This is a genomic window from Thermomonas sp. (genome assembly GCF_035369645.1).
Classification (GTDB): Bacteria; Pseudomonadota; Gammaproteobacteria; order Xanthomonadales; family Xanthomonadaceae; genus Thermomonas.
On the sequence record NZ_DAOOUM010000002.1, the window covers coordinates 1 to 50,466 of the forward strand.

At 60.4% G+C, this 50,466-nt stretch carries 40 protein-coding genes and 1 pseudogene; 25 read left to right on the top strand and 16 right to left on the bottom strand.

Features of this window, described 5'->3' with window-relative positions:
* Nucleotides 1–5: 5 nt before the first annotated feature.
* The 3 genes from dinB (at nucleotide 6) to PK789_RS00510 (ending at nucleotide 3,804) form a co-directional block, all read left to right on the top strand.
* Entirely contained in the window at nucleotides 6–1,118 is a 1,113-nt protein-coding gene (gene dinB / locus PK789_RS00500; RefSeq protein WP_324306467.1) for a DNA polymerase IV, read from the top strand.
* An 88-nt stretch (nucleotides 1,119–1,206) separates the two neighbouring features.
* Nucleotides 1,207–2,442, top strand: coding sequence for an esterase/lipase family protein (locus tag PK789_RS00505; protein ID WP_324306169.1), 1,236 nt, complete (start codon nucleotides 1,207–1,209; stop codon nucleotides 2,440–2,442).
* A gap of 48 nt (nucleotides 2,443–2,490) precedes the next feature.
* Entirely contained in the window at nucleotides 2,491–3,804 is a 1,314-nt protein-coding gene (locus PK789_RS00510; RefSeq protein ID WP_324306171.1) for an MFS transporter, read from the top strand.
* Here the strand turns inward: PK789_RS00510 and PK789_RS00515 are convergent.
* The 3 genes from PK789_RS00515 to PK789_RS00525 all read right to left on the bottom strand — a co-directional run bounded on the left by PK789_RS00515 (nucleotide 3,770) and on the right by PK789_RS00525 (nucleotide 10,614).
* Nucleotides 3,770–5,707 carry a CocE/NonD family hydrolase gene (locus tag PK789_RS00515; RefSeq protein WP_324306173.1) on the bottom strand — a complete coding sequence of 646 codons (1,938 nt, stop codon included), beginning with the start codon at nucleotides 5,705–5,707 and terminating at the stop codon, nucleotides 3,770–3,772. The two genes, PK789_RS00510 and PK789_RS00515, sit on opposite strands and share 35 nt — an antisense overlap.
* A 96-nt stretch (nucleotides 5,708–5,803) precedes the next feature.
* Entirely contained in the window at nucleotides 5,804–8,398 is a 2,595-nt protein-coding gene (gene cphA, locus PK789_RS00520; protein ID WP_324306175.1) for a cyanophycin synthetase, read from the bottom strand.
* Nucleotides 8,398–10,614, bottom strand: coding sequence for a cyanophycin synthetase (locus tag PK789_RS00525; RefSeq protein ID WP_324306177.1), 2,217 nt, complete (start codon nucleotides 10,612–10,614; stop codon nucleotides 8,398–8,400). The genes cphA and PK789_RS00525 overlap by 1 nt, the downstream gene beginning before the upstream one ends.
* Before the next feature lie 237 nt (nucleotides 10,615–10,851).
* Between PK789_RS00525 and PK789_RS00530 the strand changes: the two genes are divergently transcribed.
* The 4 genes from PK789_RS00530 (at nucleotide 10,852) to PK789_RS00545 (ending at nucleotide 16,331) form a co-directional block, all read left to right on the top strand.
* Complete coding sequence (locus PK789_RS00530) at nucleotides 10,852–13,164, top strand: cyanophycin metabolism-associated ABC transporter (RefSeq protein ID WP_324306178.1); 2,313 nt, start codon at nucleotides 10,852–10,854, stop codon at nucleotides 13,162–13,164.
* On the top strand, nucleotides 13,151–13,621 hold the full coding sequence (locus PK789_RS00535; protein ID WP_324306179.1) for a cyanophycin metabolism-associated DUF1854 family protein: 471 nt from the start codon (nucleotides 13,151–13,153) through the stop codon (nucleotides 13,619–13,621). The genes PK789_RS00530 and PK789_RS00535 overlap by 14 nt, the downstream gene beginning before the upstream one ends.
* A 105-nt stretch (nucleotides 13,622–13,726) precedes the next feature.
* Complete coding sequence (locus PK789_RS00540) at nucleotides 13,727–16,075, top strand: Tex family protein (protein ID WP_324306180.1); 2,349 nt, start codon at nucleotides 13,727–13,729, stop codon at nucleotides 16,073–16,075.
* Nucleotides 16,076–16,154: 79 nt separating this feature from the next.
* Nucleotides 16,155–16,331 (top strand): oxidoreductase-like domain-containing protein, encoded by a 177-nt coding sequence (locus PK789_RS00545; RefSeq protein ID WP_324306181.1) that lies wholly within the window; start codon nucleotides 16,155–16,157, stop codon nucleotides 16,329–16,331.
* Here PK789_RS00545 and PK789_RS00550 read toward each other — a convergent pair.
* The 3 genes from PK789_RS00550 to clpS all read right to left on the bottom strand — a co-directional run bounded on the left by PK789_RS00550 (nucleotide 16,286) and on the right by clpS (nucleotide 19,772).
* Nucleotides 16,286–17,014 (bottom strand): 4'-phosphopantetheinyl transferase family protein, encoded by a 729-nt coding sequence (locus PK789_RS00550; RefSeq protein WP_324306183.1) that lies wholly within the window; start codon nucleotides 17,012–17,014, stop codon nucleotides 16,286–16,288. The two genes, PK789_RS00545 and PK789_RS00550, sit on opposite strands and share 46 nt — an antisense overlap.
* Nucleotides 17,015–17,038: 24 nt before the next feature.
* The gene (gene clpA, locus PK789_RS00555) at nucleotides 17,039–19,318 is read right to left on the bottom strand and encodes an ATP-dependent Clp protease ATP-binding subunit ClpA (protein WP_324306184.1); all 2,280 of its coding nucleotides are present in this window, start codon (nucleotides 19,316–19,318) and stop codon (nucleotides 17,039–17,041) included.
* 124 nt (nucleotides 19,319–19,442) lie between these two features.
* Nucleotides 19,443–19,772: an ATP-dependent Clp protease adapter ClpS gene (clpS, locus tag PK789_RS00560; RefSeq protein WP_324306186.1), complete on the bottom strand. Its 330-nt coding sequence runs from the start codon at nucleotides 19,770–19,772 to the stop codon at nucleotides 19,443–19,445.
* A gap of 60 nt (nucleotides 19,773–19,832) precedes the next feature.
* Here clpS and PK789_RS00565 point away from each other — a divergent pair, with 60 nt between their 5' ends.
* From PK789_RS00565 to hflD, 3 genes are read left to right on the top strand one after another with little or no spacing between them, the layout of a single operon-like run.
* Nucleotides 19,833–20,294, top strand: coding sequence for an NUDIX hydrolase (locus tag PK789_RS00565; RefSeq protein WP_324306188.1), 462 nt, complete (start codon nucleotides 19,833–19,835; stop codon nucleotides 20,292–20,294).
* On the top strand, nucleotides 20,294–21,400 hold the full coding sequence (gene mnmA / locus PK789_RS00570; RefSeq protein ID WP_324306190.1) for a tRNA 2-thiouridine(34) synthase MnmA: 1,107 nt from the start codon (nucleotides 20,294–20,296) through the stop codon (nucleotides 21,398–21,400). The genes PK789_RS00565 and mnmA overlap by 1 nt, the downstream gene beginning before the upstream one ends.
* Nucleotides 21,397–22,011, top strand: a complete 615-nt coding sequence (gene hflD / locus PK789_RS00575; protein ID WP_324306191.1) for a high frequency lysogenization protein HflD — start codon at nucleotides 21,397–21,399, stop codon at nucleotides 22,009–22,011. The genes mnmA and hflD overlap by 4 nt, the downstream gene beginning before the upstream one ends.
* A 16-nt stretch (nucleotides 22,012–22,027) precedes the next feature.
* Here the strand turns inward: hflD and PK789_RS00580 are convergent, their stop codons facing one another.
* The 6 genes from PK789_RS00580 to PK789_RS00605 form a co-directional block, all read right to left on the bottom strand.
* Nucleotides 22,028–22,762: a transporter gene (locus tag PK789_RS00580; RefSeq protein ID WP_324306193.1), complete on the bottom strand. Its 735-nt coding sequence runs from the start codon at nucleotides 22,760–22,762 to the stop codon at nucleotides 22,028–22,030.
* 17 nt (nucleotides 22,763–22,779) lie between these two features.
* A complete protein-coding gene (locus tag PK789_RS00585) occupies nucleotides 22,780–23,424 on the bottom strand; it encodes a DUF2058 family protein (protein ID WP_324306195.1) in 645 nt (214 codons plus the stop codon).
* 14 nt (nucleotides 23,425–23,438) lie between these two features.
* The gene (locus tag PK789_RS00590) at nucleotides 23,439–23,669 is read right to left on the bottom strand and encodes a SlyX family protein (RefSeq protein WP_324306196.1); all 231 of its coding nucleotides are present in this window, start codon (nucleotides 23,667–23,669) and stop codon (nucleotides 23,439–23,441) included.
* Entirely contained in the window at nucleotides 23,669–25,018 is a 1,350-nt protein-coding gene (locus PK789_RS00595; protein WP_324306198.1) for a UDP-glucose dehydrogenase family protein, read from the bottom strand. Before PK789_RS00595 ends, PK789_RS00590 begins: the two co-directional genes overlap by 1 nt.
* Before the next feature lie 79 nt (nucleotides 25,019–25,097).
* Entirely contained in the window at nucleotides 25,098–25,874 is a 777-nt protein-coding gene (locus tag PK789_RS00600; protein ID WP_324306200.1) for an FKBP-type peptidyl-prolyl cis-trans isomerase N-terminal domain-containing protein, read from the bottom strand.
* A 74-nt stretch (nucleotides 25,875–25,948) separates the two neighbouring features.
* On the bottom strand, nucleotides 25,949–26,863 hold the full coding sequence (locus PK789_RS00605) for an FKBP-type peptidyl-prolyl cis-trans isomerase (protein WP_324306202.1): 915 nt from the start codon (nucleotides 26,861–26,863) through the stop codon (nucleotides 25,949–25,951).
* Between the two features lie 242 nt (nucleotides 26,864–27,105).
* On the opposite strand from PK789_RS00605, the gene PK789_RS00610 reads away from it, so the two are divergent.
* The 5 genes from PK789_RS00610 to PK789_RS00630 all read left to right on the top strand — a co-directional run bounded on the left by PK789_RS00610 (nucleotide 27,106) and on the right by PK789_RS00630 (nucleotide 30,442).
* Nucleotides 27,106–27,351 (top strand): hypothetical protein, encoded by a 246-nt coding sequence (locus PK789_RS00610; protein ID WP_324306204.1) that lies wholly within the window; start codon nucleotides 27,106–27,108, stop codon nucleotides 27,349–27,351.
* A gap of 3 nt (nucleotides 27,352–27,354) precedes the next feature.
* Entirely contained in the window at nucleotides 27,355–27,726 is a 372-nt protein-coding gene (locus PK789_RS00615; RefSeq protein ID WP_324306206.1) for a GntR family transcriptional regulator, read from the top strand.
* Between the two features lie 8 nt (nucleotides 27,727–27,734).
* A complete protein-coding gene (locus PK789_RS00620; RefSeq protein WP_503011854.1) occupies nucleotides 27,735–28,601 on the top strand; it encodes an ABC transporter ATP-binding protein in 867 nt (288 codons plus the stop codon).
* Nucleotides 28,598–29,650: an ABC-2 transporter permease gene (locus tag PK789_RS00625; protein ID WP_324306209.1), complete on the top strand. Its 1,053-nt coding sequence runs from the start codon at nucleotides 28,598–28,600 to the stop codon at nucleotides 29,648–29,650. The genes PK789_RS00620 and PK789_RS00625 overlap by 4 nt, the downstream gene beginning before the upstream one ends.
* Before the next feature lie 90 nt (nucleotides 29,651–29,740).
* A complete protein-coding gene (locus PK789_RS00630) occupies nucleotides 29,741–30,442 on the top strand; it encodes a DUF2884 family protein (RefSeq protein ID WP_324306211.1) in 702 nt (233 codons plus the stop codon).
* A gap of 133 nt (nucleotides 30,443–30,575) precedes the next feature.
* On the opposite strand, the gene PK789_RS00635 is transcribed toward PK789_RS00630, so the two are convergent.
* Nucleotides 30,576–31,964 (bottom strand): class II fumarate hydratase, encoded by a 1,389-nt coding sequence (locus tag PK789_RS00635; RefSeq protein ID WP_324306213.1) that lies wholly within the window; start codon nucleotides 31,962–31,964, stop codon nucleotides 30,576–30,578.
* Between the two features lie 118 nt (nucleotides 31,965–32,082).
* Here PK789_RS00635 and purB point away from each other — a divergent pair, with 118 nt between their 5' ends.
* The 9 genes and pseudogenes from purB (at nucleotide 32,083) to pilH (ending at nucleotide 43,000) form a co-directional block, all read left to right on the top strand.
* Entirely contained in the window at nucleotides 32,083–33,447 is a 1,365-nt protein-coding gene (purB, locus tag PK789_RS00640; RefSeq protein ID WP_324306214.1) for an adenylosuccinate lyase, read from the top strand.
* Nucleotides 33,448–34,653, top strand: a pseudogene (locus tag PK789_RS00645) (JmjC domain-containing protein); the annotation flags it as partial.
* Complete coding sequence (locus PK789_RS00650) at nucleotides 34,653–35,153, top strand: DUF7931 domain-containing protein (protein WP_324306216.1); 501 nt, start codon at nucleotides 34,653–34,655, stop codon at nucleotides 35,151–35,153. The pseudogene PK789_RS00645 and the gene PK789_RS00650, both read left to right, overlap by 1 nt.
* A gap of 150 nt (nucleotides 35,154–35,303) precedes the next feature.
* Nucleotides 35,304–38,138 carry a 2-oxoglutarate dehydrogenase E1 component gene (locus PK789_RS00655; RefSeq protein WP_324306218.1) on the top strand — a complete coding sequence of 945 codons (2,835 nt, stop codon included), beginning with the start codon at nucleotides 35,304–35,306 and terminating at the stop codon, nucleotides 38,136–38,138.
* Nucleotides 38,139–38,174: 36 nt separating this feature from the next.
* Nucleotides 38,175–39,362: a dihydrolipoyllysine-residue succinyltransferase gene (gene sucB, locus PK789_RS00660; protein WP_324306220.1), complete on the top strand. Its 1,188-nt coding sequence runs from the start codon at nucleotides 38,175–38,177 to the stop codon at nucleotides 39,360–39,362.
* A gap of 63 nt (nucleotides 39,363–39,425) precedes the next feature.
* Entirely contained in the window at nucleotides 39,426–40,856 is a 1,431-nt protein-coding gene (gene lpdA, locus PK789_RS00665) for a dihydrolipoyl dehydrogenase (protein WP_324306222.1), read from the top strand.
* Nucleotides 40,857–40,952: 96 nt separating this feature from the next.
* Entirely contained in the window at nucleotides 40,953–41,564 is a 612-nt protein-coding gene (locus tag PK789_RS00670; protein WP_324306224.1) for an LOG family protein, read from the top strand.
* Nucleotides 41,561–42,565, top strand: coding sequence for a YhdH/YhfP family quinone oxidoreductase (locus PK789_RS00675; protein ID WP_324306226.1), 1,005 nt, complete (start codon nucleotides 41,561–41,563; stop codon nucleotides 42,563–42,565). The genes PK789_RS00670 and PK789_RS00675 overlap by 4 nt, the downstream gene beginning before the upstream one ends.
* 57 nt (nucleotides 42,566–42,622) lie before the next feature.
* Entirely contained in the window at nucleotides 42,623–43,000 is a 378-nt protein-coding gene (gene pilH / locus PK789_RS00680; RefSeq protein WP_324306228.1) for a twitching motility response regulator PilH, read from the top strand.
* A 64-nt stretch (nucleotides 43,001–43,064) separates the two neighbouring features.
* On the opposite strand, the gene PK789_RS00685 is transcribed toward pilH, so the two are convergent.
* Nucleotides 43,065–43,973 carry a DnaJ C-terminal domain-containing protein gene (locus tag PK789_RS00685; protein WP_324306230.1) on the bottom strand — a complete coding sequence of 303 codons (909 nt, stop codon included), beginning with the start codon at nucleotides 43,971–43,973 and terminating at the stop codon, nucleotides 43,065–43,067.
* 92 nt (nucleotides 43,974–44,065) lie between these two features.
* On the opposite strand from PK789_RS00685, the gene PK789_RS00690 reads away from it, so the two are divergent.
* The gene (locus tag PK789_RS00690; RefSeq protein WP_324306232.1) at nucleotides 44,066–44,548 is read left to right on the top strand and encodes a peroxiredoxin; all 483 of its coding nucleotides are present in this window, start codon (nucleotides 44,066–44,068) and stop codon (nucleotides 44,546–44,548) included.
* A gap of 2 nt (nucleotides 44,549–44,550) precedes the next feature.
* Here PK789_RS00690 and pbpC read toward each other — a convergent pair whose 3' ends face one another.
* Nucleotides 44,551–46,968, bottom strand: a complete 2,418-nt coding sequence (pbpC, locus tag PK789_RS00695) for a penicillin-binding protein 1C (RefSeq protein WP_324306234.1) — start codon at nucleotides 46,966–46,968, stop codon at nucleotides 44,551–44,553.
* A gap of 67 nt (nucleotides 46,969–47,035) precedes the next feature.
* Nucleotides 47,036–50,466, bottom strand: a 3,431-nt coding sequence (locus tag PK789_RS00700; RefSeq protein WP_324306236.1) for an alpha-2-macroglobulin family protein, incomplete at its 5' end; no start/stop codon positions are given.

Genomic DNA, 50,466 nt, shown 5'->3' on the forward strand with positions numbered 1-50,466 from the left:
ACGCGGTGAACACCCCGCAGCGCAAGATCATCCACGTCGACATGGACGCGTTTTATGCGTCGGTGGAACAGCGCGACGACCCCAGCTTGCGCGGGCAGCCGGTGGTGGTGGCGTGGAAAGGGGCGCGCTCGGTGGTATGCGCGGCCAGTTACGAAGCACGCAGGTTTGGGGTGCGCTCGGCGATGCCGGCGTTGCGTGCCGAAAAGTTGTGCCCGCAGGCAATTTTTGTGCCACCGGATTTTGCCCGCTACAAAGCGGTATCAACGCATGTCCGTGCGATTTTCCAGCGGTATACCGACCTCATCGAACCCCTTTCGCTGGACGAGGCCTACCTTGATGTCACCCAGCCCAAACAAGACCTAGGCAGCGCCACTGCGATCGCCGCGCATATCCGCGCCGCGATTTTTGCAGAAACCCAACTCACCGCCTCGGCCGGCATCGCGCCCAATAAATTTTTGGCCAAAATCGCATCCGACTGGAACAAACCCAACGGCCAATGCGTGGTGAAGCCGCAGCAGGTAGATGCCTTCCTCGCCCAGCTTGCGGTGGGCCGGCTGCCGGGTGTTGGCAAGGTGATGCAAGGCAAATTGACCGACTTGGGCGTTGCCACCTGCACGGATTTGCGCAAGCTTGGCGCGCAGGTGCTGGAAGCCCGCTTTGGCCGTTGGGGCCAGCGCCTGTACGAACTGTCGATGGGCATCGATCACCACCCGGTGCAGCCGGCGCGCCCGACATTGCAAATCTCATCGGAAGACACCTTTGCCAGTGACCACTTGCTGGACGAACTGGCCCCCGCGATCTGCCGTCTTGCCACCGATACTTGGGCCGGCTATGCCAAAGAGTGGCAGCAACACCCTGGGCGGATCGCGCGCACCGTGGTATTGAAGCTGAAGACCAGCGACTTTCGCATCCTGACCCGCAGCCTGACCGCCAGCGCACCGCCAACCAGCGAGCAACAATTGGCCGCAATCGCCTGCGCCCTGCGCGAGCGCGTGGCGCTGCCCATCAATACCCGCTACCGACTGGTTGGCGTGGGCCTGTCGGGGTTTGCGGCATTGGACGACAGCCCCGTACAAGACGACTTGTTTGATACCCCGGCGGAGCACGATCACGGCTGATCCGCGCAGGCAACGGTGCAAGCGACGGTGCAGGCCATGACGCAATCACTGGAATATTCGCTCCAATCACGCGGTCTAGGCTGCGCGCATGAACACCACCGCACCCGGCGATACCGCGCACTTACCGATGCCCACCAGCATCCGCACCGCCGATGATCTGCGCGGCATCGCGCAATTATTGGTGCGTGGTGTGGCCGCTACCACCGACCTGACCGAAGCCGTACACGCCAATATTCTTGCCAGTATTTTCGCGCTGCCGCGGATATCGCGCGGCCGCCAACCCAGCACCACAACCCGCGGGATTTCGCGCATTGCCTATCAAGGTGTGCGCAAGCTGAGCGGACTGCTGGGCAACGGGCTGGACGATGCGCTGGCCGCGCTTGCGCCACAGCTGGGGCAATCGCCCCCGTTCGAACAACGCACGGCGTTGCTGGCAGTCCTGAATGGCGTCCTCGGGGACCACTTACTGGCCAGTGGCAACCCGCTTGCCTTGCAAGCCGATCTGCAATGGCAGAACCAATCACTGACATCGGATGCAACGGCGTGGTCGGCGCTATCCACAGCCGCAACACCCCGCATCTTGGTGCAGGTGCATGGCCTGTGCATGACCCCCCAGCAGTGGTGCCACCGTGGCCACGACCACGGCCAACACTTGGCAGCGGCGCAGGGCTACACGGTGCTGCACTTGCACTACAACAGCGGCCTGTCGATTCACGACAACGGGCGGGTGTTTTCCGATCTTTTGCAGCCATTACTAGAACGTTGGCCGGTGCCGGTTGAACGCTTCGTCATCCTTGGTCACAGCATGGGCGGCTTGGTTGCCCGCGCCGCGATTGCCACAGCTACGCAGCAACAGCAGACGTGGGTGACGCAGCTGGATCAACTTGTCTGCTTGGGTACGCCGCATCTGGGTGCACCGCTGGAGCGCGCCGGCAACGCCCTGCAAACCGCATTGGGTTTGAGTCCGTGGACAGCGCCGTTTGTGCGTTTGGGGCAGTTACGCAGTGCCGGGATCCAAGACCTTCGCCATGGGCTTTGCGATGCCACGCAGGTATCTGGCAAGCGCAGCCAGCTGCAACTTCCCGCACATATTCGCGCGTATGCCGTGGCCGGCTCGACGCAAACGGTGCGCAGCGGTAGCCGCCATCCGCATCTGCGTGGTGATGGTCTGGTGCCCGTGCGCAGTGCGCTGGGCGAACACCCAGATGCGCAGCGCGCATTACATCTACCAGCGGCGCATCGCCTACTGGTAGAACGCACGGGGCATCTGGAATTACTCAGCAGTCCACAGGTGTACGCCCAATTGCAGCGTTGGTTGGCCTGATTGCGTTAGATTCTTCCCCAGCGGCAGGCCATGCTCTAGGCTTGCGCGATGACGACGATTACCAACACCGCCACCCCACAGCTGACCCGCCCACAACTGAAAATCCTCACGCTGGCGTCATTGGGCGGCGCGCTGGAGTTTTACGATTTTGTGGTCTTCGTGTTTTTTGCCAGCACCATGGGCGCGCTGTTTTTTCCGGCCGACATGCCCGGCTGGCTGAAGCAGGTGCAGACATTCGGCATTTTTGCCGCAGGCTATTTGGCGCGGCCTTTGGGTGGCTTGGTGATGGCGCATTTTGGCGATCTGCGCGGGCGCAAGCGGATGTTCATGCTCAGTATCTTGTTGATGGCGGTGCCCACCTTGTTGATGGGCCTGCTGCCCACTTATGCGCAGATCGGCGTGCTGGCGCCCATCTTGTTGTTGCTGCTGCGCATATTGCAGGGTGCCGCGATTGGCGGCGAAGCACCCGGCGCGTGGGTATTTGTCAGCGAGCATGTGGCGCCCAACCGGCGCAATTTTGCTTGTGGTTCGCTGTCGCTCGGGCTACTGGCCGGCATCTTGCTGGGTTCGCTGGTGGCCCTGCTCATCAATACGTTGCTGGACGCAGCGGCGTTGCTGGCGTGGGGTTGGCGCATCCCGTTCGTACTCGGTGGGGTGTTTGGGCTATTGGCCCTGCACCTGCGCAAGCAATTGCACGAAACCCCGGTGTTTACCGCGCTGCAAGCGCAAAAACGATTGGCCGAAGAACTACCACTTAAAACCGTCGTACGCGAGCACTTGGGCAGTGTAGCCTTAGCCATGTTATTGACGTGGCTACTCACTGCAGCAGTCGTGGTGACCATTTTGATGATGCCGACCTTTTTGCAAGGTCTGGGGGTAACCCGCAGCGATGCACTGACCGGCAACGCATTGGCGGTGTTGGCGGCGATGTTGGCTAACCTTGTCGCAGGCAGACTCGCCGATCGCTTTGGTGCAGGCCGGGTGCTGGCACTCTGGAGCCTTTTGCTGGGCATCGCGTTTTTTGTGTTCTATCGGCAAGCGCAAGCCGGCGCGTATTCGCATGTGCTGTATGCCATCGCCGGCAGCGCGGTGGGCCTGACCGCGATGGTGCCCGCCATTGCACTGGGTGGGTTTCCGGCCAAGGTGCGTTTTTCAGGGCTGTCGTTTGCTTACAACGTGGCGTATGCCATTGCCGGCGGGCTGACACCGGTATTACTGAGCCTTGCGATGAAAGACAACCCCAGCGCGCCATGGCATTACATGCTGGCGATGGCAGCGCTGGGGGTGGTGTTGGGCGGCATCGTGGAGATGCAACGCCTGCGCGGGCTTAGGGCAACACCCCTGACACCACCGGCAGGCTGATAAAACTGGCCTGCTGCGGGCTGGCCCAAATACGTTGGGTGGCTTTGCGGTAATCCCCCGGCTTGGCCAAGAAGATGTTGTCCACATAGGTTTGTGGATTGCGGTCGTACAGCGGGAACAAACTGGACTGAATTTGCACCATCAAACGATGGCCCGGCTGCAACGTGTGGTTGACGTTTGGTAAGTCGAAACGGTAAGCCAACGCTTGATCGGCAGCCAACGCCTTGGGTGTAGCAAACCCTTCACGATAGCGGCCCCGGAAGATGGTAAGCGCAATAGGTAATTCATACCCGGCCATTTTGGGATCATCCGGGTATTGATCCGGGTACACGTCGATCAACTTCACGACCCAATCACTATCACTGCCCGAGGTGGAAGCAAATAAATTTGCCACCGGCACGCCTGCCAGCTTCACCGGTGCGCTTAGCGGTGCACTGGCATAGGTCAGCACGTCGGTGCGGCCATCCACAAAGCGCTGATCGCGTACCAGCCACGTGGTCCATGTGGCGCGGTCGCCCATGTCCACCGGACGCGGTACAAACGGCACCGGCTTGGCAGGGTCAGACACATATTCTGCGTATTGGGCAGTACCAGCAGCAGGCACAGCACCCAGCGTTTGGTCGGCATGCAAATACAGCGGTTGCGCGGTGTGTGCGCAACCCTGCGCACAGCTTTGCGGCCAGTGTTGGTAGCTGTCCCAACGGTTGCTGGCGGCGTCAAAAATCCATACCGGCGGGGTTTTGGCTGCCGGCGCATCGGTCTTGAGGTATTGGTCGAAGAATGGCTTGAGCACATCACGTCGCCATTGCAGGGCGGTGTCGCCGTCAAACTTGAAATCGCCTAAATAGCTGCCATCGTAATTGGCTTGGCTGTGCCGCCACGGGCCTATCACCAAGAAGTTGCGGGTGTTGTCACTGTCTTTGGGTTCCAGCGCCGCCCACGAGTGGTTGGCACCGTACATGTCTTCCTGATCCCACAGGCCCTGTTCCCACATCACCGGCACCTTGATGCCGGGCAATTTTGCGAGCAGCTTGTCTAGGCCTTGTTGTTGCCAATAACTGTCGTAACTGGGGTGCTCCAACAGCTTGTGCCATGCGGGTAATTGCTCAAGGCCGGCAGCCCGCGCGTAATCCCCCACCGAGCCTGCCCGCAGAAAATTGGTGTAGTCATCATTGGTGGCACGTGGCATCCCCACGCCAGCACCACGTGCGGTGGTCTGTCCGGTGAGATAACCCAAATTAATCTGCCGATATGCGCCGTTCTGGAACCAATCATCCCCAAGCCAGCCGTCCACCATCGGGCTTTCCGGTGCCGCCACTTTGAGTGCGGGATGTGGCTCCAACAGGGCCATCACCACGGTAAAGCCTTCATACGATGAACCCAGCATGCCCACCCGGCCATTGCTTTCCGGAACGTGCTTGACCAGCCAATCGATGGTGTCATACGCATCGGTGCTGTGGTCGATCTTGCTGGCATTCAACGGCCCGCGCGGCGGCCGCGTCATGACGTACTCGCCTTCTGAACCGTATTTGCCGCGTATATCTTGAAACACCCGGATATAGCCATCTTCTGCAAATACGGTATCGCCTTGTGGCAGTGCATCCACCAAACGGGTGGCGTTGTCGCTGCGCTCGGCCCGCTTGGCGGCGTTATATGGCGTGCGCGTCAAAAGCATCGGCGCGGCATGCGCGCCTTTTGGCAGCATGATCACGGTGTAAAGTTTGACCCCATCGCGCATCGGGATCATCACCACTCGTTTGATGAAATCACGCTGTGGTTCTGGCGTCACAAACTTCTTGCCGGTGATGTCGGGCGTCATCGGCGCGGTCTGCGCCGTGGCAACGCCCACCATCATCAATGCCAATGCAAGTGCGGTTGCTCGCACCACAATATGCTTCGCCATCGCCTCACTCCAGTCAAATTGACTACCCAGTCTTGCACGCGGTCACCGCAGCCAACAGCCTGCCTGTCTTCACTTCGCACACCGCCAGGAAATGCCCTATGCTTGCGGGCTTACTGAACAACGCGACTGCGTCACTTTCTGTTGCAAATACGCCAGTGATGCCTCCACTTGATCGATCAAGATCAAACACAGTTCACCGGGTTGTAATTGCGCCAAGGCGTGATCGATGGCGGCAAATTCGCCGTGGATTTCAGTGATTTCCCGTGTCCGTGGCGCGTCTTGCAAACCTTCGTGCAAGAGCTGCACCACTTCGCCATCGGCGCGCCCACGCTGGCAGGCGTCTTGGTACAAAATCACGGCATCAAATGCTGCACCCAAGATCCGGGTTTGTTGGCGAATATCTTCATCGCGACGGTCACCGGCACCGCTGATCACCACCATGCGCCGACGTGCCGGCAGGTTTTCGACGGCGGCCACCAAGGCCTGCATCGCATCCGGGTTGTGGCCATAATCGGCAATCAAGGTGGCACCGTTGTAGTCCATCACATTGAAACGGCCGGGGGCATTGCCGGTATCGGACTGGAAGCTGGCCAAGCCCTGCCGAATCACGCCCCAATCCAGCCCTAAGCCCCAGCCTGCGGCCAATGCCGCCATCACGTTTTCCACTTGGAAGCCAATGCTGCCATTGCGCGTCAGTGGCACGCCAGCCAATGGCAAGCGCACTTCAAAACTGCCTTCCAGTGCTACCAAATCCCCGTTCTGTACAAACACCACCCGCCCACCTTGGGTTTTATGGGTGGCGATAACGGGATGCGCGGCATCGGCGGCGAAAAAAATGACCTTGCCGGGGCACTGCGCTGCCATGCCAGCCACGATGGGGTCGGTTGCATTGAGCACGGCATAACCGGTTTTGGCGACATTGCGCACGATGACGCGCTTGAGCACGGCCAGATCATCCACCGTGGTGATGAAATTCAAACCCAGATGATCGCCCACACCGATATTGGTGACCACCGCCACATCGGCATGATCAAACGCTAACCCTTCGCGCAACAAGCCGCCGCGTGCGGTTTCAAACACGGCGGCATCGACGGTTGGGTTCATCAATACATTGCGGGCACTGCGCGGGCCCGAACAATCACCCGAATCCACTTGCACGGCATTGACATACACGCCATCGGTATTGGTCATGCCCACGGTCAGGCCGCTGGTGCGCAACAGATGGCTGATCAAACGCACGGTGGTGGTCTTGCCATTGGTGCCGGTAACGGCCACCACCGGGATGCGGCCATTGCAGCCGGGTGCAAACATATGGTCGATGACCGCTTTACCCACGTCGCGGCCTTTGCCAAACGATGGCGACAGGTGCATGCGCAGACCGGGTGCAGCGTTGACTTCAACGATGCCGCCGCCTTGTTCTTCCAGTGGGCGCAACACGCTATCGCACACCACATCCACGCCGCAGATATCGAGGCCAATCATTTGCGATGCTTCCACCGCGCGTGCCGCCACCTCGGGATGCACATCGCCCGTCACATCGGTGGCGGTGCCGCCAGTGGAAAGATTGGCGTTGTTGCGCAACACCACGCGGCGGCCTTTTTCGGGGATGGCATCGGCGTGCAGGCCTTGTTTTTCCAAAGTCGCCAAGGCGATTTCATCAAAACGGATTTTGGTGAGCGAAGTGGCATGACCTTCGCCACGACGCGGGTCGGCATTGACCTGCTCCACCAACTGGCGCACGGTCAGCATGCCATCGCCACGCACGTTGGGCGGTTCACGACGCGCCGCCGCTACCAATTTATTGCCCACCACCAACAGCCGATAATCGCCGCCTGGCAGGTAGCGCTCGACCAAGATGTCATCGCGAAAACCCAAGGCAACGTCATAGGCGCGTTTGATTTCATCTTCACCACGCAGATTGACCGTCACCCCCTTGCCTTGGTTGCCGTCCAGTGGTTTGACCACCACCGGCAAGCCAATGTCCTGCGCGGCAGTCCACGCATCGTCGGCACTCCTGACGGCGCGCCCTTCCGGTACCGGCACGCCGGCGGCGCGCAATAATTTTTTGGTGAGGGCTTTGTCTTGCGCAATGGCTTCGGCAATCGCACTGGTGCGGTCCACTTCCGCCGCTTGAATGCGCCGTTGCTTGCTGCCCCACCCCATCTGCACCAAACTGCCACCGGTCAAACGGCGGCACGGGATGCCGCGATTGATCGCAGCTTCGACAATCGCACCGGTGCTGGGCCCCAGCCGCACGTCTTCATCCAGATCACGCAGTTGTGTCAGCGCCGCTTCCAAATCAAAGGGTGTATCTGCACGCGCGGCCAGGCAGAGCTGCTCGGCCAATTGCAAGGCCAGGCGGCCCACCGCCTCTTCGCTGTATTCCACCACGATTTGAAACACCCCCGGCTGTACCGTTTTGGCGGTACGGCTGAAGGTCACCGGACAGCCTGCTTGTGCTTGCAGGCAGATGGCCGCCACTTCCAGCGCATGTGCCAAGGTCAGAGTGTCGGTATTGCGGGTGGCGCGCAGAAAGCCAAGCGCCGGGAAACGTTCGCGCAGACGATCTTCAAACCCCAGCATGCCGGAAAGTGGCCGTTCACCCTCGGACAGGGTGACGATGGCTTCAATCGCGGTGCGTCGCGTCCATAGATTGGGCCCACGCAGGGCCCGGATACGTGAAATCTCCATCACGCGCCCTTGTTGTCGGTGTCGGTCGTGTCGAAGGCGCGCGCGGCGGCGGCCTGCTCGTGTTCAAAGTGTTCGATGCCGGCGGGGATCAGGTCCACCGGCACATCCAGTGCCCAACTGGCGGCAATCGCAGCCAGAGTGGCCTCGATGTGCTCCGGCGTGGCGGAAGTACCGGTCAATGCAAACCGCGACAAGCGCGCCAGCGGTTCTTCATTGTTGCCGATGGCTAAAATAATGGCGCCATTGCGCACGAACACCGCGCGTCCGCCTTCGGCCAGATGCTCGGCCAAGGGTGCAGCGTCGGCATGGCTGGCATAAAAAATCACTTCGCCATCGCATAACTCAGCCATGTTGGCCACCTGCGGTTCTGCGGCGTTGAGCACCGCGCTGCCGCCTTTCAACACCACATCCACTTGCGTGCGCAGCACATTGAACAAACGCTCGGGCGTGTCGATGTAGAACTCATGCAGTGACGCATCGCTATCGGCATCGGTCACCACCGCGACATGACAGCGGTCGTAGGGCAGCCCTTCGCTGAGAATGGCACGCGCACTGGTTTCAATGACCGCAGCGTCGATCGCCCGATTGATCAACAAGCGCTCGCCACCATCAAAATGGTTGCTCGGGCGTGTGCTCAGACTCCGTTGATCCAATTGCAAGCCCGTCCCACACGCCAGCCCCACATGCCGACCAGACAAATGCAGTAAGCGCGCAATCAATGCAGCCACGAGTGCCGGTTGCCTGCGTCCCAACACGCCAATTACCGGTACCCGACCACTGTCACCCGCTGGAAATAGATGTTCGACGATGGCCGGTCCCGCCGGACGCGGTTTGCCCACCGCAGGTTTGAGATGCATCAACAAGCTGGGCCCGGCATTGACTTCGACGATGGCGCCACGCGTATCTGCCAATGGCTTGCTGATATCGGTGGTGACAAGGTCAATGCCGGCGATATCCAAGCCCACGATGCGCGCGGCCAGCACGCCCGCAGCAGCCACATCGGGATGCACTTCGTCTGTCACGTCAAACGCCATATTGCCGTGGCGCAAAATGAGCACGTCCTGCCCAGCCGGTGGCACCGACTCGGCTGTGAAGCCTTGCCGCTGCAATTCGTGCTGGGCAATCGGTTCGCGGTCCAGCAGCAAGGTTTCCATCGGAAACTCTTCTTCCTCACCACGACGCGGGTCGCTATTGATTTGCAGGTCAATCAACTGGCGAATGGTGGACTGACCGTCGCCTACCACGGCCGCGGTAAAGCCTTTGTTGGCAGCCACCAATTTGCCACCAACCACCAGCATGCGGTGTTCGTCGCCCTGAATGAAGCGCTCGACCATCACCTCGCTGCCTTCTTCTAGGGCACCGGCATAGGCGGTTTCGATTTCTTCACGGGTGCAAAGATCGGCAAACACCCCGCGCCCATGATTGGCATCGGTGGGTTTGACGACAACCGGTAAGCCGATGTCCTCCGCGGCCTCCCATGCGTCTTCCGCACTGTCCACCACGCGGCCTTCCGGCACCGGCACGCCACAACTGGCCAGTAACGTTTTGGTCAAATCTTTATCGCGCGAAATGCTTTCGGCAATCGCACTGGTGTGCTCGGTTTCGGCAGTCCAGATCCGGCGCTGACGGCTGCCATACCCCAATTGCACCAAGTTGCCTTCATTCAAGCCCAAATGCGGAATCCCACGGTCGCTGGCGGCATCCACGATTGCCGCAGTGCTAGGCCCCAGCAAACGGCGGTCGGCCAATTCACGCAGTGGCCGCAGGCGTGCCTCTACATCGAATGGGGTGTCATTGATGGCGGCCATCAGCAGCTCGCGCGCCAATGCCAGTGCGGCGCGACCCACGCTTTCTTCGCGCACCCGCACCGCCACCTTGTAGATACCGCGCGGCCCGGCTTCGCGGGCTTTGCCAAAGCCGGTCTGCATGCCGGCCAGATTTTGCAGCTCGATCGTGACATGTTCGAGGATGTGCGCAGGCCAAGTGCCTTCGCGCAAACGCTGCACAAAGCCACCTGTGGTGCCAATGCTGCAACGATGCTCCTGCAAGCCCGGCAACCACGCGGTCAAGCGGTCGGTGAAGCCTTCGATTTTGTTGGAGGGATAGTCTTCAAGGTCGCCAATATCCACCCATGCTTCTAAAACCGGGCGGTAGGTCCACAGATTGGGCCCGCGCAAATAGGTGATGCGCAGAAAGGTGATGTCGTTGTGTTTCATGGGGTGGTTGCCGGGCGATCCAATCGTGCAAGCAGTGGTGAAGCCAAGGGTGTCCTGCGTTCGGGAAAGAGTATGCGGCTTCATACCGTCGCGCCATCCATCCCCATTCCGTCCCTATCCCATCGCCATTGCCGGGTGCATTCCGTCGTTATACTTTCCGGCCTTGGAACCAAGGGTTTCAGCGTACCGCAGCCTTGTTGCGGCGTCATGTTACGGAATATTTAAAGAGCCACCTTGATGCCGTCCACCCACGCCCCTGCCCTCGCACCCGCGCCTGCCGACAGCTGCCACGGCCTTGCCGAGCATTGGCGAAGCGCGCTGCTTGCGCAATTGCATGCGGGCGAAACCGCGCTGGGTGCCTTCACCATTGATTTGGATGATCGCCTGCATTTTGGCGATGGCGTGGTGGTGGTGACCGATCAACGCCTATTGGCGCATTTGCCGAATGCTACGGCTTGGCAAAGTTGGCCCTTGCGCGCCGACCTGCGCCTGCGCCATGGCGATCATGCCGGTGTGGGGCAAATCGAGCTATTGGATGCGCATGCGCGCTACCTGCATTGCCGCTTCACTCTGAACCAGAATGTTGCCGCATTGCGACTGCTGTCACTGTTTGAGCGCCAGCTTGAAGCCCACAACGGCCAGCCACAGTTCGATGACGAGGACGATACCCTTTGCCCGATCTGCAAAGCGCCCTTGCCACCCGACGAAGACGAATGCCCCACCTGCGTGCGCGAGCTGCACACCCCCCCGTCCACGTGGACACTACTGCGGCTCTGGCGCTTTGCGCGGCCCTACAAATGGCCATTGCTTGCCGGCTTCTTGCTGACACTGGCTTCTACCGGTGCCACCTTGGTGCCGCCGTACTTGACCATGCCATTGATGGACAAGGTGCTGATCCCATTCCAGAACGGCAATGCCATCGACCAACATTTGGTTTTGATGTTGCTGGCCGGCATCCTGGGCTCGGCCTTGATGGCATGGTTTTTGGGCTGGGCACGCACCTACATTCTGGCGTTGGTATCCGAACGCATCGGCTGTGACCTGCGCACCGTCACCTATGAGCATTTGTTGAAATTATCGCTGGAGTACTTCGGTGCAAAACGCACCGGCGACTTGATGGCGCGTATTGGTTCCGAGTCTGACCGCATTTGCCTGTACTTATCGCTGAACCTGCTCGACTTCATCACCGATGTCCTGATGCTGGCGATGATTGCCGGCATCTTGTTTTCGATCAACGCCAAACTGGCCTTGGTGACCTTGCTGCCACTGCCACTGATTGCATGGATGATCCAGCTGGTGCGCAACAATTTGCGCACTGGTTTTGAAAAAATTGACCGCGCGTGGTCGGAGTTGAGCAATGTGCTGGCCGACACCATCCCCGGCATTCGCGTGGTTAAGGCATTTGCGCAGGAAGGCCGCGAGGCACAACGCTTCCGCACCGCCAACCGGCACTACCTGGCGGTCAATGACAAGCTCAACAAAGTGTGGTCACTGTTCACCCCCACGGTCACCTTGTTGACCGAATTGGGGCTGATCGTGGTGTGGGCGTTTGGCATTTGGCAGGTGTCCAAACATCAAATCAGCGTGGGTGTGCTGACTGCCTTTTTGGCCTATATCGGGCGGTTTTACACGCGTTTGGATTCCATGAGCCGGATTGTCTCGGTGACCCAGAAAGCTGCCGCCGGGGCCAAGCGCATCTTCGACATTCTGGACCATGTCTCCAGCGTGCCCGAGCCTGCCAAGCCGGTGCAACTGCCGGCCGTGCAAGGTGCGATTACTCTGCGCGATGTGGGGTTTCGCTACGGCAACCGGGGTGTGATTCGCGGCTTGAACCTGCACATCCAACCCGGCGAAATGATTGGTTTGGTGGGGCATAGCGGCTCCGGTAAAAGTACCTTGGTGAATTTGATTTGCCGCTTTTACGATGTCACCGAAGGCGCGGTGCTGGTGGACGGGGTGGATATCCGCACGCTGGCAATTGCCGACTTCCGCCGGCATATCGGGTTGGTGCTGCAAGAGCCGTTTCTGTTCTTCGGCACCATCGCCGAAAACATTGCCTACGGCAAACCCAATGCCAGCCGCGAAGACATCGTGGCCGCCGCACGCGCCGCGCATGCGCATGAATTCATCCTGCGCCTGCCGCACGGCTATGACTCGCTGGTGGGCGAGCGTGGGCAAGGGCTTTCGGGTGGCGAGCGCCAGCGTATTTCGATTGCCCGTGCGCTATTGATCGACCCGCGCTTCTTGATCATGGACGAAGCCACCTCGGCGGTGGATACCGAAACCGAAAAAGAAATCCAACGCGCGCTTGATAATTTGGTCAAAGGCCGCACCACCATTGCGATTGCGCACCGTTTGTCCACCCTGCGCAAAGCCGACCGCTTGGTTGTGATGGAGCGTGGCCGCATCGTGGAAGTCGGCCCGCACGATGCATTGATGGCCCAGCAAGGTGCGTACTGGCGCTTATACCAGGCGCAGCTGCGCAACGTCGATCAAGAAAGCGAACTCGCGGAGTTGGCACTCGGGGGAACCGCGTATGAAAAACGTTGATTTCGATGTAAGCCTTGATGCATTTGGTCACCTGTGTTTGTGTTTGACCGATGGCAGCACCCACAGCGATGTGGTGCCGGTGCGCGCCTTCCCGATTGCCGCGCCGGATGACGGCGTCTCCATCATCGGCAGTGATGGTCATGAACTGGTGTGGATACCCAAACTTTCCGCGTTGGACACGCAACGGCAAGCGCTGCTTGAAGCCACACTTGCCCAGCGCGAATTCATGCCGGTGATCCAGCGTTTAGTACAGGTTTCCACCTTCGCCACCCCCAGCCAATGGACGGTGACCACCAGTCGCGGCGACACTGTTTTCACCTTGAAAGGTGAAGACGATATTCGCCGCCTGAACGCCAATACACTGCTGATTGCCGACAGCCATGGTGTGCATTATTTGATCAACGATATGGCTGCGCTCGACCGTAACAGTAAGCGGCTGCTGGACCGATTCTTGTAGCGCGGTAGCCGCTGCGGCCCACGCACGCTTTGCGCTGTCAAGCTGTTGCGCACACCGCGTGGCGGCGACAATGGGCGCTTCCGTTGCCTGCCTGACTCTTTTTGCATGACACCACTGTCCCCCGCCCTCGCCCGCAAGATCGCTCACACCATCGCCACCGAAATCGTGGCACAACCGGCGCAAGTGCAAGCTGCGGTTGCCCTGCTGGATGAAGGCGCCACCGTGCCCTTCATCGCCCGCTATCGCAAGGAAGTCACTGGCGGGCTGGATGACACCCAGTTGCGCAATCTGGAAACACGCCTGACCTATCTGCGCGAAATGGAAGACCGTCGCGCCGCGATCCTTGCCAGCATTGACGAACAAGGCAAACTCAGCGACGCGCTGCGTGCTGATATCGACGCCGCCGACAGCAAATCGCGGCTGGAAGATTTGTATCTTCCCTACAAACAAAAACGCCGCACCCGCGCCCAGATCGCCCGCGAAGCCGGCTTAGAGCGCTTGGCCGATGGCTTGATTCAAGACCCAACACAGGTACCGGAAGCATTTGCCGCGGCCTTTGTGGATGCCGAAAAAGGCGTGGCCGATGCCAAAGCGGCGCTGGAAGGCGCGCGTGCGATCTTGATCGAACGCTGGGGCGAAGATGCCACGCTGCTGGGCGAACTGCGCAGTTGGTTGGAAGGCAATGGGCTGATCCGCGCCAAGGTCGTAGAAGGCAAGGAAACCGCAGGCGAAAAATTCCGCGATTATTTTGACCACGCCGAAGCACTGGCGAAAATCCCATCGCACCGTTTGCTGGCCTTGTTCCGTGGCCGTCGCGAAGAATTTTTGCAATTGGATTTAGACCCTGGCAGCGATGCCGAAGCCGGCCACCTGTATGCCGAAGGCCGGATTGCCTTGCACGCCGGCATCGATATGCGCGGCCGCGCCGCCGATGCGTGGTTGCGCAATGCCTGCCGCTTGGCATGGCGCGCAAAAATCCATATGCATCTCCTGTTGGACTTGTTCAACCAAGCCCGCGAGAAAGCCGAAGCCGAGGCGATTGCGGTCTTTGGTGACAACCTGAAAGACTTGCTGCTGGCCGCACCCGCCGGCCCCAAAGCGGTGCTGGGCCTGGACCCTGGCTTGCGCACAGGCGTGAAAGTGGCGGTGGTGGATGCCACCGGCAAACTGGTGGCCACCGATACCATTTACCCGCACGAGCCGCGCCGCCAGTGGGAGCAATCGCTCGCCGCGCTGAAAAAATTGTGCGTCGCGCATGGCGTGCAATTGATTGCCATCGGCAACGGCACTGCCAGCCGCGAGACCGACAAGCTCGCGGGCGATTTACTCAAACGCGTGCCGGAGCTGAAAGCACAAAAAATCGTGGTCAGCGAAGCCGGCGCATCGGTGTATTCGGCCTCGGAATTGGCCGCCAAAGAATTCCCGAATCTGGATGTGTCGCTGCGTGGTGCGGTGTCGATTGCACGCCGCCTGCAAGACCCGTTGGCGGAGTTGGTCAAGATTGAACCCAAGGCGATTGGCGTGGGCCAATACCAGCACGATGTGGACCAGTACCGGCTGGCGCGGGCGTTGGAGGCGCGCGTGGAAGACTGCGTCAACGCCGTGGGCGTGGATGTGAACACAGCCTCGGGGGCCCTGCTGGCACGCGTGTCTGGCCTGTCTGCAACCGTGGCCGAAAACATCGTGGCGCATCGCGATGCCCATGGTGCCTTCAAATCACGCAAAGCCTTGTTGAAAGTGCCGCGCTTGGGTGAAAAAACCTTCGAACAATGCGCGGGTTTCTTGCGCATCATGCAGGGCGAACAACCGCTGGACGCCTCATCGGTACACCCGGAAGCCTATCCGGTCGTCGAGCGCATCTTGGCTGCGGGTGGCAAGCAGGTGAAACAGATCATCGGCGATAGCAGTTTTTTGCGCACGCTCAAGCCGGAGCAGTTTACCGATGAAAAATTCGGCGTCCCCACCGTGCGCGATATCCTTAAAGAGTTGGAAAAACCCGGCCGCGACCCACGCCCCGAGTTCAAGGCTGCGCAATTTGCCGATGGCGTGGAAGACATCAAAGACCTGCGCCCGGGCATGGTGTTGGAAGGCGTGGTCAGCAATGTGGCGGCGTTTGGTGCCTTCGTCGATATCGGTGTGCATCAGGACGGGCTGGTGCATATCTCGGCGCTGGCCGAAGGCTTTGTCAAAGACCCGCGCAATGTGGTCAAGGCCGGCGATATCGTCAAAGTCAAAGTGTTGGAAGTGGATGTGGTGCGCAAACGCATTGCACTCAGCTGCCGCATGAGCGACGAACCCGGCCCAGCACAGCCGCGCAGCGCCGACCGCAACGCAGCGCGTGGCAATGACCGCAATCAGGACCGTGGCGCACGCCCTGCTCCACGCCCGCAGCAAGCAGCACCGGCACTCAATACCGCGATGGCCGATGCGCTGAAAGGGCTGCGGCGCGGCTGAACCATGCCGACCTTGGAATCCCCCACTGGTTTGCCTGCACGGCCGGACACAGCCCAGCGGGCATGGATAATGGGCCGAAATGACCATCCAAACCACCCTCGACGATCCCCGCCCCTTGCCGCCAGAGCCGCCGCTGCCCAGTGACTGCTGCGATAGCGGCTGCGACCCCTGCGTGAACGATACTTACTCGGAAGAGTTGACGTACTACCGTCAGGCGCTGGCGGCGTGGCTGGCGCGGCACCCTGAGGCCACATAGCGCCAGTAGTCGGGTGCACCGACCATGGCAGCAATGGCTGCTGCGCCTTCCACCCGCCATTGACTGGCGGCTGGCCCGCACACGGCCAACGCACCGTGCGCAAACAACCACGTGCAGGCGTCAGCCTGGGAAAATTCGGTCGGCTGGGCGGTCAGTAATTGCGCCTGCTTGGGCCGCAAGCCTTCGCCACTCCGTTTGCCGTGGGCTTCTTTGAGTGTCCACAATTGATGGAAAGCAGCTTGCTTCAGCTCTGCTGGCTGGTGTTGCAGATAGGCCAGCTCATCATGTGAACAGACAAACGCCGCCAGCGCATCCCAATTCCGGGTGCGGCGCGGGAGTTCGATATCCACGCCAACGGCAGCTTCGGCCACCGCCAGCGCCAACCAGTCACCGCTGTGACTGATGGACAGCTGCAACGGTGCATCACTGGCATCGACGCACAACCGTGGGCGACCATCGGCGTGCGTATGCAACGAGATGCGCTGCCACGCGACCCCCAACTGCTGCGCTGCCAATTGGCGGGCCTGCCAATGCCCGGCGATAAAGCTGTCGCGTCGCGCCTGCGCACGCATGGCCGCAAACTGCTGGCGCTCGACCTCGGTCAGCCAATGATCGGCATGCGCAGCGGCCTGCGCCACCACATCGCCGATGCGCAGCAATTGCAAACGCACCAGCGTGCTCATCCGGGTGGCGCCTTTGGCACGCGGTTATTCCACCAACGCAGGTAATAATTTTTCCGGCTCGGCTTGTACGTCCAAGCGCAGCTCGCCCGCCACTGCATCCAGACGGATCCTGCCGCCATTGACCAGCTTGCCAAATAACAACTCATCGGCCAGTGGCCGCTTGATTTTGTCTTGAATCAAACGCGCCATCGGGCGTGCGCCCATTAGCGGATCAAAGCCATTTTGGCCCAGCCACTCGCGTGCGGCCGGCGTGGCCGACAGCGTCACTTGCTTGTCGTGCAGCAACACTTCCAACTCGATCAAGAATTTGTCCACCACCCGCAGAATGTGGTCAAAGCCCAGCGCTTGGAACTGCACGGTGGCATCCAGCCGGTTGCGGAATTCGGGGGTGAAGCTGCGACGAATCGCCTCCATCGCATCCGGGCTGTGATCTTGCTTGGTAAAGCCAATACTGCGCCGCGCCGCTTGGGTAGCGCCGGCATTGGTGGTCATCACCACGATGACATTACGGAAATTGGCTTCACGGCCATTGGTATCGGTCAGCGTGCCGCGATCCATCACCTGCAACAAGATGTTGAAGATGTCGGGGTGGGCTTTTTCGATTTCATCCAGCAACAGCACGCAATGCGGGGTTTTGACGATCTTCTCGGTCAGCAGGCCGCCCTGGTCGAAGCCCACATAGCCGGGCGGCGCGCCGATCAAGCGCGACACCGAATGCGGCTCCATGTATTCGCTCATGTCAAAACGAATCAGCTCGATCCCAAGCTGCATCGCCAGTTGCCGCGTCACTTCGGTCTTGCCCACGCCGGTGGGGCCGGCGAACAGGAAATTACCGATCGGTTTGTCGGGGTTACCCAAGCCACTGCGCGCCAGCTTGATCGCGCTGGCCAAGGTTTCGATGGCCGGGTCTTGGCCAAAGATCACCATCTTTAAATTACGTTCGAGGTGTTGCAGCACGTCCTTGTCGGAGGCGCTGACTTGCTTGGCTGGGATGCGCGCCATCTTGGCCACGATGGTTTCGATTTCCTCGACATCAATCAACTGCTTGCGCACGTTTTCGGGCAGCAAACGCTGGCGCGCACCGGCCTCGTCGATCACGTCAATCGCTTTGTCGGGCAACAGGCGGTCACCGATATGTTTGACCGACAAATCCACCGCTGCCTTGATTGCCTCATCGGCATAGCTGACCTGATGATGTGCCTCGTAGCGGGGTTTTAGACCTTGCAGAATTTGTACTGCTTCAGCCACGGTGGGTTCGGTGATGTCGATTTTTTGGAAGCGGCGGGCCAGTGCGCGGTCTTTTTCAAACACCCCGCGATACTCTTGGAAGGTGGTGGAGCCAATGCAACGCAGCTCGCCATTGGCCAGCACCGGCTTGATCAAGTTGGAGGCATCCATGGTGCCGCCACTGGCCGAACCGGCACCGATGATGGTGTGGATTTCGTCGATAAACAAAATGGCATGCGGCAGTTTTTTCATCGCCGCCAACACACCTTTCAAACGTTTTTCAAAATCGCCACGATATTTGGTGCCGGCCACCAAGGCACCCAGATCCAGCGCGTAAATCACGGCCTGTTGCAGCACTTCGGGGACTTCACCATCCACAATCCGCTTGGCCAGTCCTTCGGCCAATGCGGTCTTGCCCACACCTGACTCGCCCACATACAGCGGGTTGTTTTTGCGCCGGCGGCATAGCACTTGGATGGTGCGCTCGACTTCCTCGGCGCGCCCCACCAGCGGGTCGATCTTGCCGGCTTGCGCCAATTCGTTGAGGTTGGCGGCAAACTCGGTCAGCGGGTCGGTTTTAGCGTCCGCCTCACCCGCTTCGGGTTTGTGTTCGCCTTCCGCAGGCGGCGGCGTGGGTTCATCGTCATGCTTGGCAATCCCATGGCTGATGTAATTGACGACATCCAGCCGATGAATTTCCTGCTGGTTAAGGAAATACACCGCGTGCGAGTCTTTTTCGCCAAAAATCGCCACCAATACATTGGCGCCGGTCACCTCTTTTTTGCCGGACGATTGCACGTGATAAACCGCGCGTTGCAGTACGCGCTGAAAGCCCAGGGTGGGCTGGGTATCACGCTGATCGCCTTCGGCCAAGCGGTTCACCGAAACTTCAATGGCATTGGTCAGCTCATCCCGCAGCCGCGGCAAGTCCGCATGTACCGCGCGCAGCACCGCTTCCGCTGATGCGTTATCAAGCAGCGCCAGCAGCAGGTGCTCGACCGTCATGAACTCATAACGGGCCTCGCGCGTGCGCTGGTAGCACTGGCCGATGGTGTGTTCGAGATCCTTACTGAACATGGGCTGCAATCCGTGGGAACGCTTGCTTCCTATGTAGGGCGCATTCGTCCACAAGGCAAGCCCCACCCAAGAAACATGCCAATAATTGTGAAGTCAAAGCTATTTGCGCGCACAACACGCCCGTTCAGGCCTGCTCCATCGTGCATAACAGCGGGTGCTGGTGCATGCGGGCGTAATCGTTGACTTGGGCCACCTTGGACTCCGCGATTTCGCGCGTATAGACCCCGCACACCCCCCGCCCGCGTGTATGCACGTGCAACATCACCTGGGTTGCCGCCTCCAGCCGCATCGAAAAAAACTGAATCAACACATCCACCACGAAGTCCATCGGGGTGAAGTCATCATTCAGCAGTAACACCGTGTATTGCGGCGGCTTGGCCATGGCGGGGCGCGCGGGCGCCACCACCGTACCGTGATCTTGGGCGTGTTTTGGTTTGTCGGGTGTGTTGGGCATCCGCCAATTATACGAAGCCTGTGCATGGACGATATCGGCGGCAACAGGGACAATAGGCCGATGCAAGTGCAACCCTCACGTTTTTGGCAACCCGATGTCACCGTGGCCACAGTGGTGGTCCGCGATGGTCGGCTGTTGTGCGTGGAAGAGCTGGCCAATGGCGCATTGGTCATCAATCAGCCGGCGGGGCATCTGGAGCCCGACGAAAGCCTGCTACAAGCCGCCCTGCGCGAAACCCGCGAAGAAACCGGCTGGAACGTGCGTATCACCCATGTGCTGGGCCTGTACCAATGGCAGGCCCCTGAAACCGGCAAGCACTACCTGCGGGTGGCGTTTATTGCCGAGCCCGTGGATGCAATCCCCAACGCGGTGCTGGACACAGGCATCGTGCAGGCCTTGTGGCTGACCCCGCAGGAATTGCAGGCGCAAGCCGCACGTCATCGCAGCCCTTTGGTTTGGCAGGTGGTGGCCGATTATCTGGGCGGCAGTCGCCACCCGCTGGCCCTTGTGCAACATCTGTGATGACGGCGAACAAGATCGTGGTGGGTGTATCCGGCGGCGTGGATTCCTCCGTCGCCGCCCTGCTGCTGCGCGATGCGGGGCTGGATGTCATCGGGTTGTTCATGCAGAACTGGGCCGACGATGGCAGCGGCGAATGCCGCGCCGAGGACGACCGCCGCGATGCCGTGGCGGTGTGCGGCGCACTGGGCATCCCTATTCGCTTTCGGGACTTTTCAAACGAATATTGGGATGGCGTGTTTCAGCATTTCCTTGCCGAATATGCCGCCGGGCGCACCCCCAACCCGGATGTACTGTGCAATCGTGAAATCAAATTCAAGCATTTCCTCGATGCCGCCCGTGAGCTGGGCGCTGCGGCCATCGCAACCGGTCATTACGCCCGCGTGGATGCGCAGGATGGGCGGTTTCGGCTGCTGCGCGCGGTCGATCGCAGCAAAGATCAAAGCTATTTTTTGCATCAATTGGGGCAGGCGCAACTGGCATTCACGCGCTTTCCATTGGGTGAGCTGCACAAACACCACATTCGCCAGATCGCCAGTGCGCACGGCCTGCGCACCGCTGACAAAAAAGATTCCACCGGTATTTGCTTCATAGGCGAGCGCGATTTCCGCAGTTTTTTGGCCCAGTACTTGCCCGCGCGTGAAGGTGAGATGCGCACCCCCGACGGCACCCGCATCGGCACACATCCGGGAGTGTTTTATTTCACCTTGGGCCAGCGTGAAGGTTTGCACATCGGCGGCGTGCGTGGCCGCCCGCAAGCGCCGTGGTTTGTGGTGGCCAAAGATGTGGCCAACAATTTTTTGTATGTCGATCAAGGCCATGACAGCCCGTGGCTGCAATCACAAATGCTGCGCAGCGAGGCCGCACACTGGGTTGCCGGCAATCCACCGACAACGCGGTTTGCCTGCACCGCGCAAACCCGCTACCGGCAAACAGACGAAGCCTGCACCGTGGCCGTGCAGGACGATGGCACGCTGGTGGTGCAATTTGAGCGTCCGCAACGCGCAGTCACGCCCGGTCAATCGCTGGTGCTTTACGATGGCGATGTCTGTCTGGGTGGTGCTGTGATTGCAACCACCGATGCCCCCGTTCCCGGAACCCACCCATGAGTAACCCCATCGACGACCGCGTGCTGGCCTTGGCGGGTCTGTTGCAGGCGTTGGCGCAAGTGCGTCGCATCGCCGACACTGGCCAGTCCGACGGCAACCAAGTGCAAGTCTCCTTAGACAGCGTGTTTCACATCGACGCCAGCACAACCGAAGCCGTGTTTGGTAACACCGCAGCACTGCGCACCGGCTTGCATCAACTGCGCGACTACCTTGCCAATGGCAATAAAGATGAAGCACTGGGCAAACTGGCACTGGCGGTGATGCAACTGGAGCGCCGCTTTGTGCGCAATGGCGCGATGCTAGACCAGGTGCAAACGCGCTTGCGTCAATTGCAACCTACTGCCGCGCAATTGGGGAGTACCCACAGCGATGTCATTACCGCGCTGGCCAAACTGTATGCCGATAGTTTGAGCAATCTGCGCCCGCGCGTGATGGTGCAAGGCAACCCGCACTACCTTGGACAAGCGGGGGTGGTGGCCGAGATCCGCGCCCTGCTGTTGGCGGCGTTGCGTGCAGCGGTGTTGTGGCGGCAAATGGGCGGCAGCCTATGGGATTTCGTGTTTGCGCGCCGGCAAATGGCAGCGGCAATCGACGCACGCATCACCCATTAGCCGTGCCGTGTGGGGCCTACGGAACAAACCACGAAACCCCCAACCCCGCCTGCCAATCCGGTGCGCCGGCCACCCCGCGTAACACCGAGATATCCCATTGCAGACGCGGCGATGGTTGCCATGTCAGTCCGGTTCCCAGTTGGCGGCCTTGTTGTGCGCCGGTGCCAATGCCGGCTTCCACATAGCCACCCCAATCTTGATTGATGGCGTAACCCACACTGGGCGCAATCATCCAGCCGCGTGCAGCCCCCATGCTGCGATCTATGAAAATCGCCACGCTGCGTTCGTGTGCCAATGCCCACTGCGCCGTGATACCCAAGTCATACCCGCGTTGCCCACCCCCCAGCGGCGCGCGCCCGGTGGGCAAGTTCGCCGTGGCCAGCAGCGCCCATGACAGCGCGTCCCAGCGGCTGGGCAACGCCGTCTTCAGGCCAATCCGGCTATCACCCATGCCATGTGCTTGCCAATGCCCGCTGGCATCTTGCGTGCGCAACCCGCCGTAACTATCGGCACCCAATTGCAATTCCAAGGTGTCGGTCAAACCCAAGCGCAGCAGGCTATCGGCCAGCCATTGCCGGCTGCGCGTATCGCCATCATGCGAGAAGCTGACATCCGGCAGGCCCTGCTCCCAAGCGATACCTCCGCGCGGCAAGGTGCTGCTGGCAAACCCCATCCCGGGGCGATCAAATGCGGCGGCCGCGTCTTGCGCGTGTCCCGCAGGCGCAACCAACAGCGCTAGGAGGAGCAGCACCCACGCTGCGCCGCACTTCACCACGTCAAATCGTCCGGCACCTGATACTGCGGGTCTGCATAAGGGTCGTCTGCAGCAGGCGCATTGGGGTCCACCTGCAACGCCACCGAAGGCGCAAAAATGGTTGCGGCCTCGGCCAACACCGCAGCCTCCACCAACAAATACCGCCCGTTCATTTGCACCACACCCAGCGCACCGGCATTGAGCGCCTTCAATTGCTCGACGGTCACATGGATACGCTTGATCTTGCCGCCATATTCAAAGTGCCGCACATGCTCTGCATCGGCTGCATTGAGCGCCTTGTCTTTCAGAAAGCCTTCCAACCTTGCCTTCGCCTCGCGACGCAGGCGAGCGTCTTCCTGTTTGATGCGCTCGGCTTCAATGCGTTCGTCTTTTTCTTTTTGCGCACGGATCGCATACGCCTTGGCCAAGTCGATGTCTTCGCGGCTGCGCGGTTGATGATTGCGTGCTGGATGCTTGCGTGGCTCCGGCTTGCGACCCTGCGGCGCAGAGTTGCCCGGCTGTGCCGGACGCGGCTTGCCGGAGGCATGTGCAGGCCGCGCACCGGGGCGCACTGCCGACGTGGCAGTAGGTTTCGGTGCGGGTTTGGCGGGTTCCTTAAAACCCAGCCCTTTTAATTGGTCGCGTAGAGAATTACTCATAGAACCATCAGTCGTCAGTAATGCGGAGGCGGCGGCTCGCTGGCAGCATCCACGGTCAAAGGAGATGCTGCCATCGCGCTGCGGAATTGGCGGAGTTCATCCAGCGCCCGGTGCAGTAGCAACGCATTGCGTGCTTCTTCACTGCGTGCGGCGGCTAGGGCATCGGAGAGTTCTTGCAAGGCATGCTCTTGGAATGCGAGACGCATTTCCAGATCGATGATGCGTTGTTCCAGCGACGAGTGCATCACCATGACCTGCGCAGCGAGCGCCCACGGCCAATCCCGTAATAGGCGAGGTTTGCGGCTTCCACATCTTCCGGCACATACAGATTGCGCCCATCAAACACCACCGCATCGGCCAGTGTGGCGTGGATTTTGATGAAGTCGGGGCTTCGGAACTGCTTCCATTCCGTTATCACCACCAATGCATCCGCGCCTTGCAACGCAGCTTCGGCAGAATCGCACAGTACAAAATCGGCACGTTCGCCATAAATGCGGGCGGTTTCGGGCATCGCTTCCGGGTCATAGGCCCGCACCGTTGCGCCCGCGTCCCACAATTGCTGCAACAAGCGCCGGCTGGACGCTTCGCGCATGTCGTCGGTATTGGGCTTGAACGCCAAACCCCACAAGGCCACGGTCTTGCCACGCAGTGCCTCGACACTACCGTAATGGCGCACCATCAACTCAAACACATGCCCCTTTTGTGCGGCATTTACAGCCTCCACCGCGTCCAGCAAGCGCGGCTGCACACCGGATTGCTGCGCAGTTTTAGCGAGCGCCTGCACGTCTTTGGGGAAGCAAGAACCGCCATAGCCGGCACCGGGATAAATGAAGTGCCAACCGATGCGCGGATCCGAGCCAATACCTTTGCGCACCATTTCCACATCCGCGCCCACTTGCTCGGCGATGTTGGAAATCTCGTTCATGAAACTGATTTTGGTGGCCAGCATCGCGTTGGCCGCGTACTTGGTCAGCTCTGCCGAGCGCACATCCATCGTCACGATGCGGTCGTGATTGCGATTGAACGGTGCGTACAGGCGTTTCAGTATTTCAATCGCGGCCAGATTGTTGCCGCCAATGACGATGCGATCGGGGCGCATGCAGTCTTCCACCGCAGCGCCTTCCTTCAAAAATTCGGGGTTGGACAGCACATCAAATGCGATGTCCATATTGCGCTGCATCAGTGTGTCGGCAATCGCAGCACGTACTTTGTCCGCCGTGCCCACAGGCACCGTGGATTTATTCACCACCACCACTTGCCGCTGCATGTGCTGGCCGATACTGCGTGCTACCGCCAACACGTATTTCAAATCGGCGCTGCCGTCTTCATCGGGCGGTGTCCCCACCGCGATAAATACGATGTCACCGTGGGCAACACCTTGCGCAGCATCGGTGGTGAAATGCAGCCGACCGGCGGCATGATTGGCTTGCACCATCGGGGTTAGGCCGGGCTCATAAATCGGAATGTTGCCGTTCTTCAAGCCCTCGACTTTGGCGGCGTCGGTATCGACACACAACACGTCATGCCCGACTTCGGCCAAACAGGTACCAGTGACCAAGCCCACATAGCCGGTTCCGAATATACAAACGCGCATTCCACCCCTCCAAAACACAACGCCCGGGCGTGCCGTTCAAGGCACGCCACGGGCGATAATTAGCACACCAAACGGTGGATTACTTGCCCGCCGGCGGCTTGACGATATCCAGCAACTCAACTTCAAATTCCAGCAATTGATTGGGGCCAATCATCGGCGGCGCTTGTTCGCCATAGGCCAGCTTGGCTGGAATCCAGAACTTGTATTTGCCGCCCACTTGCATCAACTGCAAGCCTTCCGACCAGCCCGGGATCACGCCATTCAGCGGCAGCACCGCCGGTTCGCCGCGCTTGTAGGAGCTGTCAAATTCCTTGCCATCCAGCAAGGTGCCCTTGTAGTTCACTTTCACGCCATCGGTGGGGCTGGGCTTGGCACCTTTGCCGGCGGTAAGCACTTGGTACTGCAAACCGGAGGGGGTGGTCACCACGCCCGGCTTCTTGGCATTTTCAGCCAGGAATTTTTCACCCTTTTCCAGATTGGTCTTGCCTTCTTCCATCATTTTTGCAAGTTGCTTGGCCTGCATCTTCTGGCCGAAGTCCTGCATGATTTTTTGTGCTTGTTCGTCGGTCACCAAGACTTTTTCGCCCGCCATTTGCGTGCGCAGCGCCTTGACCACGGTGTCGATATTGACCTCGCCCTTGATCTCGGACAATTGCTTACCCATCGCCATACCAATGGTGTAGCTGACTTGCTCTTTCTCAGTGGGCAAACCGGGGATGCCGGTCTTGTCGGTTGCCGCTTTGCCGGCTTCGGTTTTGTCGGCGGACACATCGACCGGCTTTTGTTCGGCCTTACAGGCGGACAGCGCCAGCAGCATGGCAACGGAAAGCGCGGTGGTACGGGCAAACGGCTTCATCAGTCAGTAACTCCAGGGGTGTTGAGTGAGGCGGCTGTTGCCGCCCGTGCGTGCGTGGTGCAAATTGCTTTGACTTATTCGACGCCCAGCAGTTCCACGTCGAATGTCAAGGTGGCATTAGGTGGGATATCACTGCCAGCCCCTTTCTCGCCATAGCCTAGGCGGGCGGGAATCCAGAAGCGATATTTGGCACCCACGGGCATCAGGCCAACGCCTTCCGTCCAGCCTTTGATCACCTGATCCAGACCAAACTGCGCCGGCTCACCGCGATCATACGAGCTATCGAATTTCTTGCCATCCAGTAACGTGCCCACATAGTTGACCTTAACCTTCTGGCCGGGCTTGGGCCGGGGGCCGTTGCCCTGTCGCAGCACCATGTATTGCAGACCACTGGGGGTGGTGAACACGCCTTTGACCTGCTGATTGCGGGCCATGAAATCGTCTTCCAGTTTGCTGGATGCTTTGGCGTCGGCCTCCCGCTTGGCGGCTTTCACTTCAGCCATGTGCGCAGAGAATGCAGAACGCACTTTGGCGATTTCGGCATCATCCAAGGCATGTTTGGTGTCCGGGTTGCCGGCATCCTTGACCCCGCGCATGAACATCGGCACATCGAATTCGTTGTGGATGCTGGCCAGCGAGCTGCCGATATTGGTCCCCACCAACAGCCCAGCCTTGACGTGGTCGATAGCGGTTGCCGGCTTGCCTGCCTTACGTGCAGTGATACTGTCGATCAATGCCTGACGGGTGGCTTTTACGTCCTTTTCATCCAGCAACGGCTTGCCATTGACTAGGCTGTTTTCCACCGCACGTTGCAGTGCGGCCAAATCCAAATCTTGAAAACCCGGGCCGATCGACTTGCCAACATCCAAGCCAATCATGTAGCCCACTTTGTCGCGATCACTGACTGGCGCGGCGTCTTGCGCGTGCACGCTGCCAGTTGCAATGGCAGCAAGCAGCAGTACAGCCAAAGCGCGCGGTGCAAATTTCATTTGATTCCATCTCCAGGCAGTGACGGCGGCAGGATACCGACGCAGGCATAGCCCCGTATTGTCATGCGCCAGACAGCGTGGGGCAATCCTGCCTAACACATCACCTTGCGGGTGACGTTCAGTTTGGTCACCGATTCGCCGCCTGTTGGCATGACTTTAGTTGGGTATCACATGGCTTGACAGCTCAGAATCTAGTGTTATAGTTGCCTACAACACCGAACACCCAGAGCAGGACGTTCACCATGAACCGCAAGCTCCACAACACCCTGATGGCCATGCTGACCAGTAGCGCTTTGCTGGTTGTCACTTTGTTGGCCAGCACGCCGGCCGCGCCGGAAACGCGTTCCCAAACCTTGGCTGCCACCACCTCGCAAGCGACTGGCGTCGGCGAAGTCTCCCCTGCCACACGAGTGAGCCACGGCGTGACCCGCCGTACTTACCAATCCGTGCGGATGCCGTTTTTTTCCTTCTTCCTTCCGAAGGAGTAAGCCATGACCGCTGTTGAATGGAGCGATGGCGCTCCGATTTACCGCCAGCTCAAGGACCGTGTTGTGGCCATGATGCTGGATGGGATTTTGAAACCGGGTGATGCCCTGCCCTCGGTGCGCCAAGTTGCCGCCGAATACCAGCTCAACCCGATCACCGTCTCGCGCGCTTACCAAGAGCTTGCAGACGATCAACTTGTCGAAAAACGCAGAGGGCTAGGCATGTACGTCACCGATGGCGCCAACGCGCGCTTGCTGCAAAGTGAACGCGAACGGTTTCTGAGCGAAGAATGGCCACAAGTGCTGGAACGCATCCAGCGCTTGGGGCTGCTCATCGAAGAACTGCTGGATCCCGCCCGCAAATGGGGGCCAAAGTGAACACCACCATGACCACGACACCCGTTGTTTCCGCACGTGGCCTGCGCAAGGCCTACAAAAACAAACTGGCGCTGGATGGCACCAGTTTCGACATCCCGTCTGGCCGTATTTTTGGTTTGATTGGCCCCAACGGTGCTGGCAAGACCACAGTTCTGAAAGCCGCACTAGGCCTGATTCCGTTCGAAGGCGATTTGAAAGTACTGGGCAAGGACCCACGCAGCCAACGCGACGAATTGATGAATGACGTCTGCTTTATTGCAGACGTGGCGGTGCTGCCGCGTTGGATCACGGTGGCGCAGGCCATCGAATTCGTGGGCGGCGTGCATCCGCGCTTCGATGCTAAAAAGTGTTGGCGCTTCCTCGATGGCACGCAGCTCAAACCAGGCCTGAAAGTGCGCGAAATGTCCAAGGGCATGATCGTGCAACTGCATTTGGCCTTGGTGATGGCCATCGATGCCAAATTATTGGTGCTCGATGAGCCCACCCTGGGCCTGGACATCCTCTATCGCAAGCAGTTTTACCAGCGCCTGCTGGAAGACTATTTCGATGAAGACAAGACCATCATCATCACCACCCATCAGGTGGAAGAAGTCGAGCACATCCTCACCGATGTGATGTTCATCCGCGACGGCAAGATTTCACTCAATGCCGAAATGGACAGCTTGGGCGAGCGCTATACCGAGGTACTGCTCAATGCCGACAAGCTGGAAGCGGCGCGTGCACTGCAACCCATCGATGAACGCAGCCTGCCGTTTGGCAAGACGGTGATGTTGTTCGACGGTGCCGACCCGGCACGCCTGCGCGAACTGGGCGAGACCCGCACCCCGGGCTTGGCCGATCTGTTCGTCGCCACCATGAAAGGAACCTACGCATGAACGCCATTGTTGAAACGGCCGACCGTGCCCCGGTCAACCCCGTGGCACCACCGCATGCCACGCATAAATTGAAATTGCTGCTCAAGCGCGAGTATTGGGAACACAAGGGTGGCTTCTTCTGGGCCCCCATCTGGGCCGGCGGCATCTCGCTGTTGTTCACCTTGATGGGGCTGATCATGGCCGAGGTGGGCCTGCGCAAGGTGGTGTCCGAGCGCGGTGGCATCAAAGTCGATGGCGAAGTCATTCTCAATGGCTTAGATCTCAGTGCATTGAGCTCAACCATGAGTGCCAGCGATCTGCACAAATTTGCCGAGGGCACCAGTGCCGCCACCGCCAGCGCCATGTTATGGCCAATGCTGGTGTTGGGTTTTGTGGTGTTCTTCTACTGTCTTGGCGCACTCTATGACGAGCGCAAAGATCGCAGCGTCTTGTTTTGGAAATCGCTGCCGGTTTCTGATCGCGACACGGTGCTGTCAAAAGTCGTGAGTGCACTGGTGGTGGCCCCCGTGCTGGCACTGGCGGTAGGCATCGCTTGCATGATCGCCTTCTTGCTGATCCTCAGCGTGTTCGTGCTGATTCATCATGGCAATCCGTTCACCTTGTTGTGGTCACCTGGCAATCTGCTAGCCAGTGCTGGCGTGTTTCTTGCAGCGATCCCGATCTACGCCTTGTGGGCATTACCTAGTGCTGGCTGGCTGTTGCTGTGCTCGGCTTGGGCCAAGAGCAAACCATTTCTGTGGGCGATCATGTTGCCGGTGTTTGCGGGTGTGTTCATCAGCTGGTTTGACCTGATGGGTGCCTTCAATTTGGAAAGCAGTTGGTTCTGGAAAAATGTGGTCGCGCATTTGTTAGGGGGCGTCTTCCCAGGCACTTGGATGCATGTGGCAGATCTATCGGTGTTCGCACATGGGGATGCGCCCACTCATATGGACATCCTGCAAGCGATGTACAGCGTGCTGGCCACCCCGCAATTGTGGGTGGGTGCAGTGGCAGGCATCGCCATGATCATCGTCGCCATCCGTCTGCGCCGCTGGCGCGACGACAACTGATATCGAATCGCCGTTCATGACGCACCTGTTGCCCATGAACGGCCTTCGGCAACCCACTCTCTTCATCACACAATTTTGAGGACACACCCAATGAACGTTCGTCAGCTCTCGTTTGCACTGCTGCTGAGCACGCCGTTGCTTGCTTGTAGCCAACCCCCCGCACCGCCGGCACCACCCGCACCGCCTACGCCGCCTAGTGCCGCCAACGCATCACCTAAGGGTTTTATTGGCCAACAGGTGGACAAAGCGCTGGCACAAGCGCGCAAGGAACTGCGCGAAGGCAATATCAGCCTCAACGGCGATATGAACATCAACGTCAACGGCAAACAGATCGAGCATCACAACAGCCGCTTGCCCAAGGCCGAAATCACCCCCCAAGGGGATTTGTTGATTGTCGGTAAAGCCACGCCACTTGATGCCAGCCAGCGCCAACAATTGTTGGCCTATCGCGGGCAGATCATCGGTATTGCTGAAGCCGGCATGGCGATTGGCTCGCAAGGTGCCGACATCGCCGGTACCGCGCTGCAAGGCGTGGCCGGGGCCATCTTCGGTGGCGAAAAAGGCCAGAAGGATTTCGAAGCAAAGATGGAAGCCGAAGGCAAGAAGATCGAAGCCCAGGCAGTGCTGCTATGCAAGCAACTGCCACCGCTGCTGAGCAGTCAACAAGCTCTTGCCAGCAGCCTGCCCGCATTCAAGCCCTATGCCACGATGACGCAAGAAGATATCGACGACTGCGGGAAAAAGGGCAGCAAAGGTGTTGCAGTTACCAGCGACGATGCCCATCACGGGTAAGCCGATGGCTAGCCAACGCGAATCATCGCAGGATGGTTTCATCGTTTGCTCACCTCCCGGATAAGGCCAATGGCCGTATCCGGGAGGCTTCACCATCACACATTGCGTTAATCTTGGCGACGCTGCTGGCACATCAAGCAATCCCGCCCTTGGTCAATTTGGCGGGGTCCAATAAGCGGCGCAGGGTTTTTTCATCCAGCCCACTGTCTTCCAGCGCGACGTCCAGCACCGGGCGCTGTTCGGCATACGCACGCTTGGCGATTTTTGCGGCTTTCTCGTAGCCAATCACCGGATTGAGTGCCGTTACCAAAATGGGGTTGCGATCCAGCGCCTGTGCAACCTTGTCTTTACGGATCGTCAGGCCATCGATGCAATGCGTAGCCAGCGCGTGCATGGCCTGGGCCAGCAAGCCGATGGCTTCATCCAGATTGCAGGCCAGCAGCGGAAGCATCACATTGAGCTGAAAGTTACCGCTCTGCCCTGCCACGGTATTGGCCTGATGCAGCCCGATGACTTGCGCACAGACCATGCACAGCGCTTCGGGAATCACCGGGTTGACCTTGCCCGGCATGATCGAGCTGCCCGGCTGTAGCGCGGGTAGTTCAACTTCCCCCAAGCCTGCCAACGGGCCGGAGTTCATCCAACGCAGATCGTTGCCGATTTTCATCAGCGCCACCGCCAGCGTACTTAGCTGGCCGGATAACTCCACCAGATCCTCTTGTGCGGCCAGCCCTTCAAAGGTGTTGGCGGCCTGCTCAAATTTAACCCCGCTGACCTTGGCCAGTGCCTTGGCGACGTTCTTGCCAAATTTCGGATGCGCATTGATGCCGGTACCAATCGCGGTGCCGCCAATGGGCAGCCGGCACACGCGCTTCAGGCTGTCATCGATGCGCGCCTGCGCCGAGGCCAACTGCGCCGACCATGCGCCAAATTCTTGCGCAAATGTCAGTGGCATCGCGTCCATCAAATGGGTGCGCCCGGTTTTGACGGTGCCGCCTATGGCTTTGGCGCGCTTGTCGATGGTTTTGCGCAGCTGTACCAGCGCCGGTAGCAGGCTGGTTTTGGCTTCCAGCGCCGCCATCACCCGAATGCTGGTGGGGATGGTGTCGTTGCTGCTCTGGCCCAAATTGACATGATCATTGGGGTGGATGGCCAGCGTTGATGCGGTGGAGGCGACATGCGCAATCACCTCGTTGGCATTCATGTTGGAGGATGTGCCCGAGCCGGTCTGGTAACGGTCAATCGGGAAGTGCTCGGCATGCGCGCCCGCCGCGATGCTAGTAGCCGCAGCCACAATGGCGTCGCTTTGTTCGGGCGATAGCAGACCCAAATGCCCATTGACCACCGCCGCCGACGCCTTGACCAGCGCCAACGCCCGGGTAAAAGCGGCTGGCATTGGCCGCCCGGAAATATGGAAATTGTCCTTGGCGCGCTGCGTTTGTGCACCCCACAAGGCACTGGCGGGTACCTGCAAGGTACCCATGCTGTCGTGTTCGGTGCGGAATGCGGTGCGCTTGGCCATATTGCCTCCGTTGAATTCAGGAACCGTCATTCCCGCCTGCGCGGGAATGACGATCAAAAACCAAGCATACCCCCGCCACGGTTTAGAATTGTCGGCTCCCCAGCCCCGCCAGACCACCATGTCCGATACCCTCACCGCCCTGTCCCCGCTCGATGGCCGCTATGCCAGCAAAGTCGATGCCCTGCGCCCGATTTTTTCCGAATACGGCCTGATCAAAGCCCGCGTCAAGGTAGAAGTGGAATGGCTGCTGGCACTGGCCGCGCACCCCGGCATCGTGGAATTGGCTCCTTTTTCCGATGCCGCATCGGCGCGTCTGCGCGCCTTGGCCGATGATTTTTCAGTGGCAAACGCGGCGCGGGTGAAAGAGATCGAACGCACCACCAACCACGATGTCAAAGCGGTGGAATACTTCATCAAAGAACAACTCAAGGACGATGCCGAGCTCGGGCCAGCATTGGAATTCGTCCACTTTGCCTGCACCAGCGAAGACATCAACAACCTCAGCTACGCGCTGATGTTGCGCCAAGCCCGCCAAGACGTGCTGCTGCCAAAACTCGATGACATCATCGAAAAACTGCGCGCGATGACGCACGAATACGCCGCACAACCGATGCTCTCGCGTACCCACGGCCAGACCGCTTCACCGACCACATTGGGCAAGGAATTGGCCAATGTGGTGGCGCGCTTGCAACGCCAAGGCGAAGTGCTGGCGGGCTTGCCGATGCCGGGCAAGATCAACGGCGCGGTGGGCAATTACAACGCGCACAGCGTGGCCTACCCCGCTGTGGATTGGCCCGCATTCTCCAAACATTTCGTCGAATCACTGGATCTGGATTGGCAGCCCTACACCACCCAGATCGAGCCGCACGATGGCATCGCAGAACTCAGCGATGTGGCCAAGCGCATCGACACCATCCTGATTGATTTGTGCCGCGACATCTGGGGCTACATTTCGCAAGGCTATTTCAAGCAGGTGGTCAAAGCTGGCGAAGTGGGCAGCAGCGCGATGCCGCACAAGGTCAACCCGATCGACTTCGAGAACGCGGAAGGCAATTTCGGCATCGCCAATGCGCTGTTTGAACACTTCGCCGCCAAACTGCCGATCTCACGCTGGCAACGCGACCTGACCGACTCCACCGTGCTGCGCGCACTTGGCACCGCGTTTGGACACCAGTTGATCGGCTTCGACGCCCTGCAGCGCGGCTTGAACAAGCTGATCATGAACGCCGAACGCTTGAACGCCGACCTCGACGCCAGTTGGGAAGTGTTGGCCGAAGCCGTGCAAACCGTGATGCGCCGCCACGGCCTGCCCAACCCGTATGAGCAACTAAAAGCGTTGACGCGTGGCCAGGACATCAATGCCACCACGATGCGCGCTTTCATCGAAACATTAGACTTGCCCGCCGACCCCAAACAGCGCCTGCTGGCGATGACGCCGGGCAGCTATACCGGGTTGGCCGCGCACTTGGCACGGAGTATTTAAATGTTGAACGCGCAAGCTGCCCCGCTCGAAATCGACGCCACCGGCAAAGGGCTGCTGGGTATGTCGCCCGAGGTGTTCTTGCGTGACTACTGGCAGAAACAGCCGCTGCTGATTCGCAATGCATTCCCTGATTTTGTCTCGCCAATTGAACCTGAAGACCTCGCCGGCCTGGCCTGCGAGGATGGGGTGTTGGCGCGTTTGATTGAGCACGACAAAACCAAAGACGCATGGGCGGTGCGGCACGGGCCGTTTGCCGAAGAGGACTTCCCCGGCATGCCCGATCACGACTGGACCTTGCTGGTGCAGGATGTGGACAAATGGGATGTCGATGTGCGCGCGTTGCTGGCGCAATTTGATTTCCTGCCGCGTTGGCGGATCGACGACATCATGATCAGCTTTGCCGCCCGTGGTGGCTCGGTGGGCGCGCATGTGGATCAATACGATGTGTTTTTGTTGCAGGCACAAGGCCAACGGCATTGGCAGATCGACGCCGGTGCCAACCCGCCGCAGGGGTTTCGGCATGATGTCGAGTTGAAATTACTGCGCGAATTTCATCCCAGCCACGACTGGGTGCTGCAACCCGGCGACATGCTGTACCTGCCGCCGGGGGTGCCGCACCACGGGGTCGCAGTGGATGCATGTTTGACCATTTCGGTGGGGATGCGCGCGCCGGCAGCGGCCGAGTTACTGGGTGATTACGTGGATACGCTGGCGGCCGATGCACCCGACGCACTGCGTTATACCGATGCCGACCTCGGTTTGCCCGCCGATCCCAATGAGATCGACGCCGCCGCCATCCAGCGCGTGCATGCGGCCTTGCAACAGTTGCAGATGGATGACCCCGACCGCTTTGGCGATTGGTTTGGCGAATTCATCACCACCTATCGCAGCGCGGTGCTGCCGGTTGCGGCCGATCACCCGCCGTCGCTTGATGTCACCGAGCAAGCACTTGCCGAAGGCGCCTGTCTGCTGCGGCACCCGTGGTCACGCATGGCGTGGCGGCGCAGCCATCGTGCGGATGCAACCCATGCGTTGCTGTACGCCGGCGGCGTCAGCTACCCGCTTGCGCCCGCAGATGCCCAGCAACTGGCCGCCGCAGATGTGGTGGATGCCAGCCTGCATGCGGGTTTGAGCGATGCCGGGCGCAATGCTGTGATGGCCTTGCTGGCCGCCGGGCATTATCAATTGGTCGAGGAGGATGCCGAATGAGCACCGACGACGGCAGCAGCGACCTGACCCGCATCACTGACCATCCAGCGGCGATTGCGGCCGCCATCCAGATTGTTGGCAATGCCCGCCGACGGCTTTGGATACGCAGCCTGGCGCTGGAGTCTTGGTTGTTCGACAACACCGATCTGCTGACCGCGCTGCGTGACTTTGCCACCGCCGGACGCGATGGGCAGGTATTGATCTTGCTGCACGACGCCGCCGCACCGCAGGCCACGCACGCCAAATTGTTGGAGCTGGCGCAGCGCTTGCCCAGCGTATTCCAGTTCCGCGAAGTGGACGACCCGGTCTATCGCGAAGACCGCAGCGCAATGCTCGCCAACGATGTGGGCGACTATTACACCCGCACGCAAGGCGAACGCGTTGAGGGCATCGCCAGTACCGGCCAGCGGGCCCGCGTGCGCCAGCTGCAACAACGATTTGATGAAATTTGGGAGCGTGCGCGGGTGGTCAGCGAATATCGCACCTTGGGTATTTGATGAACCTTCCCCTGCCTAATTCCAGATCAAAACCAAGTCGTAGCCAGCGCACTGGGCTATAATTCGCGATCTTTGCGGCCTCCATTCAGTTTTTTGCTCTGCCATTGGCAGGCCCCCCCTCCCTCCCCAAATTTGGTTGCTAGCCACCCCGTGGACAGTCTCCTCAAGCAATTCGCCCAAACCTCTCAACTTGGCGCCAACGGCGCGTTCATCGAAGACCTGTACGAGCAATATCTGGTTGCGCCGGACAGTGTCGATGGCAAATGGAAACAGTATTTCGATGGCCTGCATGGCCGCGAAGCCGGTGATGTGCCGCATTCGGCTGTCATCGAGCAGGTGGCCGAGGCCGGCAAGCTGGCCGCACGTGGTCAGCTGGTTATCGCCGATACTGGCGATGAACGCGAACGCAATGTCGGCCGTCTGATTACCGCGTACCGCTCGCGCGGACACTTGGCCGCCAAGCTTGACCCACTGGGCATGACCCCGCCGGTCAATCCGCCGGACTTGGACTTGGGCTTCCATCATCTGGGCAATGCCGATCTCAATGACGAGTTCAGCACCGGCGGCGTTGCCGGGCAAGCGCGGATGAAGCTCAAAGACTTGCTGGCGCGCCTGCAAGCCACCTACGCCGGCAGTATTGGCGCTGAGTTCATGCATATTTTCGAGGCCGACCAGCGCCAATGGCTGTACCAGCGCCTAGAAGCCGCCGGTGGCAATTACAACCTCGATGCTGATACCCGCAAACGCACGCTAGAGCGACTCACTGCCGCCGAAGGGCTGGAGCGCTATCTGCACACCAAATACGTCGGCCAAAAACGCTTTTCACTGGAAGGCGGCGACGCACTGATTCCATTGATGGATACCGTGATTCGCGGTGCCGGCAGTGCAGGTGTCAAGGACGTCATCATCGGCATGGCCCATCGTGGCCGTTTGAACGTGCTGGTAAACACGCTGGGCAAAAACCCACGCAAATTGTTCGACGAATTTGAAGGCAAATTCGACCACGACGAGCACGCCATTGCCGGTGACGTGAAATACCACATGGGCTTTTCGGCCGATGTCGCCACCCCCGGCGGCCCGGTGCACTTGGCGCTGGCGTTCAACCCCTCGCATCTGGAAATCGTGGATCCGGTGGTGGCCGGCAGCGTGCGCTCGCGTCAGCAGCGCCGTGGCGATACCGCGCGCAAGCAGGTCATGCCCATCCTGATCCACGGTGACTCGGCGTTTGCTGGCCAAGGCGTGGTGATGGAATTGTTTCAGATGTCGCAGGCGCGCGGCTTCACCGTGGGCGGTACCGTGCATGTGGTGGTCAATAATCAGGTGGGCTTCACCACCTCCAACGTGGAAGACACCCGCTCCACGCGTTATTGCACCGACATCGCCAAGTTCGTGGGCGCTCCGGTGCTGCACGTCAACGGCGATGATCCTGAAGCCGTGGTGTTTGCCGCGCAACTGGCGTTCGAGTTCCGCCAGCAATTTGCCAAGGATGTGGTCATTGACCTGGTGTGCTACCGCCGCCACGGTCACAACGAAGCCGATGAACCGTCGATCACCCAACCCTTGATGTATCAGGTGATCCGCCAGCACAAAACCACCCGTGAGCTGTATGCCGCGCAGCTGGAAGCCGCCGGCGTGATTGCTATTGGTGCCGGTAGTGCACTGGCCGATGCCTATCGCAACAAGCTTGATTCCGGCGAGTGCACCACCGACGTGGTGCAAGCCGAGAAGTTGACAGCGCAAGACCCTTTATTTGTGGATTGGCCAACCTTGCTGGCCGGCAAGCTTTCCGATGCCATCAGCACCGCCGTGGGCATGGACAAGCTCAAGGCCTTGGCGACGCAAATCAACAACGTGCCCGCCGACGTACAGCTGCATTCGCGCGTGGCCAAGGTGTATGACGACCGTCGTAAGATGGCCGCCGGCGAACAACCCGGCGACTGGGGCTTTGCCGAAAACCTCGCCTACGCCACCTTGGTGGACGAAGGCTTTGCCCTGCGTCTGGTCGGACAAGACGTGGGCCGCGGCACCTTCACCCATCGTCACGCAATTTTGCACGATCAAAAGACCGACAGCTATTACCTGCCGCTGCGCCAACTGACCGACAAACCTGAGCGCGTGGCCGTCGTCGACTCGCTGCTCAGTGAAGAAGCCGTGATGGCTTACGAATACGGTTTTTCCACCACCGACCCCAATACTTTATGCATTTGGGAGGGCCAATTTGGTGACTTCGCCAACGGCGCGCAGGTGGTGATTGACCAATTCGTGGCCGCCGGCGAAGCCAAGTGGGGTCGCATTTCTGGCTTGACCTTGCTGCTGCCACACGGCTACGAAGGCCAAGGCCCGGAGCACAGCTCGGCGCGTTTGGAACGCTTCCTGCAACTGTGTGCGCTGGACAATATGTTGGTGTGCGTGCCGTCCACGCCAGCGCAAGCCTTCCACATGCTGCGCCGGCAGTTGCACATGACCACTCGCAAACCACTGGTGGTGATGTCGCCCAAGTCACTGCTGCGCCACAAACTGGCGGTGTCGTCCTTGGATGAATTGGCCAATGGCCAGTTCCAGCGTTTGATCCCCGATACCACCGCCACCGCGAACAAGGTCAAGCGCGTGGTGCTGTGCTCAGGCAAGGTCTATTACGACCTGCTGGAAGCCGTGCAAAAGCAAGCCATTACCGACGTGGCACTGGTGCGCGTGGAACAGCTCTACCCGTTCCCGCGCACCGAGCTGACCGCCGAGTTGAAGCGCTTTGCCGCCGCCACTGAAATTATCTGGTGTCAGGAAGAACCACAAAACCAAGGCGCGTGGTACCAAATCCAGCACCATTTACGTGCCTGCCTGCAACCCAAGCAAGCACTGGCCTATGCCGGGCGCCCCAGCTCGCCATCGCCGGCAGTGGGCCATATGGCCGACCACTTGCGTGAGCTGCAAGAGTTCCTAGCCGCCGCGCTAAGCAATCCTTTCTCCAGCGACCTCCACGCTGACTAAGCCCTTCTCACTTACGTATTCCGACAGGACGCCCTCATGGCCATCGAAGTCAAAGTCCCGGTTCTTCCCGAATCCGTTTCCGACGCCACCATCGCAAGTTGGCATAAAAAAGCCGGTGATGCGGTCAAGCGCGACGAAAACCTGCTTGATCTTGAAACCGACAAAGTGGTGCTGGAAGTTCCCTCGCCGGTCGATGGCGTATTGAAAGAAATCAAGTTCGCCGAAGGCGCCACTGTCACCAGCCAGCAAGTAATTGCGGTGATCGAAGAAGGTGCCGTGGCCGCCGCACCAACACCGGCAGCACCGGCAACACCGGCAGCGGAAGCACCCAAAGCCGCTGCACCGGTCAAGGCGGCGGCAACTGCCGCCGTCAGCGCCGACATTCCGCCAGGCGCACGCTTTACCGCCACCACCAGCGGCGTCAACCCCGCTGATGTGGCCGGCACCGGCCGCCGCGGCATGGTCACCAAGGAAGACATCGTCAACTACGCCAGTGGCAAAACCGCTGGCGTGTCTGGTGGTGCGCGTCCGGAAGAGCGCGTGCCGATGACCCGCATGCGTACCCGCATCGCCGAGCGCCTGATGCAGTCGAAAAACTCGATTGCGATGTTGACTTCGTTCAATGAAGTCAACCTGGCCAAGGTCATGCAGATGCGCAAGGAACTGGGCGAGCAGTTCGAAAAAGCCAACGGCATCAAGCTGGGCTTCATGAGCTTCTTCGCCAAGGCCGCCGCCAATGCACTACAAAAGTACCCGGTCATCAATGCCTCGGTGGATGGCAGCGACATCATCTATCACGGCTATGCCGACATCAGCATTGCGGTGTCCACCGACAAGGGGTTGGTGACCCCGGTGCTGCGCAATGTCGAACGCATGGGGTTTGCCGACATCGAACAAGGCATTGCCACTTACGCCAAGAAAGCGCGCGACGGCAAGCTGGGTCTGGATGACCTGCAAGGCGGCACCTTCACGATTACCAATGGCGGCACCTTTGGTTCGCTGATGTCCACCCCGATCGTGAACCCGCCGCAATCGGCCATTTTGGGCATGCACACCATCAAGGAGCGCGCCATCGTCGAAAACGGCCAAGTCATTGCCGCGCCGATGATGTACATCGCGCTGTCCTACGACCACCGCATCATCGACGGTAAGGAAGCCGTGCTGTTCTTGGTCGATATCAAGAACCAGTTGGAAAACCCGCACCGCATGCTGCTGGGGATGTAATCCAGCCCGAAGCCCCGCCCCTGCGGGGCTTCCTGTTTGCGCAGACCTAAGGAATCAATGCTAATGAGCGAAGTACAGAATTTCGACGTCGTCGTCATCGGTGCCGGCCCGGCCGGCTATCACGCTGCCATCCGCGCCGCGCAGCTGGGCCTGAAAACCGCCTGCATCGACGCTGCCCTCGGCAAAGACGGTAAGCCTGCCCTCGGCGGCACCTGCCTGCGTGTGGGCTGCATCCCATCCAAGGCCCTGCTGGATTCCAGCCGTCAGTTCTGGAACATGGGCCACATCTTCGACCAACACGGCATCAGCTTTGAAAAGCCAGCGATCGATGTGGGCAAGATGGTGGCGCGCAAAGATGGCATCGTGAAGCAGTTCACCGGCGGCATCGCGGCGCTGTTCAAGGCGAATAAAATCACCGCGTTCTACGGCTTTGGTCAGCTGCAGCCGGGCAATGTGGTGAAGGTCAAGCAGCACGACGGCAGTGAGGTCGAACTGAAGGGCACCAACGTCATCATCGCCGCCGGTTCCGACTCCATCGAATTGCCGTTCGCCAAATTTGGCGAGCACATCATCGACAACGAAGGCGCACTGGATCTGCAAACCGTGCCCAAGCGCCTGGGCGTAATCGGTGCCGGCGTGATCGGGCTGGAGCTGGGCAGCGTGTGGAAGCGCCTCGGTGCCGACGTCGTCATCCTCGAAGGTCTTCCGGATTTCCTCGCCGCTGCCGACAAAGAAGTCAGCAAATTGGCCGCACGTGAATTCAAAAAGCAAGGCCTCGACATTCGCCTAGGCTGCAAAGTCAGCAGCACCGACGTGCAACAAGACGGCGTGCACGTCAGCTACACCGACGCCAAGGGCGATGCGCAAGAATTGGTGGTAGACAAGTTGCTGGTGGCCGTGGGCCGCCGCGCCGCAAGCAAGGGGCTGTTGGCCGAAGGCACCGGTGTGCAACTCAATGAACGCGGGCAAATTGTGGTGGATGACCACTGCCACACCGGCGTGGATGGTGTGTGGGCGATCGGTGATTGCGTGCGCGGGCCGATGCTGGCGCATAAGGGCTTCGAGGAAGGGATTGCCGTCGCCGAACTGATCGCCGGCCTGCCCGGCCACGTCAATTTCGACACCATTCCCTACGTGATCTACACCGAGCCGGAACTGGCGTGGGTGGGCAAGACCGAAGAACAGCTCAAGGCCGAAGGTATCCCCTACAAGGCAGGCAGCTTCCCGTTTGCTGCCGTCGGTCGCGCGGTGGCGATGGCCGAACCCGCAGGATTTGTGAAGGTGCTGGCACATGCCGAAACCGACACCATCTTGGGCATGCACTTGATCGGCGTGAACGTCTCTGAGCTGGTGCACGAGGGTGTGCTGGCGATGGAGTTCAAGGGCAGCGCCGATGACCTAGCGCGCATCTGCCACGCCCACCCGTCGCTCAGCGAAGCCGTGCACGATGCGGCGATGGCGGTGCACAAGCGGGCGATCCACAAGGCGAATTGATTTCGCTGCGTCCCCGCTCCGGCCTTGCCGGGCGCAAATGTGGAAACGGCGCACTTGGGTGCGCCGTTTGCGTTGGCGACAGGCGATAATCAGCCCATGAAATCAATTTGCGTGTATTGCGGTTCCAATGCCGGCAGTGACCCAGCGTATGCCGCCCTCGCCCGTGCGCTTGGCGCACGCCTTGCACACGACGGCATCGCGCTGGTGTATGGCGGTGGCAATGTGGGCCTGATGGGCATCGTCGCCGATGCGGTGCTGGCCGGCGGCGGCGAGGTCATTGGCGTGATTCCCGAGCAATTGGTGAATTGGGAAGTCGCGCACAAGGGCGTGACGCGGCTGGAAATTGTGGATTCCATGCACACCCGCAAGGCGCGCATGTTCGAGCTGGCCGATGGCTTCATCGCCCTGCCTGGTGGCTTTGGCACACTGGATGAAATGTTCGAAATGCTGACTTGGCGGCAATTGGGCCTTGGCAAGAAACCCTGTGCCTTCCTCGACAGCAATGGCTTCTGGGACCCACTGATGGCCATGCTGGACACCATGGTGCGTGAGCGTTTTCTACACGCGGAGCAGCGCCACGATCTGTGGCAAGGCCATGACATCGATGCATTGCTGACCTGGATGCACAGCTATGTGCCCGCGCAGGCGGATAAATGGCTGGATGAAAAACGCCGCAGCCAGCTCAAATTGGCACCGGAGGACGTATGAGCATCCCCACTTCGTTTCGCGCATTCCGCATTCATAACGATAGCGCTGGCTATCGCAGCGGGATTGACTGGCTTTCGCTGGATGATCTCAACCCCGGCGAGGTGGTGATCAAAACCGCGTACTCGTCGGTCAACTACAAAGACGCGCTGGCGGGTACCGGCCAAGGCAAAATTTTGCGGCAATTCCCACTGGTGGGCGGGATTGATGTGGCGGGGCATGTGGTTGCATCCACCGATGCGGCCTTCAAAGAAGGCGATGCGGTGCTGGTGACCGGCAGCGGCCTGTCGGAAACCCGCGACGGCGGTTATAGCGAATATGCACGGCTGGATGCGAAGTGGGTCATCCCGCTACCCACCGGGCTGAGTCTGCGCGAAGCGATGATCCTGGGCACCGCCGGTTTCACCGCAGCGCTGGGCTTGCTGCGGATGGAAGACAACCGGCAAACGCCGGCGCACGGCCCCTTGGCAGTCACCGGTGCCAGTGGCGGCGTGGGCTCGTTGGCGCTAGCGATCTACCGCAAGGCCGGTTACGAAGTCCACGCCATCAGTGGCAAGCCCGAACAAGCCGACTTTTTGAAAGCACTTGGTGCGCACCACGTGCTGGGGCGCGAGGCGCTGTCCACTACCAAGCCGATGGATAGCGCGCGTTTTGGCGGCGGGCTAGATAACGTCGGTGGGCCGATGTTGGCCGCCCTGCTCGCGCAGACCGCGCCCTATGGCAACGTGGCCTGCTGCGGCCTTGCGGCCTCTCCCGACCTGCACGCCACGGTGATGCCCTTCATCATTCGCGGCGTGTCGCTGCTGGGGGTGGCCTCGGCCGGCACCGCGCGCGACATCCGTGAAGAGGTCTGGCGGCGGTTGGCAAGCTGCTGGAAGCCGGACAATTTAGAGGCTGTCTGTACCCGCGAGGTAACGCTGGAGCAACTTCCCGAAGTATTTACCGCCATGCTGGCCGGCCATTCGCTAGGCCGCAGCGTGGTGCACATCGCAACTCATGCTTGACCTGCTTGCAGGCGGCGCGGCTACGGCTACAATCAAGCCGAACTCACGGGGACTCCCATGGCACGCATTCTGATTGTTGATGATTCACCCTCCCAGTTGATGAGCATCCGCCGCATCGTCGAAAAGCTCGGCCATGAGGCGCTGACCGCTGAAGATGGCGCCGCCGGTGCCGAAGCCGCCAAGCGCGAGATTCCCGACTTGGTGCTGATGGACGTGGTGATGCCCAACCTCAATGGCTTTCAAGCCACCCGCGCAATCACCCGCGAGCCCACCACCAAACACATCCCGGTGATCTTGGTGACCACCAAAGATCAAGACACCGATCGCGTGTGGGGTATGCGCCAAGGCGCCAAGGCTTACATCACCAAGCCGTTCAACGAAACCGAACTGGCCAATTTGATCAGTCAGTATCTTGGCAGCCCGGGCGCAGCCTAAGTGGTTTAAGCCCCAAAGTAAGCCCCACATCTCGCAGCTTCACCACTGCATACTGGCAGCGCGCTCAAGCGCGCCGCCAATCATCCCCAAACGCATCGCGCAACGTGGCATAGGCGGCTTGTTGCGCGTTGTTATGCGCTTTCGGGGCCAAGATTTCTAATTCCACGATTTGATCCCCGGCGCTGCCATCGGATGTGGGTAGGCCGCGCCCGCGCAGGCGCAATTTACGCCCAGATTCGGAATCGGCCGGGATTTTCAACTCCACTGCGCCGCCCAACGTGGGCACACTGATCAGCGCGCCCAGCGCGGCCTCCCAAGGCGCCACCGGCAACACATGGATGATATTGCGGCCATCCACTTCAAACTGCGGATCGGCGGCGTATTCCACCTCCAGCAACAAGTCGCGGCCGGCGTTGCCCTGCTTGGCCAAACGAATCACCTGCCCGGGCTTGACGCCCTTGGGCACACGTACCTCCAGCGTGCGCCCGTTGACGCTCACCCGTACGCTGCTGCCGTTGAACACCGCCGCCAATGGCACCGCCACCTTGGCACGGGTATCGCCTGCCGGCGCACTTCCACGTGCACCTGCACGCGGGCCGCCACCCGCACGACCGCCACGGCCGAACATGCTTTCAAAAAAATCCGAAAACCCGCCTCCGGCACCGCCACCTGCAAAAATTTCATCGAAATCCACGCCCCCGCCCGGCCCGCGCCCAAACCCGCCCGGCGGCGGCCGCACCTGATCACCGGGGCGATAACCACCCGCGCGCAGTTGGTCATAGGCTTTGCGCTTGTCCGGGTCGCGCAGCGCCTCGTAAGCCTCGTTGACCGCCTTGAATGTCTCCTCGGCGCTTTTTTCCTTACTCACATCCGGATGGTACTTGCGCGCCAAACGCCGGTACGCGGTCTTGATTTCGGCATCGCCCGCACTGGGTTCAACGCCCAACACACCGTAGTAATCCTTGAATTCCATTGCTACTCCAAACCCGGCCAGTACTGCGATGAACACCCATCACATCGCACCGCCCGGGGTAAACTGTATTTTCATCGAAATGAGGTGCAAACATGTCGATTCAAGTCGGCGATCGTATTCCCGAGGCAGTCCTTGCCTATATTGATAACGGTGTGCACCGGATTGACACCAACACCTTGTTCGACGACCGCAAACTGTTGCTGTTCGCGGTGCCCGGTGCATTCACCCCGACCTGCTCCGAGCGCCACCTGCCCGGCTTTGTCGAGCAGTTCGAAGCATTCCGGTCACGCGGCATTGAAGTGGCCTGCATGGCCGTCAATGACCCGTTTGTGATGCAAGCCTGGGGCAGCAGCCAACACGTCCCCACCGGCCTGCGCATGTTGGCCGACGGCAACGCCGACTTCACCCGTGCATTGGGGCTAGAAATGGACGCCAGCGGCTACGGCATGGGCGTGCGCTGCAAGCGGTTTGCCCTGTACGCCGAGGCTGGTGTGGTGCGCGGCCTGTGGGTAGAAGCCCCCGGCGAATTCCGGGTGTCCTCGGCCGAGCATGTGCTGGCCAATTTGCCGGGGTAAGTTCACTCCAACACCGTAAACCGCAGGCTGTCCCATGCGCCGCTGTCGGCCAAGGCGGTCAGGGTGTGCAAGCCGGGGGTAGTGAATGCGTATTGCAGGGGGCGCGCGCCTTCGGTTTCGCCAATGCTGCGGCCGTCCAGCAGCCATTGCACGGGGCCGTTTGCGCCAGTGGCGCGCAAAGCCAATTGAATGCCACCGGACTGGCCGGGCGCGCGGGTCAGGCTGGCACCCTCATTGACGCCCTCGATCACCAGTGCGGCGCTGGCATTGCGGCCATCGTCAGCGCAGTCGGGTGACAGTGCGGGCAGGCTGGCGGCGGCTCGCCACGCCTGCGGTAACCATGGCGATGCCAGCGCTGGCCAGCGGGCGATTTGCCGTGTCTGCGCGGGATGCACAGCGCTGCAATTGGCAGATAGCCGCAAGCCGCTGCGGGGATCGACCTGAAACGTCTCCAACCCAGAGTGCCACAGGCGTGCTTCGCGCTCGGCAAAGGTGGGGGGCACCACGCCATCCAATATCCACGCCGGCATGCGTTTAACACACAGGTCGGCCGGCTGTGCTTCAGCGGCGGTGCCTAGTGGCCAGCAGATATCGGTCGTGGTCACGCTGCTGGGCATTGGGACACGCACGCCATCACCCGGCGCACGTGGAAGACTATCGATCACCTCCAGCAGCAGCGGCAAGGCGGTAACCGCGCCATATTGGCCGGGCATCGGCGTGCCGTCGGGCCGGCCCACCCATACGCCTACGCTGTAACGCGGGGTGCCACCAATTGCCCAGGCATCGCGAAAGCCATAACTGGTGCCGGTTTTCCAAGCCACGCGCGGGCGACGGCCGGTATCGAACAGTTCCCGCGCCTCGCCGGGGCGCGGGTTGGCGGCCAGAATTTCACGCACGATCCACGCCGCGCCGGGCGACAGCAGGCGGCGTTCGACCAAGGCCGCATCAGGGGTGTAGCGCACATGCCCGGCAATACCATTGCGATGCAGGGCGGCAAAAGCGCCGACCAATTCTTCCAGTTTGGCCCCGGTGCCGCCCAAAATCATCGACAAATTGGGGCTGGCACCCTGCGGGAATTTCAAATCCACCCCGACATGCTGCAAGCGTGCGGAAAACCGCGCAGGGCCAACCCGGTCCAGTAACGCCACTGCCGGCACATTCAACGACAGCCGCAGTGCTTCGGCAGCGCCAACCGGGCCATTGAATGCGCTATCGAAATTCCCAGGCCGATAGCCCCCAAACGACTGCGGTGCATCCAGCAATAAACTTTCCGAATGAATCAAGCCATCATCCAGCGCCATGCCGTACAAAAACGGTTTGAGGGTGGACCCGGGCGAACGATAGGCCTGCACCATATCCACATCACCCAGCCGCGCCTTGTCGCCAAACGCCACCGAGCCGATGTAGGCGCGGGCCTGCAAGCTGGCGTTGTCGATCACCAATAATGCCGCCGAGGTACGCGGTGGCAGGTCGGAAAAATAATTGGTCACGCGCTCTTCCAGCGCCCGCTGCAAGCCGGCGTCGAGGGTTGTGACGATGCGCTGCGCTGCCGGTTGCTGGCGATGCAAGCGCTGCGCCAGCAATGCGGCATCCATTGGATTGCGCAGGCGTCTGGAGACGACTGTTTCGATGCGGGCATCGTCTACCTGTGCGCGCGTCCACACGCCGCGTGTGGCCATGCGGGCGAGCAATTTGTCACGTGCTCGCTGGGCCGATTCGGGGTTGCGGTCGGGGCGCAGGCGGCTGGGCGATTGCGGCAACACCGCCAGTAGCGCGGCTTCGGCATGCGACAACCGCGCTGCAGGCTTGCCAAGATAGGCCCAGCTGGCGGCCTCAACACCCTCGATGGCACCGCCAAACGGGGCGCGCTGCAAATACAGAGCGAGGATTTGTTGCTTGGAAAGATGGGCTTCCAGTTGCAGGGCGCGCAGTATTTGCCGCAACTTGCCTGCCGTGCTGCGGCTGCGACCATCGCGCAGGGCTGGGTCGATGATGCGTGCCACTTGCATGGTCAAGGTGGAGCCACCGGAGACGATGCGGCGGTTGCCGAGCATCTGCACCCCGGCGCGCAACATGGCAACAGGGTTGATGCCGGGGTGTCGCCAAAACCAACGGTCTTCGTAGCCCAGCAAAGCTTGCAGGTACAGCGGCGAAACGGTTTCCGGCGTGGCCGGATAGCGCCACACCCCGCGTGCATCGGCAAACGCGCGCAAGGGACTGCCATCGCGGGCGGTGATGACGGTGGCGGGGTCGCTGGCTTTGGGGAGCGGTAGCGGGAAGGCTATGTCGAGGAGCAGCAAGGTCAGCAGGACGGCGACCGTGCCCCAGCGCAGGAAGGACAGCAGGTAGCGCAGACGTGGCTTGTCCCTTCTCCCTTCGGGAGAAGGTGGCGCGTAGCGCCGGATGAGGGTGCGGAGCATCGTGAGAATCATCGTCAGACCGAACCCTCACCTCAACCCCTCTCCCACTGGGAGAGGGGCTTGAAGCTCACGGCTGCACCACCGTGATCCGTTCCGGCACGGCCTTGCCAACGCCGCGCAGTTCCGGGCGGTACATGTCTTCTACCAACGATGGCGGTACGGTGTAGTTGCCGGGGGTCACCGCACGCACCAAATAGAACACTTTGGCGGTGCTGCCGGCATTTAGTTTCAAGGCTGCCACATAGCGATCATCGCGGAACTCCTCATGATTCAAGCTTGCCTCGTTTGCGCGCTCGCTGATATTGATGCCATCCACCACCACGTCGGCCCACTGCTTGGCATCACCCAGATTGAAGTTTTCGATCTCAAGCCCGGCTGGCAACAAGTCGGTGAGCAGGGCATCGGGCATGTCGCGGTCGGCGGTGATGGCCACGCGCACGATCAAGGCCTCGCCTTCTTTCAGCGCACGGGGTGCCCACGGCTTGCCGTCAGTGGTGTACAGACTGCGTTCGACCTTGATCAAACGCGCATCTGCTGCGGGTGCCGTGCGGGGTACACCGGCCACATCCAAACTGGCATAAAACGGGCCATCCCCTTGCGGTAAAAAGCGCAAACCCTTGGCCAGCGTGGCGTAATCCACTTCGCGACTAAAACCTTTGCTGGCGGCGATGACTTCATCAACCCCTGCAACGGTTAACTTGCCAGCCACTTGTTTGGTTTGGCTCACCAGCAATGCTTTGCCCAACCGCGCCAAGGCGATCTGTTCTTGCGTGCTTAACCACAGCCACGGCGAAGCCGCGCGGCGCGCTTCCAGATCGCGGCCCAGTTCAATCACCTTGGCATCATACGCAGGCTTGTTGTAGCCGCGTTCGTGGGTCATCGCCAGCATCAATGCGGTATCGCGCAAGGGGCTGCCGTAATCACCCAGCCAGCCCTGACGGTCGCCCTTGAAAGCAAAGCCTTCGGCGATCGCTTTTTCACCGCGCACCTTGTCCCCTTGCAGCGCCAGCGCCAGCCCCAACTGCACCAGCGGCAGGCCTTTCAAGGCTTGCTTACGATCGTTGTCGTACAGCGCCCGCAAGGTCCCCAATGGTGCGCGGTTGACCCGTGCCAACACATAACCGGCATACGCCTTGTAGGCAAACTTCAGGTACTCGCGATGGTCGCGGCCATAGAATTGGGCGCCGCCCGACAGCAGATCATCACTGAGCCGCTGCAAGGCTTTTTGCAGCACGCTATCGGGCACCGCAAAGCCGGCTTGGCGCGCATCCAGCAAGAACTCGACGATGTACGGGGTGAGCTGCGGGTCGGCGTTGTCGTCACTACCCCACATCGAAAAATGCCCATTGCCCAGTTGCATCGACGCCAAGCGTCCAAACGCGCCGTCCATGCGTGCACGGCGTTGCTCGGGCGTCAGCCCGGTCACGCCAAACCGTTGCGCGGTGTCGGCATCCAACGCCAATGCCGCATAGCCTTTGCTGGTGGTTTGCTCGGCGCAGCCATACGGATAATCCAGTGCGCCTTTGAGCGCCGCCCCAAACGGAATGGGCGGCAATGCGCTGACCAACATGCGTGCGCGCACCGAGCCGGGCATCAAACCATCGGCCAAACTCACGTCCATGCTGGCGGCGCTGGCACCCAGCACCTGCGCGCGTGAGCGCAGCACCGACGGCCACGCCGGGCGTACCGGCAAGTCATAGTGACGATCCACTTTGAAGCCGTTGCCCTCCACCCGCACCCGCACTTGCGCCACGCCGTAACCTTCCTGCGCGGACAATGGGAAACTGACCGTGGATTTGGCTTCGCTACCCAATGTCAGGCTGCGGCTGCCTTCGGCAATCGTCGCCGGGCCAATGCCATCGACTTGCAGCTTGAATGCGCCCGGTTTGCCGGTGTAGTTGCTGATGTCCAGGGTCACCATGCCGCGATCGCCAGGGGCCATCGCGCGCGGCATGCTGGCTTCGGCCACGATCGGCGCACGCACCACCACTTCCGCATCTTTATTGCCGTATTGCGTGTCGGAATAGACCAAGGCCGAGACCCGCAATGTGCCGTTGAAGTCCGGCACATTGACCGCCACTCTTGCGATGCCCTTGGCATCCAATTGCACCGGCCCTGCAAACAAATCCACGGTCTGCACGCGCGCGGTGGGGCGACGCGCCTGCGGCAACGCAGCCAGCGCCATGTCGCCACCAAACCGCATGCGCGCGGTGGCACCGTCAAAACTTTCGATCACGCGACCATAGATGTCATACGCATCCACACCCAAACGGCGCTGTGCGAAGAAATGCGCATTGGCATCGGGCACCGCAAAGCGGGTGATATTGAGGATGCCCACATCCACCGCCGAAACCGTGGCATATGCCTGTTTGCCCGCCAGTTGCGGAGCACTAACCGTCACTTGCAACGGCTGTTGTGGGCGCACTTGGGCCTTCACGGCCAAGCCCACTGCCAGTTTGCGGGCGCTGCGATCCATCGGCACGAAGGCCTCACCCACCGCGCGCGCAGGGGTAATTTTGCTGGCCGCACTACCACCACGCAGCACCAGCGCGGTGACATAGACATCGTGACGTTCCCAGTCCTGGGTCACCGGAATTTCAACCACGGTGCCCGGCTTCACATCCACCGATTGCACAAACAGCATGTGGTCAGATTCCACCATCACCACGCCTTTGCCGGCATGCGGTGGGGTCAGGGTGACTTTGAGCTTGTCACCACTGCGATAACTGGTTTTGTCCAGCGCCAGCTTGACCTTGTCGGGGCGCGCATCCAGCCCGCGGTTTTCATCATCCCAACCCCAGCCGGCGTGAAACGGGTAGCGCATGGTCAAGCGTGTGGCCGGGTCGTACACCTCTAGGCGGTAGTCGCCCCACTCCACCGGCATATCAAAACGCAGCGCGGTGTTGCCAACATCCACAGTGCGGGTGTCAATGGTTTTGTAGCGGCGGGTGAAGTCGTATTTCCAACCGCTGCTGTCGTCGTGCGTCCAGTGATAGTCGCGCAACTCGCGCACCAAGCTCAGCTTCAAACCTTTGCCGGCTTGCGGCTTGCCGTCGCGGTCATAGCGCATCAATTCAAACCCAGCATTGGTATTGGGGTTGGCGCCATCGGCATCGTCAAACAATGGCCGCACACCCACCAGCACATCGGCGGGCCACAAGGTGCGGCTGACGCTGCGGTTGATACTGCGGCCACCGGATTCAAACAAGCTGCCCGCCACAATGGCCTGCACGGGAGTATTGCCTTTGACTTCTGCCGGCAAGGCGATGTCTTGCCGCAGCTCGCCACTGGCGTCTAAGCTGGCATCGATTACATCCTTGGCCGCCGTGGGCAAGCTAACCGTGGGGTCACCAAAGAACCAGCCCTTCAACGCCGCCAGCGGATGCTGATCCACCTTCACCGCCAGTTTGGCAGTGAAGCGGTTGCCGGAGGCCGGCGCGCCATACAGATAGGCTCCTTTGGCCTGCAGCGCGAACGCTTGGCCGGGCCGCAGGATGG

Bases quoted from the DNA above. Each gene is read 5' to 3' on its own strand.
- pbpC (WP_324306234.1), bottom strand. From the start codon at position 46,968: ATGCTCCGCACCCTCATCCGGCGCTACGCGCCACCTTCTCCCGAAGGG.
- cphA (WP_324306175.1), bottom strand. From the start codon at position 8,398: ATGGAGATTTCACGTATCCGGGCCCTGCGTGGGCCCAATCTATGGACG.
- PK789_RS00550 (WP_324306183.1), bottom strand. From the start codon at position 17,014: ATGAGCACGCTGGTGCGTTTGCAATTGCTGCGCATCGGCGATGTGGTG.
- PK789_RS00530 (WP_324306178.1), top strand. From the start codon at position 10,852: ATGCCGTCCACCCACGCCCCTGCCCTCGCACCCGCGCCTGCCGACAGC.
- PK789_RS00670 (WP_324306224.1), top strand. From the start codon at position 40,953: ATGAAATCAATTTGCGTGTATTGCGGTTCCAATGCCGGCAGTGACCCA.
- PK789_RS00515 (WP_324306173.1), bottom strand. From the start codon at position 5,707: ATGGCGAAGCATATTGTGGTGCGAGCAACCGCACTTGCATTGGCATTG.
- PK789_RS00685 (WP_324306230.1), bottom strand. From the start codon at position 43,973: ATGGAATTCAAGGATTACTACGGTGTGTTGGGCGTTGAACCCAGTGCG.
- PK789_RS00510 (WP_324306171.1), top strand. From the start codon at position 2,491: ATGACGACGATTACCAACACCGCCACCCCACAGCTGACCCGCCCACAA.
- PK789_RS00590 (WP_324306196.1), bottom strand. From the start codon at position 23,669: ATGCACTCGTCGCTGGAACAACGCATCATCGATCTGGAAATGCGTCTC.
- PK789_RS00615 (WP_324306206.1), top strand. From the start codon at position 27,355: ATGACCGCTGTTGAATGGAGCGATGGCGCTCCGATTTACCGCCAGCTC.
- PK789_RS00690 (WP_324306232.1), top strand. From the start codon at position 44,066: ATGTCGATTCAAGTCGGCGATCGTATTCCCGAGGCAGTCCTTGCCTAT.
- PK789_RS00600 (WP_324306200.1), bottom strand. From the start codon at position 25,874: ATGAAGCCGTTTGCCCGTACCACCGCGCTTTCCGTTGCCATGCTGCTG.
- PK789_RS00675 (WP_324306226.1), top strand. From the start codon at position 41,561: ATGAGCATCCCCACTTCGTTTCGCGCATTCCGCATTCATAACGATAGC.
- PK789_RS00635 (WP_324306213.1), bottom strand. From the start codon at position 31,964: ATGGCCAAGCGCACCGCATTCCGCACCGAACACGACAGCATGGGTACC.
- PK789_RS00625 (WP_324306209.1), top strand. From the start codon at position 28,598: ATGAACGCCATTGTTGAAACGGCCGACCGTGCCCCGGTCAACCCCGTG.
- hflD (WP_324306191.1), top strand. From the start codon at position 21,397: ATGAGTAACCCCATCGACGACCGCGTGCTGGCCTTGGCGGGTCTGTTG.
- sucB (WP_324306220.1), top strand. From the start codon at position 38,175: ATGGCCATCGAAGTCAAAGTCCCGGTTCTTCCCGAATCCGTTTCCGAC.
- PK789_RS00630 (WP_324306211.1), top strand. From the start codon at position 29,741: ATGAACGTTCGTCAGCTCTCGTTTGCACTGCTGCTGAGCACGCCGTTG.
- mnmA (WP_324306190.1), top strand. From the start codon at position 20,294: ATGACGGCGAACAAGATCGTGGTGGGTGTATCCGGCGGCGTGGATTCC.
- PK789_RS00525 (WP_324306177.1), bottom strand. From the start codon at position 10,614: ATGAAACACAACGACATCACCTTTCTGCGCATCACCTATTTGCGCGGG.
- lpdA (WP_324306222.1), top strand. From the start codon at position 39,426: ATGAGCGAAGTACAGAATTTCGACGTCGTCGTCATCGGTGCCGGCCCG.
- PK789_RS00565 (WP_324306188.1), top strand. From the start codon at position 19,833: ATGCAAGTGCAACCCTCACGTTTTTGGCAACCCGATGTCACCGTGGCC.
- PK789_RS00585 (WP_324306195.1), bottom strand. From the start codon at position 23,424: ATGAGTAATTCTCTACGCGACCAATTAAAAGGGCTGGGTTTTAAGGAA.
- purB (WP_324306214.1), top strand. From the start codon at position 32,083: ATGTCCGATACCCTCACCGCCCTGTCCCCGCTCGATGGCCGCTATGCC.
- clpA (WP_324306184.1), bottom strand. From the start codon at position 19,318: ATGTTCAGTAAGGATCTCGAACACACCATCGGCCAGTGCTACCAGCGC.
- PK789_RS00535 (WP_324306179.1), top strand. From the start codon at position 13,151: ATGAAAAACGTTGATTTCGATGTAAGCCTTGATGCATTTGGTCACCTG.
- PK789_RS00620 (WP_503011854.1), top strand. From the start codon at position 27,735: ATGACCACGACACCCGTTGTTTCCGCACGTGGCCTGCGCAAGGCCTAC.
- PK789_RS00505 (WP_324306169.1), top strand. From the start codon at position 1,207: ATGAACACCACCGCACCCGGCGATACCGCGCACTTACCGATGCCCACC.
- PK789_RS00650 (WP_324306216.1), top strand. From the start codon at position 34,653: ATGAGCACCGACGACGGCAGCAGCGACCTGACCCGCATCACTGACCAT.
- PK789_RS00545 (WP_324306181.1), top strand. From the start codon at position 16,155: ATGACCATCCAAACCACCCTCGACGATCCCCGCCCCTTGCCGCCAGAG.
- clpS (WP_324306186.1), bottom strand. From the start codon at position 19,772: ATGCCCAACACACCCGACAAACCAAAACACGCCCAAGATCACGGTACG.
- PK789_RS00595 (WP_324306198.1), bottom strand. From the start codon at position 25,018: ATGCGCGTTTGTATATTCGGAACCGGCTATGTGGGCTTGGTCACTGGT.
- PK789_RS00605 (WP_324306202.1), bottom strand. From the start codon at position 26,863: ATGAAATTTGCACCGCGCGCTTTGGCTGTACTGCTGCTTGCTGCCATT.
- pilH (WP_324306228.1), top strand. From the start codon at position 42,623: ATGGCACGCATTCTGATTGTTGATGATTCACCCTCCCAGTTGATGAGC.
- PK789_RS00540 (WP_324306180.1), top strand. From the start codon at position 13,727: ATGACACCACTGTCCCCCGCCCTCGCCCGCAAGATCGCTCACACCATC.
- PK789_RS00610 (WP_324306204.1), top strand. From the start codon at position 27,106: ATGAACCGCAAGCTCCACAACACCCTGATGGCCATGCTGACCAGTAGC.